Raw genomic sequence first — 57,671 nt, 5'->3', positions numbered from 1 at the left:
GTTACTCCATCAAAAATATAGTTGGTAATTCCTCTTAAATCTCTAGATTCCTTTGAGCGACCTAAATAGTTTAATACATTATTGGTCCCATTCCAAACATCTCCTCCTTGTTGCCAATCGAGCACAAAATTTAAATTGAAATCTCCCACCTCAAACGTATTATCTAAACTCATGGTAAAGTCGGGAGTTGTATTTCCTATCACTTTCTTCTCCACTGCAACCAACGGAAAACCATCGGTACCAATAACTTTATTTCCTTGTACATCCCGCATGTAAGCAGAACCTACGATACTACCTACTTGCGTACCTTCTATTAAATTTTTAGAAACCTCGGTAAAACCGGCAACAGGCAAGCTTTCCATTCCTCCTGATAATTTGTCAATGGTTGCTGAAGATTTACTAAATGTAAGTCGCGCATCATTGTTAACACCACTACCTATTCTAACATTACTATCTATAGACAAAGTGATTCCATTATTCGTACTGTTGGCAACATTTTTCAATAAAAAACCAGTCCCGTTTTGTACGGGAAAAATGACATCCCTGTGCTTTTCTATATAATAATTAGCAAATAACCATAAATTAATGCTATGAATATTTATTGCTGTACCTATGTCTAATTTATCTATGGTTTCTAAAGAAAGATTATTGGTTAAAAATAAATCGTTTGTTGCTCTATACCCCTGAAAACCTGAAGCACTGTACAAAAGACTATTATGTGCCTGATTAGCATAATACAATGGCATTTCTATAGCATTATGACTAACACCTAGTGAAACTTTTAATTGTCTCAAGAAATAAAGTTCATCAATAAGATTATGTAAATCTACTGTAGCGTCTAGGTAAGGAAGAAATGCTTTATTCCCCTGTACTTTTGAAAACACACTATGGTTCCCCAATTCAATTGATATATCCTCATTATACGTCTCAAATTTCACCTTATTCTTAAGTCTAAAAACTGTGTTATTCAGGTCTTGTTTATTTAAAATACTAACTAGAGGTGTGTGAAATTGTACATCTGCAAACTGACTATTTTCCTGTAAAGCATATGCTAACTTATTATGACTTAAAGATAGACGAGACTCCATTTCTACCCAATGCTTTCTATACTCTTGTAGCGATTTCCCCATTTTTGTTTTATAGGTAATACCAGCTTCTGTATCAAAATTTTTCTCTTTAAAATCTTTACTATACCTATAACCATCTTCAAAACCAACGGTTCCTAAAGGCAATCCAAATCTATTCTCACGATGATTTTGTTGGTAGCTCAACTGTCCATACAATTCTATATTTTCAATCTTCTTGTAGATGCCATCTACATGAGCTACCACCGATTTATGAAATACTCCATTAGCATTGGTATGTAACAACCATAACGGGTTATTATAATTAGCCGGACTAAAACTACGTTGTGTTTCATCTGAAAATATATATCCCTGACTGTTTTGAAACGACACTGGGGTCACCGCGTTAGCCATTATAAGATTGCTGTAAAAACCGTTTACATCCGGTTGATTTAATTTTTCATCAGACACCCTTAAATATGATTGTAACCACTTATACTCATACTGTACTGTACCTTGTAATTCCCTTGAAGTTTCTACCCCAAACAAATCCTCCTGACTTTTTCTTCTGATACTTACAGAGGCATCATGTACATCGTTAGCTACTCTAAATTTTAGATTGTTAGACAATCTTTTACCTGTTGTAAACAGAGTATTTTGGTAGGGCAATAAATTACTCCCAGTACCACCTACTATATTACCATTACTATCATACAGGTTAATTGTATTATCAAACGTTAAACTAGTCACCGAAGGGCCATACGAAAACACCTCATTGTCTTCAGGACCAAAATATTGGTTACTACCATTAGAGAGTCTACCCTGTGCATACGTTGTTTGTAATTGTGGCAATGTATGCTTGGTTATAGATAGCCAAGAGACTGTTCCATTATACGTAATTTCATAGCCAACATTTTCCCGAAAATTGATCACTTTCACTTTTTTATCATCAATCTTAATGTCTTTTATATTTTCTAACTTAGGATAATTGTTTCCTCCAGAATTCGTATACATCAAAGAGATATTCTTTTTTACAAACCCTACTTTTGTAGAATCGGTGGTTTCCTGTAGCATTTGACTATAAGCATCACTCAAAATAGGTTTCACTCTTACACCAGCTACCGTTTGACTATCTCCTTCTAACATTTCAGCAGTCACTGTTGCCTCCCAATCGTTAAACCCTACATAAGAAAATACTAATACATCGCCTACAGCACATTTAATTGTATAATTCCCATCAAAATCGGTACTGGCTCCTATATCGGTTCCTTTTACCTGAATAACACATCCCGGCAGTGGTAGCCCGTCACTATCATTCACCGTTCCTGAAACTATGCCTTCCTGCCCAAAGGATAGGAACCCAGTAAACAAGAGTAGTAAGAGTACAAGAGTATTTATTTTGTTATCATACATGAGTTGGCTAGTTTTAGTTTAAATACTCTGATACTTTTATCAAAGTAGTATGATAAACTTACTTTTAAAGTACGGGTTGTACAATCTAGAATGAGGGAACAGTACTTTTGAGTGCGTGAAAGTACCTTTACAACTATTTTGTATAAACAGAAAAATCCGCTTGACTAAAATCAAGCGGACTCTGTATAGAATTACAAATTACCAACTATATACCCAGTAGAAAAAACACCTATAACAATAGCTAACTTACCAAGCCAACTATTTTTAGGAGTATTCTGTTTAGCTATGGTAAGCTGAGTTGTTGTAATCGTATTATTCTCTTCTAACAACGATAATTGTATTTGTTGATTTTGGATTTTATCCTGAAGTAAGTTTAATTGCAATTGTTGACCTGTCAACAACAATTGTTGATCTGCTACCACCATTGACAGTGAAAGCACCTTTTGTGCATTTCTAATGGCCTGCTTTGCCTGCCAAGTGGTTATTGGAATAGTATCTTGCGAATAGACTGCGGATACTATCAGTATTAGTAATACCGTTAAGCGCTTCTTCATCGGCTGTATCTTTAGCAAGGTAGTGTTGAATTCTTATTTGCAGTTCTGCATTGGCATCCTCTTTAATGACCACCAAAGAATCCAACCTCAATGAAATATCATGTAAACTATCAATCGTTTTCAGGTTTTTCTTTTTAGTAATTTCAGCCTGCTTGTTATACACTTCTAAACTAGCGTTAAGATCCTCATTTTGTTGATTTTGATGTAAGTTATACGCCAACGATGCTAGAAGTAGCATCACTACTAAGACTATACTTATGTAATTTTTCAAGACTATTTATTTTTGCTGTAGTCCCATCTAGCTTTAGTACCGCGAATATCATAATGCACAAAGGTGTCGTACAGACCAAGTCCGCCCTGTTGCATTTGTCCGGTATCTATTAATTGCTCAATGGTTTCTAGAACTCTTTCAGGAGTTTCCCCCGAAACAACAATATCGGCAGCCTTACCTAATTTATGCTGACTACTGGGAGAACCTCCTACCTTCGCATTATGCTCAGGTGATCTATATCCTGAATTTACTTTGATGGGCTTCCCAAAATAATCTCTCAATACTTGTAGATTTTGAGCTACCATTTTTATATTCCCCAAAATATCATTAGACATCTGAGCCCCATCATGGGAATCAAATTCTTCCTTTGAAAAATTTGTTGTTAGTTTCATGATTGTAATTGATTTTTGGTTGACTTAAATTTACTAATAATTTTGGTTAATTTCCGAATCACGTCAAACCCCATTCGTTTAAAATTTTCAAAAACAACCGAATAAAACTCTACTACTATCCAAAAAGCAATTACAATGACCGTTATCGTAAAGTGTGCATCAGAGAATCCTATAGCAAAAGATTTGATAAAGAAAATCTTCTCTACAAAATACGCTAGTAATATAGTTGCCACATAAAGCATAAATTTTACTCCAGATAGTTTCAACTTCTCTGAAGAAATCAAAGGTTCATTCTTAAGTTCCGGATTTATTTTCTCGACCTTTCTCTTTTCTACATGGCTTGCATAAATACCAGTAATAAAATCAAGTATCATCAGCGCAAAAAGAACCTTTAAAGCTCCTTTAGCACTAATTACAATTGGTAGTACTGCCACAGGTGCCATTAATAAGCCTTTCTTAGTAGCAAAAGCCTGGAATACTATTGGTATTTTCATTAATGGTTTTATTAGGTATGTTATAAGGATTGTTTTCATTTTCCTGTTATTAAGTGGTTTCCCATTCTGTTATTCCGAAATACGAATCTCTATTGGCTAGATAAGTAAGAATCGCTAATTGAAAAGCATCAAAAGAATCTATACCAGTAATACTAGCATTTAGCCCCACCATTAACTCATTGAGCTCTGTCTTAGTGAATGTTATTGGCTTTGCTTCAATCTGCTTTTTATTGATCATTGTATCTGTTTCGACTTCTTCTTCATCCAGTTCGTAATCAAACGAATAGCAAACAATTATTGCCGTTACTTTAGAGTTTTCATTACTTATATTCAGGTCTCTAACCGAAACCATTATATATTTTTCCTTAGTCTCCAATTGAGATGCAAGACTTATTTTGTTTGTGCTTTTTATTGATATCATATTAATGTTGCTGTTAAATTGCCTGAACCATCTACATGTATTCTATAATTATTACCATCGTCTCCTTCTACTTTTATACCGTTTGAAAAATTAAGAGCATTGTGTGTTATAGTTACTGTTGACTGACTAACAATAGCATCATAATCAGTCGCTAAACCTCCAATATTAATGGATGGTGTTGTACTCGCTACTGCTGTAATTAGAGCTGTACCATTCCCATTCCCTCTTACCATTGAGTTTTCAATATTAATAGTGCAATATGTATGTGCTTCAATTAAATCAGTACCTGAAGAAATATTTATATATGAATTTTTCATTTCAAAAAAAGTATAAGTATTTTGAGTTCCTGAGGTACTCATTTTCAAATTGATACTATCAATGTTTTCAATAGTCAAATTAATGAATCTTAAATATGAAATTCTGTCTGACCTGCCTTGAAAAATTCCTGAAAAATTAATTAATGTTTTTATAGTTCCGCTAAATGTAATATCGCCTATTTGATTATTAACAAATTGTATACCTCCCGTATTCTTTATTTTTGAATTCATAAATTCTAATCTTGTATTTCTCCCATTTGTATAGGAAAACTTTATAGGTTTACTACCCGTAATATCTCCAATTCTCCACAACTGATTTGATTCAAAAAAATAAACTGAACTTGATTGATTATGTACTAGGTTACCAACTTCTATAATTTTAGCACCTGATAATATACCGGATGACACCCCTTCAGGTATGGTAATAGTTTTTAAACTTAAATTATTTTGAATACCATTAATTGAAGATGTAGTATTTAATACATTTAAATTTTGAATATAACTAGTACCCGACATAAAAACACTTGATGTACTATCTACCTTTATAGAATTAAGATTAATAAGGTTGTAATTATCCTCGCAAATTATTGCACCCCCGGAAGTTCCTGTTCTTACGTTTTTTAAAGAACCCAACGGCATATTCCAATACAAATAATGTTTTTCAGCTGTATTACTTGAATAAACAATATTAGCGTTTGTGTTATTACTTAAATCAACTACGCAAGGAAACGAACTGTATATTTCAAAAGTTATGTTAGGTATTTGGTCTGTTAATGGATATGTGCTTCCGTCTAAAATAACTATTTTAAAAGAATTTGCCGCTGGGTGGTCTGTTGTTAAATCGTAATTTGCAAATATAGCATTCAAAGAATAGTAAGGATTATCAACACTACCTATTTGACCAGTTGTGTCATTTCCGTTTTCACTCAAAAAATATGTGTTAGCCGTATAAGCAACATTTATAATCTTACCTGTAGCTACATCAAAACCAAACCCTTCAAATTTAATTTCACTTCCTGAAAATTGTTCTATACCGTTTTCATCTTGAATAGATACTCCAGAACTATTATCTGGAAAGTCTACAAACCCAACCCCCGTCTCATTATCCGTAACAACCAATGCTTTTCCTGCATTACCTGTGTAATCATTTGGGGTATCTGTTAAACCTATAAAGGTTGAAACTTGTGTTGTGGTAGTGGTTGATCCCGAATCTCCAATAAAGCGTATATAATCAATGTAGGCTTCCATATTTTTTGAAACCAACATTTTGAAGCTAACAATTGAAGTGCCCGACAAACCAGTAATTAAAGACTTTGGAATGGTTACTAACTGATAATCGGTTGTATTGGAGGTGTCAATACTAAAATCCCCATTATAATCTGTGATGTACGGACTTGAATTTCCTAGCTCATCGGCGAACCGAAATGAACATACAAAAACATTGGCAGAATCATAAGATGCAAATTTTATATAAAAAGCAAAAGTATCAAAATCGGATAGTGCTACTCCCGTTGAGTTATTTAGTGTAAAATAACCTGAGTTAGTATTAACACCTACCTTAATGTTATAAGTTCCCTGGTAAGGATCTGTAATGTCATCTGTATTTACATCATTACTAATGTAGCTATCAACATCCCATTCTCCGCCTGACTCTTGTAAGTTTTCTTGATACAAGACATAGGTTGCTACTGATGATGGTTCTGTGGTATTAGCTTCAACCAAAATAAAACTTACTTCTACATATTGTGTCTCGTCGTATTCAGGTTTTGTTGGATTTGCGGAAGGAGCTCCTTCTACTACAATTATGTTTCCATAACCGTCTACCAATACTACATCTATTCTATTAGTAGTAGTATCGGATGCGCTTAAGGTTATTTGTCCGCCTATGGATGACTTCAACAACCCATTGTAATAGTAACTCAACGTACTCACCTCGTAGGTTAGTCCGCTTACCCAAACTACACCTCCATTGATTAATTTACTTCCTGATATTCGGTTCCATAACAGTGAGTTGGACTGATTCAAGGAATCTATATTCAATAGATGTTCCTGACTCATAAATCCCGAACCGGCCTGACTAGCATAAGGAATTTCTACTCCTCCTCCGGTAGAAGAGTTTATGGTTAAACCTGTAGATCCTTCTGCGTATGATAAATTGGTTTCTCCACTTCCTTTGTTTTTTAACCAAAAATTAAATTCATAATTTTCTTTGTCTATGTATCCCGAATCATCTGTAGCAATCAACCAAGCATTAAAAGAGGTAGTGGTGATACCTGGTATTCCTAAATCAAAATGGGCTTCTTTATCATTTAGATAGAGTCTATTTTCCTCTAGCTGTTCTTCGTTGTTTATGTCACTTACAAAATAGTAGGTATCTGAGTTGGTCTTACAAAGTGCAAATGCAGTTGTAAGCACCAAGTCTGATAAATCAGAAGCCACTCCGCTTAGATACCTGTAGGTATCATAAAAGAGTTCTCTTGCTTTAACTGGGGTCGTAGACAATACGGTTCCTGAAGCATCTTTCAAGCTCAAGATTCCATCGTTAAAAACCACTGTTACTCCTTGTGCTAAAAACGGATCGGCAGCAACTGATAAAACTAAATTACCACTACTATCAAAAAACTTAATTTTGTTTCCGTCTACATAACCACTTTTAATACCTCCTGTGGTACTTATCTGAGCGATTAGATTGTCTACTTGTGTCTGAGTGTAATACCTGCTATCGTGGGTATGGTCTGTATCCGATTTGCTATTCTGTAATTCAATAATGGCTAATCTGTTTAGCTCTATCTGCTGGTCGCTAATAGTGGTACCCGATGACTCTACCGAAAACAATACCTCATGAATCACATTAATCACTTCGGAGGTTGTACTATAACTAACTCCATCTACTGAGATATCTGACACATCTGCTAATTGCACCAAAGGCAATTTACTATCGTATATGTTATAAATACGTAAGTGGGTATCGTCTATGTAAAATGGTAAGAAGGTCTTAAAAAACGTATTGCCATTTAAGCTGAATTTAGTAGCCGATATATTTACAAAAGTATAGGTCATTTTACTATATAAGTTTTAAAACTGCCTGTATGTGGTTTACCAGAAGTTTCTTTACATCCTGAATAACTTGGGTAGTCATCCGTATGTTTTTCTACAAACCTTTTCACATCGTCTAGAAGTATATGGGCCTCTTTTTGGTATTTGTAATACATATTTTTACGTTCCTCTAAAGGAACAGGCTCCGAATAATTTGTTTTCTTTATGGTAAATCCATGAGAGGTACTTACATAATTACATTTTAAAATGAAACGTGCATAGGCAAAATATGCTAATACATCTTGCAGACTTCTAAAATAATAGGTTCGATTCTCAAAGGTGTAGGTTCCTCCTTCTAGCAGTAATTGCCAAATATCACCATCTTCCTTGTTGGTGATCAGGTCTGCATAAAAAGCTTCGCACAGTAAAGGTCTTAAATCAAAATCTTGCGCTTCTCTTATAAACACGTCAAATTCAGCATCATTATACCCTATAGCTACCTGAAGCACCTCAGCTACCTTGGTTTTATTGGTTAATAGTTCCATCTTCCAGTAAGGCATATTGTTTAATCGTCCAATTATTATCGGGATTTAAATCCGATTTATAATTGTGAAATAACTCCGCAAACAGGCGTTCTACCTTTGCTCTATCTTTAGCAGTTAAGGCATTATATACCGACTGTGCTTTGATTAAATCTTCACCACTGGTATTGCCTAATTTACCGGCAACATAATCAATTAACTGAGGCGGAATATTTCTGAATGCCTTTCGGATAAAGTTACTGCTACTGCTTTCAAAGTGGGCATACTTATCAGCATTTACATCGTTTTTGATGGTATCGAATTTAAAATTTCCGGCACTTTCCTTTTCGTCATCCCAGTCGTCTTTAATAATGAGTTTGGAACTGGCATTATCTACGCCAGATAACTCTTCTATATTTTTAATAAACTCACGTTCGTCTTCTTCACTCGGAAACTCACGGTGACGTATATAAGTGATATCTTCAAAGCTACGTTGAACGGTACCTTTGTAGTACAATCCCATATGGTATTCTACTTCGGCAAAACTCAAGGCACGGTCTATTAATGGAGTCGGATAGGTATATTTATAGTTCATCTTAAAGAAATATACCTGTCCTTTATAATTTTCCCAACCACTGTCTCTGTCTACTTGCTGTTCAATAATATCGGCATTGGGATTATAGCTATCGTACACATCTACCTCATCGGCTTTCAGATATTTTCCCCACCCATTCGGACTCACAACTATTTTTCCACTATATTGTTCATCGTCTTTTTTTCCTACTCTACACAATTCATACGGCAATACTTTAAAAGCATCTTTTTGATAATTGGCATTATAGCCTACCCAAACAAAAGCACCTTGATGTCGGGCTATGCTCTCGCCTATTTCTTCCAACAAATCATTAGGTGTGCGCTTTTGCCAACGTACTTCACTCAGGTTTTCCGTAGCCATCGCTATCTCAAATCCACCTCCTACCAGAAACGACTGATAGGTATCGGCACATTGTGCCGCTGTGGGCGATAAATCTATACAATTTTCGGTCATTAACGGTTTTAGATTGTCTTCCCCATTAAAAATGATTCCGAAACGTTTGTTATAGATATCCTGCTTTTCCTTTTTGTAAGCCCTTGGTATTCTAGACTTCATATTCAAGGATTTTTTCTACTTTGAATTATCGTTATTGAATTATTTTCTGAATCATTTTCACTAAAATCGTTGTCCTATTTTTATGCTACTACATAGCTTTCTTTCATGGTTTCTATACTAGTTATCAAGTCTTTTTTACTTCTTCCTTTGGCCTCTGGGAACATCGTTCTCAGTTCGGTCATAGTATAGTCTTCTAGGGTTATTTCTTTGTCTTCTTGTACGGTGGTGGTATCTTTTAGCAAGGTTTCTATATCCTTTGGCAACTTGCTAAACAATACTTTTCTATTCGGATTCTTTTTTAAAAAAGCAATAGCTACCTCATCAGTTAGGTTTGCATTACTGTAGGCCTCGTTACTTCCGGGCTTTACAATAATAGATCTATCTTTTAGTACAAAATTTGTGGTATGGGTCTCCTCAGTCATGGTCTCCTCTTTTGTATAGTTCTTAATTCGTCTAATATAACCGGCTACTTTTACCGGACAACCTGTACATACTTCTCCAAACAATTGGTAGTATGTATCAAAAACAAGCTTCAGGTGTTGTTTTACCAACACCTCTGAAGCTGTATTTTGTATGAATTCAATAGCATCCATTACACTACTTCGTTAGCTGTAATCCAAGCTTCCGTTTCCTCTAAATCGGTAGACTGAGTAGCAGCGGTCATCATAAAGATTTTTTTACCGGTACTTTCTTCTTCACCTTCTTGTGTTGCTACCGTTAGTGTTGTGGTACCACTATTTTCTGAGGCATTCCACGTATCTTCGGTTACTAACATACCCGACTCTAAGCCTAGTACGTGGTAACTTAATTCTCCACTAACCCCTGAGTCTACGGTTTGAATAAGCGTACAAACTCTACCGCCATTTACCAATTCCTGGATACGTTCAGATTCCTCATCTCCTCGATACATCACTGTAAAGCTATCGGTATGTACATACCCATTTCCGAAGTCGAGTACAGATAAAGCATGATTAGCCGAACTTGTTTTGTTATTTCCTTCTGCCGGATATAAGTATGTTCCGGTTTTAAGTACTAAAGCTTCCACTTTGGTACCCGAATTAGACGTAGTTGTAGCTACACGGTCTATATCTTCCCAGTTGAAGTACCATTTTTTTACAATTCCTTGTTTTGGTTTATGTCCGCACTGACGTACAAACTTCCCTGATAATTTAGCATCACAAACTGCCATTCTATTGTATGTTTTAAAGCCTCATTCCGGTATCGATATACGGTTTGAGGCCGTGATTTTTATTATTTAGAAGTATTAAGATTCCCAAATCGGGAAAAGAAGAATATGTTAAAACGCTGCTTTTAAAGCATACGGATTAACCATTTTAAAGTCTAACATATAGTTCCCTTTAATCCAGAAAGTTTCTTCGCTTCCTCCTATGTATTCAAAGGTTAGGTTTTCTAAGGCTGCGGCATCATCTATCCCTACTTGTAAAAATTCTTTACGAGTAAATAAAGCAAAGTGAGGTAAATGAATGGTTGCTGGATCTCCAATGGTAAAGTCATTTGCTCTCCAACGGTCATAATTTACTAATGGCAATACCTTTTCACCATCTACCGAAGCATCTTTAACACCTTTTAAGGTATCGTCTATATTGCTTTGTACACCGTACCCGTTGGCGCGTTTAATCCATTTAGTATAGTTTTTAAACAAACGGTTAGATGATAATAATACATCCCCATCAAAATCGTACTGATCGGTTAAGCCCTCGTAAATACCCAATGCATATTCGCTACCCAAATCATACTGATCTGCAACAGTAGTAGCCGCGTTTTTGTCTAACGCCACAAACTTGTCTGCAAACTCAGGTAATGTTTTTAAATACTGTAACGTAGGTATCAACCCTTTATCAATGGTATTGTAGTACTGAGCATAAGTAGCCTCATCGGTTAAGATATCCTGATTCTCAATATCAGCATCGGCCATTAATACCATACGCTGTAAATCTAGCTGCATTGCTTTTACTATTAAGTCCTGTAAAAACAATCCTAACTCAGTTTGCCCAATATCTTTAACGGCATAGCCATTTGCTAACGCCCATTGGGTAAAGTGTCCCATAAAGTCATCATAACAGTACGATACTTTTACCTCTTGTAACTTCGGATTCCAGGTTTGAGTAAAGGCCGGAAAACTAGGAGAAATACCGGCTCCTCCACATCCTTGTGAAGCCGTTGTAATATATTCGAACCCTTTCATTGCAGCAACTTGCTGTCCACCTTTAATACCTGGTACAATAGTAAAAAAGTTATCGGTTGGCTGATAAAATAAATCGTTTTTTATAATATCTCGGGAATCCTGAATAAATCGTTCATCCGTTGCCAATTCCTGAAACGCGCTTTTTAATTCCATATGTGTAATTTAATTTATGTCTTTTGTTGACTGTAAGAAGTATTTTTAAAGAAGATTTCAAGGTAGCCCCTACCCCCCAAAGGGGAATTTCACAAATTCATAATCCAAAACTCTGAATGATGAATTTTAAATGATGCTTATTTAGTTGAAAGTTGCTTGTTAATGGGTTGTCTGATTATTCAAAGTTTAAGGTTACTTACTCAAATGAGACCCTGAACTAAATTCAGGATGACGTGTTAGACGGTTATCGTCATTCTGAACACGATTCAGAATCGCACTAGTAGCTCACGTACTGATGGGCTCACTCTGATGAGACCCTGAACAAATTTCAGGGTGACGGTATGTGGGCTTCAGTCCGTCATTCTGAACGCGATTCAGAATCGCACAAGTAGCTCACGTACTGATCTCACTCTGATGAGACCCTCAACTAAATTCACGGTGACGTAGTGCAAGTATTCTAACAACGGGCAACCATCAACTTTCAACCAATGCCCTAGCTCCCTTTCTGCTCTCTAATTTCTTTAACTCTATCAGGGTCGTAACCCGAACCAAATTTGTTCTTTTTACCCTTATACGGATCCGCATAATAATCGGGTGATACAGAGCGTACATTTTTAGACAACGTATTTAAACGATGATCAAAAGAAGAAGCTACCAACTGAATGGCATCCTGATTTTCTTTCAGCCCCTTACGGTACTGTTTCTGAAAGCTACGCAACGAACGTGCTAAGCTGTTAACACTCTGCATTACCTGTTCAATAGTAGCCTCTTCCCCTTCAGGGGCTTCTTCAGCTTCTTTAATTTCGGTAATTGCACCTTCTTCAATTACCCAAACACTACCGTCTTTTAGGGTCAGTTCGCCATCGGCTACAGGATTGCCTGTTTCATCAATCACCGGATCCCCTTCGGCAGGAGCCTCGGCATCGGTTACTACGGTAACCACCTCGCCTGTGGCAGTGGTTACATCAATGTCAAAGTGGTTTGGTTTGCCAAACTGTTTTCGCATTTTCTCTAAAAAATTCATATTAATTCGCTGTTTATATTGCTTAAGATAGTCGGCATACCTGCTAAAAAAATCGTCTACTACAGCAGGATTGCCCTGAATTACCGAGAATATTGCGGGGTGTTCATCTAAAAAACGGGTCACCACCAACCCTAAGTCGCCCGACTCACTAAAGAGGGTTTCCGTAGCCGCCGGATCGTCTACCAAATCACTTGCCAAAAAGCTTTGCAATATGTGTGAGTTATAGGTTTTATCTTTTACTACTTCCTGTACCTCTTCGCTCATTACCACAATAGAGTTGCCAAACATATCGGGGTTATTGGTAGCCATATCCAGCACATACTCCCACATGGTAATGCCTTTGCCTTCTACTTCGGTTTTTTGAGCAATAGGGTCTAAATACAAATCGGCTAGTACCTTGCTGCCTTTTTTTCTAAAATTATGGTACCGCCCAATAAAACTACCCAACGAGGTAGCACACATATTGGGGTGCCCAAACCTACTCTTTACCCCTTGAGTTTGCTCATTGCCCTTGCTTACAATAGCCTCTAAAAATTGGGTATTAAAGTAACTACCGTTTTTGTTTACACCCTCTTGTACAATCACCACATTTTTTACAATGCCGTTTTTGGGGTCTACATTCAGGTGTGTAGTTCCTGTTCTTGTTACGTTTGATTTAAAATGTTGCTTAGGCATTCTCGTTGTTTTTATTTGATACCCCAAAAATACCATGAACAGTAGCTATGTTGTAGGTTGTAAAAACAACCTAACAATTGAGTACCCAAACCCCCTAACCCCCAACGGGGAATGCTTACTCAGATTGGGGATTTAGTTGACAGTTGATAGCCCCCGTAAATTCGAGTGAATTTCTTTAGAATAGGTCAGGTCATTCTGAACTAAATTCAAGGAAGCCAGTTTTACCCATTAAGAATTTAAATAATGCCTTTACCATAATTGAGATTAACTACTTCGGGGCAAGCCCGCGAAGTAGTTTACTTTGGTAAGTATAGATTATACACCCTTACTGTTTTAACCGTGCCCGTGTTGCCAATACAAAAAAGGTAATGAGTATCACACTCAAAATACGCTCTAATGACATTGCTACTTTTAATTTTGGTACCTCTAACGAACCCGACAACGGAAAGGCTGCAAAAAAGCTCTCTTTCATGCTGGTTTGAAATGGGTGCGTATAATTGTGCATTGCTTCATAATACCCAAAATAGTACCCTAACGCAAACCCCAACCAAACCACCAACAACCACAACAACGGTTTAGACAAACTTTGCTGATACCCCGAAAATGTACCGTGTATTCTAACAATCAAAAGGTTAATGAGTAACCAACATTTTCGCCATGGATTTTCTATAAACTTATACCAAATGGCTTTACGCCTCATAACCATTTCGGAACGGTAGGCATCACCGGCAGTAGCCCAGTCTTTATTAATTATACGATTGGTTTTTAGCTGGCGGTAGGTAACCTCCATCATCTTATAATGGGCTAGTTTTAATGCTTGTTCTCCTTTTTCTTCGGGTATTTCTTTTGTTGCTTTTATTACAGCTTCTAGCTTTGTTTGCAGTGCATCAAGTTCTTTCTGGGTTACTGATGGTTGTTGTTTTAAAATATCTTGTTGTTCTGCTAGCTGCTGTTCTATTTCTTTAAGTCTTTCCGTTTGCCGCGCTGCATCTTCTTCATCACTTTTTTTGTAATCTTTCAAGCTGGTTTCAGTAATACATTCATTACTTAATAACAAGCGGTTATTGGTATCTTCTTTAGGAAAAGTACAATTACCAATTTTTATATGGGTAAGCTCGCAATCTACAAACTGTATATGGTCAAAAGCAACATTTAAAAACACCATTTTTTCAGTACACATTACCTGTTCAAAACGTATACGCGGGGTATGTGGTTTTGTTGGCGTAAACAAGTGTAAGTTTTTAAACGAGCTGATATGCTCCTCCGAAAAATCGGTATCGTAAAAATGTAAAAACCCTTCGGCAACACAATAAATAGCAGTAAAAAAAAGTTTTCCTTTAAAGGAAGTTCTAGTAAAGTATGTATTTCCAGAAAAGGAGGCATTACTAAAGTACGCTTCACCGGAAAAAGAAGCACCACTAAAGTACGCACCACCAGAAAAAGAAGCATAACTAAAGTCCGCTTCACCGGAAAAGGAGGCATCCATAAAGTCCACTTCACCGGAAAAGGAGACATCCCAAAAGCTCGTACCACCAAAAAAGGAGGCACTCCTAAAGTTCGCTTTACCGAAAAAGGAGGCATCATTAAAGTTCCCATTACCGGAAAAGGAAGCATCCCAAAAATTCGCTTTACCGGAAAAGGAAGCATCCCAAAAATTCGCTTCACCGGAAAAGGAGGCTTCACTAAAGTACGCTTCACCGGAAAAGGAGGCATACCTAAAGTCCACTTCACCGGAAAAGGAGGAACTAACAAACCCCGCTTTATCGGAAAAGGAAGCATACCTAAAGTCCACTTCACCGGAAAAGGAGGCTTCACTAAAGTACGCTTCACCGGAAAAGGAGGAACTAACAAAACTCGCTTCACCGGAAAAGTAGACATTCATAAAGTACGCTTCACCGGAAAAGGAGGCATACCTAAAGTTCGCTTTACCGGAAAAGGAGGCTTCACTAAAGTACGCTTCACCGGAAAAGGAGGCTTGCCTAAAATTTACAGCTTCCGGAAATTCTCGTTTTTCGGTTGTTAACCAAAAAGTGGCCTTCACATGTATAAATTCCGGAAAAACAAATTCACTAAAATCATAATCATTTTTTGCCATTTTTTCTTGGCGCAGGGTTTCCCAAAAGTGAGTGGTTTTATTTTCATCCCATGTTTTGTAGCCTTTTTCATCTTGGGTATACCAGTCTGTTTTTTCACCATAAAACAGCTTATATAACGGGTTGGTTGGTGAGTAGCTATTTTTATCCATTGGTAGTTTGGTTATTTACACAGTAACGTTTTGGTTTAAATATAATTTTTTTTAAGGCTAAAACCTAGTTTAAATTAGGTTTTAGCCTTAAAAATTAATCTCTCCCCAGTTTTAAGTCGATATACTTTTCCCTATTGGAGCTGATGCCTTCTTGGTTGGCAATGACCTTGTATTTACAGTAGAAACAAAGGTATTCGGGCATTTCAAAATTGAAATGCAGCCCCCTAACCCACAAAGCGGGAATGCTTACTCAGATGGGGTATTTAGTTGAACGTTGTTAGTTGAAGGTTGCTGGAAAATCCTTTAGGCTAATGTTCAAGGGTTTGCAGGTACGTCATGCTGGACTTGTTTCAGCATCGCACTAGCAGCTCATTTTCTAGCTTCTAAAATCAAGAAAATTTTTAACTTCAATTATGCTTTTCTAAGTCTCTTTTTACTTGAGAAAGTTTATTATTTATATTAGAATGATTAAAATATCTGTCATAGACTAATTTTAAACCAAAAATATTTAATAAAGGACTTAATATTACAAAACATAATTTCAATAATGGTTGGTTATCAAAATTCATAACTTTTTTTATTGTATTGTCTAAATCATTATTTGTATTAAAATAAAAAATTATAAATATTGAAATAGGAAAAGACAATAATATTAACATAATAAAAATGCTTTGACGTTTCCATTTTTTCATCTTATTATTTACCATTTTCTCAATCAGAATGTTATTTCTATTTTGAAGAGCTTCTATCTTTGAGTTCTTAGAATTATCCTCACCCTCAATTATCTTTTTTGATTCAAATAGTTCATCAGACCTTTTTGACAATTCCTTAATAACTCCTTCAAATCTACTAGCTATCTGTTCTTCAAGTAATTTCTGCTTATTTGCTTCTATAGTCAAACGCTTAACAAATCCCTCCTTTTCATCTTTGACCAAATCATTTAATTCTTTAATATCCTTTAATTGATTATTTGTTATTCTTGTTGCAATCCTAATAATATCTGAATCACTTAATTCTTCAGATGCATATTTATGAATATTATCATCTAACTCCTTTATAATTTTAGCTTTGGGTAAATTCTTATTTAATGTTATGCTAATCGAAGAAGTAAGACCTATATCCGCTAAATCATCTAAATTAATTTTAAGCTTAGTTTGCGGATTACTTAACCACAATATATTAAGTAAATCATCAGCATTAATCAACTCAGGTTGATAACCGTCTCTTTCCAAAAAAAGAGCATCATTTTTACTTGTGTTATTATTTACAAACCAGCAATTAACCTTTTCAAACTCCTTGATCTTACCTTTTCTAACTTTACGCACATAGTGTATTGCTGTTGCATCATGCAATGCCGAAATTGAATTACTTCTAATCTCTTTTAATCGCTTATATTCTTCTGAAAATTTAGCTTCATTCTTTGTTTTTACATCATTTATAATTGCTATTCCTAAATTATTAATCAAAACTTCAAGGTTATCTGATATTCTTTCAAGATCATTCTTTTTTAATTTTTTTCTATAACAAGCATTATAAATATCTTCTTTAAAAACACTTTTATATAAAAAATTTGAATCAAAATTTTTAGCTTTCTGATCTAATAAATTTTTAGTTTCTTCAATTGTATCCTTTAGAATACGTATTTTATAATTTTGCTTTTTGGCTAATTCTATTAGCGTATTACATGTATGATGTGATTCAGGCGTATTCAAATCCAAAAGACCTATAATAAAATTGGTATCAAATAGCAATTCAATATTTATATTCGTCTCATTTGGATTATAGAGTATATATCCTGATATAATTGAACCTATGTATATATCCTTTATTTGACTGTATAATTCAGGGATTTTCCTAAAAAACCTAATAAACTGAGCTTCTGCTGTATAATCGTCTACATTAGTATTATTTATTTCACTTGAAAAATATTTTGAAAGCTCAAACTTGTTTTTTTCTATAAAACTAAAAATTGTAGAAGTACTGGATGTCTCAATATCTGATGATTCACAAAATTTCTTAAACAAAATTTCGATACGATCTATTTCTTCCTGTTTCTGTTTAATTGTTTCCTCGTGATCATAAAAAGTATACTCAGATATACTAAACGATCCATCTTGAAAGAGAACAAATGACTCTTTTTCCGATGATACGTTCACTTCATTTGCTATTTGCTCAAGGATACCTCGAAGGACAGGAATTGGTATATCAATATCAAAAATTTCATCAAATTCTTTCTTTATTTCAATTATACTTTCACCTTGATAAATACCTCTGTGATTCATAATAGAAATAGCCCTTTTAACAAGAGGTTTAAATATATCCAGAGGACCTTTTATAAGTGTACCTGAGTTACGAATATAAGCTAATAGACTATAAGCTATAGCTCTATCTTTATCTTTGTTCATTAATGATTTTTGTTGTTTTACAAACAAATATAAATAATCAAAGATTTAAAACAATTACCGAGCAAAAAAAACAAACTGTTTTGTATAAATATCTCATATCTCAAGAAAGATTTTACACCTGCATACCGTCTCTAGTCTTGATACAATTTACCTGCGATAAACCACTTGACATGACGGCTAGGTCAGGTCATTCTGAACTAAATTCAGGGAAGCCGGTTTTACCCATTAAGAATTCAAATAACACCTTTACCATTAGATTTAGCATTTAATCTCAAGTATTGAGTAAATCACTCAACCTAAAAGCTCTGTAAATTAAGAAGTTACTCATTCCCTCATTTTCAAATAACATCCCTACTCATCTATAGTTAATCTGTAAGGGGTATTTTACGGAATACCCCTTTTGGGGTAGGTATTACGGTTTTGTATGAAATACTTTTACAAAGCACTTAAGAAATGGATATCCATTATACTAGCTAAAATTTCTTAAAACTAATCAGAGGAAACTGAAAATCTGTAAATAGAGTAGGTATCAAATAAAAAAAATACAATTATGTCAACATTTAAAGTAAACATTCCGGCAGGTCCTATTTGGAATCAAGAGGATGCCAATGTAAAAGCACCTAAAGTAGCTGCTGCCCATGAAGGAAAATGGACAGGGCAATGGAACACTGTTGTAGATAGTCAAATGAGTGTTATAGAGGTTGAATTACCTGTAAAACAAGACGGATCTAACAGCTATAAAACGACCGTTATTGCAGGTCCGTTATGGAGTAACGAGGAAGCTCAACAAGTAGGTCCGGCTATTGCTGCCTCTTACGGAGCTACTTTTACTGGGCAATGGAATACCATTGTTGAAGGTAAAATGAGTGTTATTGAAATTGAGTACAAATTTTAATGTACCATACCAGACTATCGGGGAGTACGCTCCCTGATAGTTATTATTCATATCTACTTAAAACCCACTAATTATGTCAACAGAATTAAACATACCTTTTTATGTTGAAGGCGCTATATACCCTTCAAACAGCACCCCTTCGGTTAAAGATATTATAGCCGGTGCACAAAAATCTGGTTTTACTACCGCTATTTTAGGATTGTACCATATAGGAAGACCCGAGGTACCCGGACAAAGTTACGGGGATATTGTTTTTAACAATACTCTTATTATTACCAATGGTGAATATGTAGGTGATAAAACTTGGCCAGAAATGGTGAACTCCATGCCTGCTGGTGATCTTACTACCGTTTGTGCTTCTATAGGCGGCGGCGGTGTGAAAGATTACGCTACCCTAATGAACATTTACAATACTAACGGAAATTCTTTTTCTGGTACGGCTTTAGAGAAAAATTTTACGGTTTTTAAAGAGGTGTTTCCAACCATTAGCATAATTGATATGGACTGTGAAGAAACCTATGATGAGCCTTCTTTTGTAGCATTTTGTCAAATGCTTATTGGTATTGGATTTAAAATTACGTTTTGCCCATATACCTATGAAAGCTTTTGGGTAAAATCGTTACAAGCACTTGAAACATCACATCCGGGGGCTGTGCTGTGGTGGAATTTACAATGCTATGATGGCGGTGGGAATAATAATCCGGCAGACTGGCAGCATTATATTACGCAAGGAATCCCCGGTTTTAATACAGATAAATTTATTATAGCCGGAGATTGGACAAATCGTACCCCACAACAAGTAACCGAACATTTAAGTGCCTTTAAAGGAGAAACCTGCATTGGCGGTGGGTTCATCTGGACACTAGATGCTATTATAAATGCTTATCCTAACGATATACTAGCAGGTATGCAGGCTTATGTAAATGCTATTAAAGAAGCTTTTGAAATTTCTGTTTCTGCGTAAACAATTTAAGGTTGATGGTTGTTATCACACTGAAAAAACCTCACTATTAAACAAATAACACATATATTGATTACTCATTTAAATGATCCCCTAAAATAAATTTAGTGTGACGGCAACCTTGAGCCTTGATTTTTGAACCATCAACTCTCAACTAAACATCTACTCCCTTCCCAACTTTAACACAATGTGTTTCACCCGCTCTGAGCTAATACCTTCTTGGTCGGCAATGACCTCGTATTTACAATACACACACAAGTCTTCTGGTAGTGCGTGGAAGCTTTCAAAAATTCTGATATCTCTTAACCAGTTAGGAGAGACTACTCCTAGTAAGGTAAGTTCTTTAATAGTTTTAGATCGGTGTTTTAACTTGGTATATAACATGTTTACCATTTGTTTTTTGGGCAATGGTAGCCCGAACTCCTAACCGCCGTACTTAACGGACATTTGCAAACGCCACAGTAATGGCCTTGTATTTCGCCCAATTGGGCATCGGGTAATATGGCAGCATGTTTGCCATATTTAGCATCGGGACAAGCGGCGCAGATGGTAGCCCTTTCTGATGCCTGAGCTAATGCAACCGCACCACTACCCTGAAAGTAATTGCTCCACCCTTCTATAATAGCTCTTATATTGTTTTTCATTCTTTATTAATTCAAGGTTTAACGTTTAAGTTGCTAGTTGTCGGTTGACTGTTACAACGTCATTCTGAACATGTTTCAGAATCGCACTAGTAGCTACAGCCCCCTAACCCCCAAAGGGAGAATAAGAACAAAGAAAACTCCCTGTTCTCGATACAAATTTCTAACGAAATTCACTCGAACCGACGGGGTTTTCTAACAACCAGTAACCATCAACTTTAAACTAATTACTTCATCTGAGTACGCATTCCCCCTTTGGGGTTAGGGGCTATATATTAGCCCCACCAACTACCTGAGCGTATGAACTTTGCCCGATATTAATATCTTCAACCGTTACTACAGGTCGGGGTAAATTTTGGTTGGCTTGGGCTACACTTTCGCCAATGCTTCCTGCCAGCGCATCATAATCTATTTGTACCCCTTGCGCACCTGCACCTACCGAAGCGTTCCGAAGTACTTGTCCGCCTGCTGCCAAATACGACGAAGTACCCGACAATGAAACACCACCGTACCGCTGGTTGATACTACTTAACAACGGTGCCACAGCAGCAGAAGCCCTGCGGCTTAGTACAAACATTTTTTCGCCCTGTTCAGCTTCAAAACGGGTACCGTCTTCCCCATAAAATTTAGTCCCTCCACTACTGTGACGTCTACCGCCAATATCAAACACAGCACCTTGTTCTGCCTTTGGGGTTTTTACCGAAGTTATTTTTTTAACCGCTGCCACACCACTTGCCAAGGTAACCCCAGTAGCTGCAACTTTTGAAATGGTATTTAAAGGTTCAGGCATAGAAGACGGAGCCTTCCATACTTCAGATATCCCCTGATAAGTATTAATGGTTGCCTGTGCAATTCCAGCTGCTTTACCGGCTGCCGTATTTTCCCCTAAAAGCGTGGTTACATTACCCAATGTTTCTTTAGCCAAATCTAATTTTGCGTTATACTCCTCAGCATCTATACCCTTTATAATCTTACTATGCTCAGCACTGTTTTTTTCACTAATCTTATCATACTGCTGCTTAGTCAACTCTCCTTTTTCATAACGCTTTTCTAATTCCGCTTGCTCCTGAAAATACCGTTCATTTTCAACTAAACGTTTTTGATCATATTCATTGGTTTCCATAGCAAGGCTGGTCTCGTACTCGGCCTTATGTTTGGCTGCTGCATCGGCTTTTTCCTTTTCTTTATCAGCCTCTTTTTGTTCCTCATAACTATTTGCCAGTTCCTTTCTATCTTCCTCGTACTCGTTATCTAAAGCTATTTTGTCTATTTGAAATTGTTTATAAGAAATGAGGCCATCCTTCATCTGTTGCTCTAAAGCTACCGTCTGCATGGTGTGAATATCTTTTAAACGCTTTTCTTCTTCGGCTACCAACTCTTCTGTAAGTTGGGTTTCACTATCTATTTTAGACTGATTTTGAGCAATGAATAAATCAATATTATCTTGTGTGTTTTTAATTGTGGCATCTACAATATTTTTGTCATGCTCATTTTTAAGATTCTCAATCTCTGTATTGTATTTCGTTTGGGAAATCTTACCTATAGCCAGTTCCTTTTTTAAGATATTAGTACGCTTTGCTGATACGGTATTCTCATACACAATCGTTTCATCTAACGTTTTACGTTTGCTTCCTTCCTTGGCTTCATACAATTCAAGTTCCTCTTTGTCTGCTTTAATAATAGCTTCTTTAGCTTTTTGTAGTTGTTTACGTTCACTTTTAGAAATTTCCTTAAGCTTATTCGACTTTGTCTCTTCAAGGTCATTTCCTTTTCTAGTCAAATTATTTTCTTCAACTTTTAATTGATTCAATTCATTTTGAGCTTCTCTACTCGTACCATTAACCTTTATTTCAAGCTCTTTTTTCTCCTTTTTTAATTGTAGGAGACTTTTCTCTTCGGCTACTAGTTTTTGAGATAACTCATAGGCTTTTTCGGCTGCGGCTTTTCGTTCAGACTCGGTTTTATTAACATCTTCTGCAATCTTTTTTTGTTCATTAATCTGATGGGTTAATTTATCTCTTGTTAAGATCATGTCGTTCTGTTTCTCTTCCAGAGCAACAGTCAAATCATTTATTTTAGCCTGATTATTTGCCGCGTCAGTTATTGTTTTTCCGTACTCTTTATACTTATCAACAACAGCCTTCCCTCTTTCTACAGTTCTATTTATAGCATCGGTAATTTCTTGCTGTCTTACTTTTATTCGATCTTGAATTTCTGTAACTTCCTCCTGATCTCCTGTAAACTTATTCCATAAAAGACGCATCGAATCTACACCATTTAAAAAACTATTTTTAAGAATGGTAAAATTATCTTTAAACTGACCAAATGCTCCCTTAGCAATATTGACGATGTTAGAAGCTAAATCCTGTATAACCAGTATAATCCCTTTAAAGGCTCCTTGTAACGGAGCCAATACTTTATTAAAAGCATCCGTAAACTGTTGCGATGTTTGCAAAGCAGAAGCCAGCATTCCCAGAGCTGCAATAAGAACTCCTATCCCAGTAGAAATAAGCGCTATTTTAAATCGTTTCAATCCTGCCGATGTGTTTTTTGAGGCTTTTACCGCATCCTTTTGTTTTTCTGCATATTTTTTTAAACCATCTGCAGACAATGATAATTTGGTAGTAACCCCCGGAATAAGCGCTATTTCTTTTTCTAAAGACTCGTTAAATTCATTAGAAACCGATACTGTAGAGCGTATAGCATCTGCTAAACTTTCCTCCTTCTCCTTTTTCTCATCTAAAGCAGTACCTGTTTCTTTTAAATTATCAGTTTGAGCCTCTAGCTTTGTATTGGTGTCTTCTATAGCGGTTGCCAGGTTCTGCTCTTCATTCACAAACACCTGATACCTCTTAATAAGATTTGTTACCTCTACGTTCATGATTACCATACCTCCTGTTGCCGAATCAACTGCAGAAGCTTGTGTTTGCAATGCATTATTATAAGCCATAAGTAACTGTACCGAAGTTTTATAACTAGACACCTCTAAAATGATGGTATTATTAAGCTTCAATAGGGCATTATGAAGATTGGCATATTGCTGATTTAAAAGTACCAACTCTTGTTTCATTACTGAAAACCGTTCTGTACTATACTGTGCCTGTGCCGCCAATTGTACCAACATAGAATTATATTGGGCTATGGTTTGCGCCCCATTGGCGAGTTCTAATTTTAGGGCTTCGGCATCTGCTCTAAGTAATTTCAAATTCTTTTCGGCCTCCGTTGCCTTTGCCAATAATTTGTTTACGTCTATATCTAGACTTAGTAGTTTTACCTGATCCATGGTTTAAGTGGTTGATGTATCGACAGAAAATGCAAATACCTCTAAACGTAGATTTTGCTGGGTAGAATTCCCTTCCCTTAGAAATACTTTTATGATTTCGCCCGCAGTCCAAACAACCGGACTATATGTAAAGTTTGCAGAATTTGCAACACCGTTATAACACAATTGTACCATTACTTTACGGTTGGTTAAAGCTACCGAACTTGAAATAGTAATTACATTGGCTCCAGATTGTGCGTCTATAGTTGCACTAGACACTATACCACTACCCCCCGAATAGGCAGATATACTGGTTTCGTTATGATTACTGCTAATGTTGAACCAACCTGTACTACCCCATAAAGGTGGTACATTTGCCGATGCGGCAAACATGTCTTCTAAGGTGGTAGATCCACTATAGACTAGTGTGTTCAAGGTATCATCCTTTAGGTTAAAATACGACTCGCGCATCTCTATGAGTACCTCGCGTACCATAGCTGCAAGAATCTCTTTATTGTTGTTGTCGTAAATATTATTATGTATTAACGACTCTATTTCATCGCGTGTTTTTAATGCCATTTTATGTGTTGTTTAGTGTAGAAATATTAGTGGTTAGAAAGCTTCTGTTTATTCAAGGTTCAACGTTTAATGTTACTTACTCTGATGAACGAACCACGCATTATGTGAGCTACCAGTGAGATTCTGAAACGAGTTCAGAATGACGAGTTTTGTAATTCAAAATTTAGAATCATAAAGGGGGTTAGGGGACTACGAACTAAAATCAGCGCTAAAATCATCACTAAACTGACTTAGGCGCTCGGTACTTCTTACCCGTATGAGTTCTGCTTTGGTAAAACCTTCACCTGTGTAATTGCTTATTTTATTGATGTAAAACAAACTTCCCAATTGTTTTATATACACCAGTTTAAAGAAATCTAATTGATTGATGTCACTTACATTAATCAGTAGGTTTACCGTGTATTTTTGTCCGTAATTAAGCATATTCCCAAATGCTGCATAACGTTCTGGAATAATGAAATTCCAATCCAACTCTGTAAAAGTGGCATAAGGCAACTCTCTGTTGATACTATAGTAATTATCGGCATCTGATTGTTTATACTTTAAAATTCCTTCCGACTTTTGTACTCGAATTAAAAACGATTTCAACTTTACCTTTTTCACCTCTTTTAGTGTACCATCGTCTTCATACTCTTTTTGGTATAGAGGGATAGACCGTAGTCGGTAATCGTTATACAAAGTAGTGGTGCTGGCAGGTGCATTGTAAATTCGCTGAATCAGTTCCTTCTCAGCATCCAACGTATCGTCATCTACCTTAATACGACCATTCGCAAAAGTAGCATTGCTATCGGTATACTGATACAAAAACACATTACTCTTAGCATAACTACCTAGTTGTGTGTCTAATGACACCACACTATGCAGCTTATCGGACCAATCTACATAGATCTCTTGAGGCGCCACTGTATACCCACTATAATATGCCATGGGCGATAACAACTCTTCTACCGAAATAAACTCATACACCGTGCCTTTACGTCTGCATAGTAACCCAAATTGCCACATAATATCTTTAATAAACTCCTTCTGACTAATGTCATCAAAATAGGAACTGAAGTTAACCGCTACCGTCATATTATCTGTATACAAATCGAGATTTATTGTATAAGTATACAGAATCTCATGCTCTTTAGAAGTGGCTACAATTTTAAGAAACAACTCATCTCCTTCTTTCAGGTATAAACGTTCCGATAATGATAAATCTGATACATCATCTGTTACTCCCTCAATTACCGTAAGCAGGTTGATGCCATTTTTTTCTACATACATAGAAAGACCTTCCGTAAAACTATTATACAGTTGCCCTGTAATGTTTAATTTATAAAAACCATCTTCCTTAATACGAATACGCGATCGGTTGTATTGTTGCGAATTTGCTACCCGATGCACCCCTTTAGAATCAATTTCGGTGGTAAACTTAAGGTAATCGGTCACATCGCCATCTAACTTTTGTACCACTACCCTCACCCCAAATATATTTACATAGGTAAGTTGTGAGCGCTCTACCGTACCCGATCTGTATAACTGTAAGATGTGCTCCTCGGCATTACTATCCAAATCATTACTAAACCCTTCATTAATGGTAATAGCCAGCTCATCCCATTCTGCCGTAATAAACGGATTAAATGGGTTGTCTACAGCTGGTACTCTTCCCTTGTATTCATAGGTAAATCCGGCCTCCTGAAAAATACGGTTCCACAACGATTTTACATACATGGCAGGCACGGTATAATTCCATTCTACCACACCGTTATCTAGTTTACCATAATCTGCAATCGGGTAAATATATCCTTCTGTATTATCAAACGAACTTAAAAACGTCTCCTGTTTTAGTGTATGGTTATACATTGCCAAATTAAGGTTGGCCAATTTTTTATCAGCTACCGTATCAAACAAGTTCACTACATCGCTATACACATACAAGTTATACGAATTGGTCGTTTGTTTTAAATATCCCGTTCCGTCTAACACTGTTGGGAGTCCATCTCTATAGATACTCACCTTGTGCAAACGGTAAGGTACCAACGAGGTAGTTCCTGGTATCGCGTGTCCGCCAAAAATTTTACGATTACGTTCCGTTTTAGGCAGCTTAAACGTATTGGTGTAACTGGTTTGCCTATCTACAATATCAAAAAAATCATTAACCTGTTTGCTCTCCGATATCTTGGTAGAGTCATCTATATCTAGTCGTTGCTCATCAAAAAATACTTCCACCTGCATAGGTCTGTGTATATTGCATAGGCATGGTAATTACCGGCCTGAACTCTGTTTTACGTAAACGTGTATTATTAACCATATACGAACCCTGTGCTATTTCTACCTCTTTCCAGTCGGTTAAACTAAACGCCTGCTCGGGGTTATTGTGATAATAATATACTTTGGGCGAACTAAACAAGGTTGCCACCACCCTTTTCTCCTCCTCCGATAAAAATCCGGAACTTATTTTGAGACTTACCTCAGCTTCTTTTCCAGTAGAAAACGTTCCGCTTTGTGCTTCTTCCAGGTTGTAAAAATCGTTGTTGATGGTATTAAGTGTTTTGGTTTTTAAGGTTTCCTCATAGTAGGGTTTAAAACGCCAGTACGACCATCCGCCCGAGGCATTTAACCACTTCAGGTACACTCCACAGTTCACTTCTTTTTTAGTTACAAACAACGTACCTACCAACCCTGCCGTAGTAGTAGTTAATTCTATTTGATTGATTCCATAGTACAACGGAAAAACCGCTTCAAATCCCTGCGTACTTTCTCCGCTCGATAAAAAGAGTCGATTTACCCCTTTTAATACATTAATGGTTAACGTAGTACCATTAGCCACATGCGTTAAGGTCACCTCTTGGGCTGCATTGGCGTATATTGAAACATCAAAAGGTTGTCCTTCAAAATAGGTTATATATTTAGCTGAATCGGTACTGGGCGTCAGCAGTTGTAAGGTCTCATCTACTGTATACAGCGGATGTATTTGTTGCTGTACCGACTTTAGAAAAGCATAAGTTCTGGTATTGGTAAAAGTATCTCCGTTATATAGAATAACTTTTAGATTGATCTCCTGTTCTAGATACAGATTAGCATCGGGGAACACATAGTTACTTGCAACATCTACCACAACGGTATCTGCAAACGCATTCTGATTAAAAAGTAAGGTAATCACCTCTTTTAGGTTGATATAAAACACGCCTTCATTAGGTGATAATTCAAAGGTATAATCGCCCACAGTTACCAAGGCCCTGGCGGCCGTACCCGTATCGGGACCAAACTCCAAAATGGCATTGTTATATGCCGGAAGGATGGTACCCTGTGGTTCTTTATAAATGGTTATTGCCATGGTTTTTTCTGTAAATCCCAAATGGGGAATTATTATTTTGAATGATGAATTTTGAATTCCTTCAAAACTGAACGTAATCGTTATTCCGAATTCAGTTCAGAATCAAACTAGTAGCTTACATACTACTTGACTTACTCAGATGAGACCCTGAACAAATCTCACGGGTTACGGCGCTCCCAATTTAGAATTATCCTTAACTCTAAATTCCCCCTTTGGGGCTAGGGAGCTATAGCCCTCTTCATCCTTGATTTCATTTTTCCTTTATAATAGCTTTCTAACTCCCCTATCAAATCATACATATCCTTTGCTAAAAAGTTATTGACTACATTGGTAATCAAGTTTCCGGGATTGTATTGGTTGGGTACTTTAATACCTTCTTTTGCTATTTTATTAGCAATAGCAAAAGCCGTACGGCGTTTATCACGTAACATACTCGGAGGCAATCCTTTTTTGTTTTCTAACCAACGCATAATACTAGGTATTGAAGGTCGTTTTCCAGCACTTCTTCCGCCGTCTATTACCTTACCGTAAATAGCCTGTTTAATCATAAATCCGGTCTCAGAAAGTTCTGGCACCAAACTATTTCCATAATCTCCCGTAGCAATAATATTATTGGCCACATACACCTCTTTAATGTAGGCTATGAGTCGTTCTGCATATTTGGTAAACAAAGGTTGTAAGTTACTATCCATAATATTCAGCCGTTATATGTACCTCTACACAATCTACATTGGCATCTAAATAATTTTCTCGCCAACCTTCAATACTGTAATTGGTAAGCACCAAGTTTTCACACATGGTAAACTCTTCTTTCTCTATACTCTTTGCCAATAACTTTAGTGGCTGAATGTATGCCTCGTACTTATAATCGAAATCAGGATCGGTCATGGCGCTTTTAACCGCCAGCAAAAACACTGCCGAGTAAGTTTCCTTTTCCGTCCCAAAGGTTCCGTAAGCGGTTGCCTCTTTTTCTGAAAACAATAGCATGTGCACCACTTTTTCTGCAAAAGGCTTATTGGCATCATCGGCTACATCCAGTAAATTTTGCCAATGTTCATCGCCCATCTGAAAGCTCATGCCACGGGCACTAGCTATTTCTTTTAGCTTTTCTACTAACATAATCCAAGTACTTTTTATGTATGTCTTGTTTAACTTTTTCCATATACAGTTTCCTAAAGACAATTGCATATGGTTTTAGAAGTATTGCATCGTATTTTAATATATCGCCTCCGGCAAGCGTGTCTAAATTGTTGGCGTAGCCAAACTGTCCCAGTTCTTCTACTCCGGCATTTTTTTCATCGAGTGTAGGCTCGCCTCCCAAGCAATTTTGCTCAATGGTAGCCATTTCCACTAACTGATCGGTAATCCACTGGTAGCAAGCAAAAGCGTTAAACAGTTCCAGTTTCAGAAACTCCTTTTCAGAAATGCCATATACTAATTGAAACACCTCTTCTAATTGCATTTCCTGTACCGCCTCGCGTAATAGCACAACGGTTTCATAGGATACTTGCCAAAAATCTTGTTGTAATGGGAGTATCTTTTTTCGTCCACGTCGTAACTCAGGGTTGCTCTTGAGTCCAGTACTAATAATACTGTCTACAAAGGTTTTAACATCTTGCGGCAACAGGGCATACTCCCCCATTTTAGGAATATGGGTAAAAACAGTATCCACCGTAAACACCCGCTTACGTTGTAACTTTTTTAAAATGCCTTGGTATAAGGACATGTTTTAAACGTATTGAAAAATGAAACCCTGTTAGTTGGTTTCTTGGAAATATTGGGAGCTACCTTTAGGTAACTTTAAGAAATATTTAAAGTGAGGATATTTTGTAATTATACTGATAACCATAATACCAATTCAAAATTATGAATCATTCATCATCCTACTTCGTAAAATTCCCCATTGGGGGTTAGGGGGCTACACCGCCCTACTCCGTCCCCATTGGCGTTTGGGTTTAAAGCGGATAATTACCTTATCGGCAGCATAGAGAGTGGCATCCATTCCGTGGTCGTCAAACTCAACCGGACTATCTTCATAACCGTTTTCTCCTCTGTTTTTCCATACATAATTGTCTTTTTCCTTTATTAACTCTACCGAACTACGGGTTACCCAAATAGTTTCGGCAGAAAGCAATAGAATTCGATCATTTTTATTACGCTTATCGACCGACTCAATGGCGAGTCCTGCTTTTTTTAAAGTGGCTATTAACTCGGGTCTGGCCCCATCTGCTTTTATAGGAATAGTTCGTTTTAGATGTAAACTGAGTACCTCCTGTTTTAAAATATCCGAATCTAATTTCTCTTTCCACAGTCGTTGGTTTACAATGTACCCCTCGTTCCATTTGTACAGCTCTACCAATACCGTAGGATCATTATACCCAAAATCGAGTCCGTAACTAAGGAGTTCCGCTTCTGGAGGTAAGCCGTCTATCACCCGCCATTGGTAAATTTGCCCTTCCAGAATTCCCGTTTCACCTAGTCCGTACACCCTCCATTTATTAGCCCAATACGCCGACCGAATGTTACTCTTTACATCGTACTCCTCCAAATTGGGTTGTACAAATCCTTTTACCTTATACCCTAAAATATTAGCGCGCTCCTGCGGGTCAATTGCCTCGTTATCCATAAAGGTAAGTTGCAAATATTCAGCATCTTCATAAGGCAATACTTCTTTATGCACCCAAAACTCACGGTCGGGGTTAAAATCTATAAATATAAGTTTTGCCCTTGAGGCAATTTGCTGATACGCCTCAAACGTAATTCCTCGGTTCGCCTCATTAAAATAGACCATATCTCTACGGAATCCCTTACCAATATCCGACTCCTTTAGCCCCATAAATTCCAGGTAACTGCCGTTACTAAAACTATAGGTAGAAGCACTGCCGTTCCATTCCTGTTTAATCCAGTTACCGGTGGCTCGCATAATACCCATAAAATCACGTATTACAGTACGCTTCATTTTGGTTAATTCTGCCTGAAACACCGTTGCCGAAGTACCCGGCCGACTAATACACTGGTCAATAAGCTTTAGCAACACTGTAAAGGTTTTACTAGCCCCTTGTCCGCCCTGCAATACCCTAATACGGTGCGTCATGCCATCAATCTTCTTTGCTGCTGTGGTCTGTTGTATCTTCATCTAAAATAGGATCTACCGTGCCCCAAATAGGCATATATTGAACACTTTTACCATCGCTAGTAACATCTACCTTCTGCACATCGAGTCCGCTTAACCGCATAATCTCCTTTTCTATAGACAAAATGGCGCGTATACCATTGGGTGTACCTGCATACTCCTCTTTCATAGTGTACTTTAGCTGTTGCAGCTCGGCAATCTTCGCATTACGGCGGTTCTCTAGTTCAATTTCCTTATCGGTTTTCCAATTGCGGTAGGCTTGTCGTAAATACTCACGTGCCGTTGCCCTATTGATACACCACTGCTGCATGGCACGGTTGACCATTTCAAAATCGGGCATGCCTTCTATCATCCATTCTTGCAAGGTGTGTACCTGATCGGGATTGCCAGTAATCACTTCTTTTTTATTGTTATGCATTACAGGTGATGTGATTTTATTGCTAAGAAATATCGGTTTGTATGCTATCGCATATTCACTTCCGTCATTCTGAACTTGATTCAGAATCGCACTAGTAGCTCACGTACTACTTTTAGTATTTTAAATTAAATACGAAATATTTTTTCTCTATCCACTCTAAAAAGAGCTGAAACACTTCTTAATTGTGCTACAAAGATACCATTTTTTTTAAAATACGAAATATTTTTTCGTATTTTGTTTTTTATTCCATTATAACAAATACCATTTTGGAGAATTTTTATACATTTGAAGTATATAACTTAAACTTATTTCTATTTATAACATGGCAGAGTTTCTAACAACTATTGGCACATCTAATAATATTGAAAAGATTATAATCAATGCTCAAAAATTCCTAGTTCTGGTATCTCCTTATTTGCAAATTTCAAAAAACCTATACGAGCGTCTTTTGGATGCCGCAAATAGAAAGGTAGCTATAAAAATAATTTATGGTAAAAATGCACTAAAACCAGAAGAATGGGAATATATTAATAAGCTAAAAAACGTACAACTTTATTTTTATGAAAACTTACATGCTAAATGCTATTTTAACGAAAATGAAATGGTTATTACATCTATGAATATGTATGAGTTTTCAGAGCGAAACAATAGAGAAATGGGAATATATATAAATAGACTGAACGATAAGAAAATTTTTACCGACGCTCTTAACGAAACGCAATCTATAATTCAGAATGCGAAGCAAGAAACATCTAAAACCAAGAAAAAATCACTATTGAATAGGCTTTTCGAACCGGAACCAACTTATCAGCGAAAAACCAAAAGTAAAAATGGTTACTGCATAAGATGTGGAGACCAAATAAAACACGATGTTGAGCGTCCTTTCTGTTATGATTGTTATAGTACTTGGAGTATCTATGAAAATTTTAATTTCCCGGAAAGTATTTGTCATTCTTGTGGCGAATACTCAAATACATCAATGGAAAAACCAGAATGCTATTCTTGCTATACTAAATAATTAATACCTTAACTATCAACGCCAAGCATTGGCATTTACAACTCTTCCGGTAACCAAATTACCTGAAGTTACAGTAGCTAAAAAAACACACTTATAGAAAATCACTTACCTGATAAAACCAAAAAATATTTTAAAAAAGCTACTTTTCTTGTGCAACATGATACCTTGTTATATCTTTCGGATGATAACAAGGTCCTGTATAAATTATTTAAAATTCCATAACAACATCCCTATGAAAAAATGGTCTGCTTTTATAATGCTAACACTGGTTATTACCCTTACGGCTTGTACTTCTGAGTTAGAAAAAACGGTAGCCAAAGCCAATACCGAACTTGCCCAAAGCAGAACCAAATTTTTAGATAGTGTTACCATTACTGGAACTAATGAGATAAGTTACCACGCTACTATAGATGTGGTTAAAAAAGTAATTAACACCGAGGAGTTTTCAATAATGCTACAAAAAGAATTTGCTTCTCCGAAAACCGATAATAGCGACCTTAAAGATTTTAAAGCATTGGGTAATGTTACCGTAAACTATGTGTTTTATGACCGAAACGGAGAAATTATTACCACCATTACACTTACTCCCGATAAATATTAAGAACTTTTTTACCTACTTACGGTTTACCACAACAAACAGTTTTTTGTTACTACTACTTTAGCAAGTAGAAACAAAAAACTTTAATGAAAAAACTACTATCTCTTATCTTTTGTTGTATCGCTATGGGGGCTTTTGCTCAGTTTCCTGCTGATGACCTGTATTTGTTTGACAATGCCGTTGTAAAACCAAAGGCTATAGAACCTATGTTTCAAAAATATGCCTATGAAAATTTTTATTCTGAACTTATTGATGGTACCTATGAGGTGAATGTATTGAAGGAAGTTAAAGGCACTACTACTTCATCCTCTTATGATTTACTAGTTGGTAAACACTTTAGTGTAAAAGCTTACCATAAAATTGAAGGTACATATGGAGTACAATATACCCTGATACTAACTAATAATGAACTGGGTACAATGTATTATAATTATAAACCAGAATACGAAACGAGTTTTGAGTTGGAGTTTGTTGAGATTCCAAATCTACCAGCTGATTTCTATTGTAAATACATAAAAGAAGACACCGAACTATCTGATGATATTTGGTATCATGCAGAAATAAAAGGAGGAGTTCAGTTTGATAAGGTCCATACAGACGTCGGCAACATTTACTTTCTGTTTATGCGATTTGCTGAAGAAACATCTGCCCTAGGAAAAACTGGTTTTTCATTAACGCTTGACGATGGAACCGTTATTGAAAATCCGGATGTAAAAATAGAAGTAGAAGTAAGTGAATATGGAGAATACTTGCATACGATAACAGCCAGTCTAACTGAGGAAGAAATGAAGCAAATTTGTGAACATCCTATTATTAAAAGGGGGGTGGCTACTTTTAAAAGAGATTTTAAAGAAGGTAAAATTATTAGTGAAATTTTAAAATGTCTTATGACTAAATAATATACTAACAACTCAAACGGACAAACCGGTTATTATGAGACCAACCTATACCAACAAATTTTATAATTGGTTACTGCTAGCATGCACATTTATAATGTCAGCTATAGGTATACAGCAGCTTATGGCTCCGTTTGAGTTTTTTAGTGCTTACTTAAATTATTTGGCGCTTACGGCATCTGCATTATTCGCTCTTATTACCATGCTTATACCCGGACTAAATGGTGAGCGATATAGTAGAATATTTATTGTAATCACGTTTATAGTTACGCCATTAGTATTACTATACAAGTACTTTACCACACTGGTATTTTTTAATGTGAATTTAAGTAATTATGTACTTACCCCGTTGTTTTATATATGCCTAACAACCGGAGTTATACTCCTTGCAGGCGCTATTAAATTTTCGCGCTTTCACATCTACTATCATACTGATGACGGAGCAGTGTTGTTAAAACTTCTGGGAAGCTTTTTAATTATTCGCCTGATAACTCAGCTTATTGAAATAGCCTATTTTAAAACCATATTACCCATACCCATTTGGGCAATAATCATAAAATTACTTTCTGCTGGAAGCATGATTTACTTAGGGTACCTTATGCGTAAATTAGAATTTGGTTTACTTTGGATAATCGTAGGTTTTATCATATTTTTCATGTATGGAATCGTATAATATATACTTTGTGAAAATTACATTTATAATCGAGTTTGGTCTCGGAATACCTAATCTCGATTATCGAGTAAAAAATTACTAGTTTTGAAAAAACAGCACTTTATATCGTCGTTACTTATTGTTTTGGGTATTATTGCAGCCTACTTTTTAGTTACGCAATTGCATTTTTTAAGTATCTATACCATATCTTCTTCTAGTAGTGCACCTAACTTGCTACCGGGTGAAATTGTTTTTTCGAGCAATTTAAAAGAACCGGAACGCTACGATTTTGTGGTTTTTAAGTTGCCCGATTCTACATCTAATATGGTACAACGTGTATGTGGTATGCCGGGAGATACCATCGAAATTTTCCAAAGTAATTTATATGTAGGCGAGTATTCACCAGACGATAAAGACTTTAAAGTGAAACACTTCTACATTATTCATAAAAACTTACTGTATAGTATTTCGGATATGGAATATCGCCAAGGGCACCCCATAGGTAACGATTCGGTATTTATAGGCCTTACCGCAAAAGAAAACAAAATTGTAGGGGAACCAGAAATAGCGATACCAGATGTACCTAATCCAATCATGAAAAATAAATATGGTAAACCATGGGGACTGGTTAATTTTGGTCCGTATATAGTACCTGAAAATTCAGTTTTTGTATTAGGAGATAACCGTGAAAATTCACGCGACTCCCGTTACTTTGGTTGCGTTGCAAAAAATGATATCGTAGGTACTATACTATTTAAGTAGCTAACAACCGTCTTACTTGCTTACCCAACTTAACTTCTACGAGGTTTTGTGACGATTATTAAATACTGTATAGCATAGAAATCCTACTAAGGAAATAATTTGCAGTAACACTCCAAAAGTTATTACCGATGTAGCCTCCTGATAATGATTGTATTTTATTAATATACCATTTATAAGTGCAAAAAATCCGGCTACAAATAGTCCTAATAGCAGTTTGTAAATTGTATTCATAAACATTCCCCTTCAGATATTTAGGTCTACCTGATATTTTAATTAGCTGGTTTTCAATAACTTCCGCAACAGTAAGTCATTAACCTTAAATTACGCATAATTATCGACTTAAAAAAGCACTCTTATACCAAAATATAAATTGTAACATTTTGCAACAAAAAAGGAGCTTCATTAAGAAGCTCCTTCTGTAAAATATTCACAACCTATTAATATTTAACACGTTGCCCCACATACTTGTGTTGAAAAAGTACCTACGTGCACCATTACGCTTGCACAATCTCCGATACCTGAAAGATTTGCGCTGTAATAACTGGCAGCATAAGAACCAATACAGCCTTCCATTTCTTCTGAACCACCTAAATTACTACAACCACCTATAAATTCATAACCGCCAGGGCAGCTCCACATATAATCTTCATAAGGTGCGGTTCTTTGCTGATAATCACCAGTAGTATCATCAAGCTTAATGGAAGCAATTATCTTCTTAGTGTTTGCATTTGCTTGAGTAATTTCTGTAATAACTGCCTTTCCATTTGAAATGCTAATGTTTATAAAAATATCAGACACCTTTTCATTTTCCTTAATAACATCCTTAGAATCCATTATAAGGGTAACCAAAGAAGAATTCATTTTTTTTGATATATCGGAAGCATCTTCGTAGTCGAATAATAAAAGTTCCTTAAAAGCTCGAACATTACTAAAATCAATAGTAATATTCTTTAAGTCTATTGAGCTTTGTTCTCTCGCCGCCACCTCTTCTTCAGAAGTACACGAGAACCCCATGATAAGTACAATTAACACCAAACTTTTGATTACGATTTTTTTCATTATTTTAATTTGTTTAACTGGTTAATGATTTATTTAAATATAACGCTATTGCGTAACAATATTAAAAAAAAACAATTAACATACAAATAATTTATATTTTTCTTACAATTTTTGGATATTTGTAGTATCAACATATCTTCTTTTAAACCGTAGCACTCCTTATTCATGCGCAAAACTATGGAGATAGACACCGATGCACCACCACTAAAAGAATTAGATTTAAGTAACTATATTTATGAAGAGAAAAAAACGAGCAGAAGCTATTTAGTAACCAATACTTTTTTACTTTTGGATGTACCAACTAAATTCTGTACACCATGATTATTGATGAAACGCAAACCCGACGTAACAACCTTATTAATATACTAGTGTTTGTTGTTTTTTTCTCTCTTACCTATTTGGGGTTTAAGTATTTTAAAGAAACTGAAAAGTCTGAGTTGGAACTCATGGCCGAAGAATATAGTAAAGAACTGCCTATGACGGTAAATAAAACCACCCGACTAGACAGTGTAGCGGTTCACGAGAATGCTATATTTTACAGTTATACACTGGTTAATCTGAACAAAGACGATTTTCAAATTGATTTCATTCAGAATGATTTAAAAAGTAAAATGATTGCCGACCTACAAAACAACTCGGAAACCCAAAAATTTAGAGACAACGGGGTGGTTTTCAATTACAACTATTACGATAAAAACGGAGTGTTAGGCACCACTGTAGAAATACGTCCTGAAGATGTACCATTTGTAGTAAATAATTAAACCAAGCTGGTATGTTATTTAACTCTATAGATTTTGCGCTGTTTTTTCCTATTGTATTTGCCTTATACTGGGGCATTACCAACCATCATTTAAAATTGCAAAATTACCTGATAGTAGTTGCCAGTTACTTTTTTTATGGTTGGTGGAATCCGTATTTTCTATTGCTTATTATAGCCAGTACCCTTACCGATTACGGTATTGGTTTGGCATTAAATACTACCAATGAAACCCAAAAAAGAAAACTATTGCTATGGGTAAGTATTCTTATAAATTTAGGGCTGCTGGGCTTTTTTAAGTATTTCAACTTTTTTATAGACAATGTAAATACAGCCTTTACATTCTTAGGGGTGCCTATACATATTAGTTCTTTACACATTATTTTACCGGTAGGTATTAGCTTTTACACCTTTCAAACACTTAGTTATACGATAGATGTATATCGCAAAAAAATAGAACCCACTAAAGACATTGTTGCGTTTGCCGCCTTTGTAAGTTTCTTTCCGCAATTGGTAGCAGGCCCTATTGAACGTGCAAGTCATTTATTGCCTCAGTTTTTTAAACCCCGAAAGTTTATTTATAAAAATGCTACAGATGGGTTACGACAAATTTTATGGGGACTGTTTAAAAAAATGGTGATTGCCGATAACTGTGCCTTTTTTGCCAACCAAATATTTGGTAACTACGAACACCTCAACGGAAGTTCATTAGTATTTGGGGCTTTCTTTTTCACCTTTCAAATTTATGGAGATTTCTCGGGGTATTCAGACATTGCCATTGGTACTGCCCGCCTATTAGGTTTTGACCTGAAACAGAACTTTGCCTACCCTTACTTCTCTCGCAACATAGCCGAGTTTTGGCGTAGGTGGCATATATCGCTCACCACATGGTTCAGAGATTATGTATACATTCCGCTAGGGGGTAGTTACGGTAATAAATGGCAAACAGTTAGAAATACGTTTATTATATTTTTAGTGAGTGGCTTTTGGCATGGCGCCAACTGGACTTTTATTTTATGGGGCTTTTTACATGCCGTATGCTTTTTACCATTATTGCTTACCAATACCAACAGAAAATATTTAACTACAGTAGCAGAAAACAGCAAGTTACCTAATGCTACAGAACTGTTACAAATGTTAGGAACATTTATATTAGTAGCGCTTTTTTGGATTGTATTTAGAGCCGAAAATATAACCGACCTCTTTGCGTATTACAGTCGCATGCTGTCGCCTTCACTAATATCGGTACCCGATTTTGATATGCGCACCAATGCCGTTTATCTTTTAGGAGGTATTGCTTTTTTAATTTTTGTGGAATGGAATGGCAGGCGTGCCTTACACCCATTGCAACACATAGGAGTGCAATGGAACAAACCGCTACGCTATGCATTTTACTATACAATTATTATAGCCATCTGCTGGTTTAGCGGAGCACAACAACAGTTTATCTATTTTGATTTTTAGGTATGAAATACTTTCTAAAAAAACTATTTCTTTTTCTGTTACCATTTCTATGCATTGTTATAGGAGTGCTTATGGCAGATCCGTTTAAAATATTCGGATTTCAGGAATACTATGCTACTGGGCATATTGGGTTAAACCGTGGAATGATTACCACTAAATCCTATAATCACTATAAAGACAGTCTTCACTTTAATTCTTATATTTTTGGCAGCTCTCGTTCGCAGGCATTTAAATGTAAGGATTGGAAACCGTATTTAAATGCAAATGCTGTTCCGTTTCACTTTGATGCGTCGGGCGAAAACTTACGTGGTATTGCCCAAAAAATTGCCTATATAGATGAACAAAAAGATAGTCTTACCAATGTATTACTAGTGATAGATCGGTACACACTTTCTGATACGCAACCCAAAAAAGGACATATGTTTATAGGAATGCCATGTGTTACAAAGGCATCGGAAACCGAATATTACGGAACCTTTTTAAAGGCAGCACTTACCCCCGATTTTCTGGTAGCATATGCCGATTATAGTTTGTTTGGAGTACACCGACCCTATATGGAACATTTGGTACAAGCTTATACCTACAGACATACAGTAAACCACATAAATTGCGACATTTGGTACAACGCCGATAAAGAAATAGCTGCTGACTCCCTTGAATACTATACCCAGAAAATTAATGATGGAACTTTCTACCAACGTACCGGAAATCCCGATTTTGAATGCCCTGTTACCCAAACAGAAATAGCACTATTAGAAGCTATAAAAGTAACCTTCACAAAACATAAAACCCATTACAAAATTGTTATTTCACCTACCTACGATCAAATTCCGTTAGAAGAAAATCAGGTAGCTTTACTTCATAAACTATTTGGAAAAGAAAATGTACTTAATTTCTCAGGAGTAAACTATCTTACAAAAGCAATCACCAATTATTACGAAAGTAGCCATTACCGACCTACAGTTGCGAAAGAAATATTAGATAGCATTTATTAAGTTATCAGATTTCAGAAATTCATTATAGATAAATATTTACAAAAGTGATAAAAATAGATACATTTGTAATACCTCTAAATTATTTTGATACTATGCTGAATTTTGATTTTATAAAGCTCAAGGCTTTTAAAAAGTGCTTCCCATGTAACCCTCTGGAAGTGATACTTATGCGTTCGGCTAAAAATTTTGAAGCTCGACTAAAATTTTACAAATTTCTATTAAAGGAAGAGTTGTATACCGTAATTGATGAAGAACAATCTAAAGTAGCCGATCCATTTTCTAGCATCTTAAAACTTAAAAACGGTAAATTACCCGTCTTTACGTCAAAAGAACGTATTTACGATAGTGATATTCTAAAAGAAACGGTTTCCTATATACGTATAAAAGGTCGAGATTTATTTACTAAAACACAAGGTGCTACATTTGAGTTGAACCCTTTTTCTGATTACGGAAAAGAATTAACTCCAAAAGAAATTAGCCAATTACTAGATGGTAGCATTTTTGACAACCTAAAAGCAAATTCAAATATTGTTTCTATACAAAATGACGATAGTTTAGTGTTGTACGTACCCAAAAAGCAGCCACAAGAAATGCTAACTTCCCTACAGAATGTTGCTAAAGGATTTACTGAAATTAATACTGCCTATATTGGAGGTATACGGTTTGGTGAAGAAGAACAACCTCATTGGATTTTGGGTTTAGACTGTGAAAGCTGCATAGAAAGAGCATCAAAAAAACTGGAGCTTATAGCTATGTCTTACCTCACTAACCACGTGTTAGAAATAATGGATATTAACCAGAATGAAGGTATTAGAGACTATTTAATGGCTAATACAGTACCTTTTTATACAAAAGTATCTGAGTAATCTTTCAACTCACACTAACTTTCTCCAACTAACTTCCCCCTCTTTTTAATACGTAATGCTCTAAATGCTCCTTTTATAACTGTATGAAAGGGATTTAACTCAGACTGACCAGATTGTAATTGAAAACCAAAGAACACAAACTGTTAATGATATAACGGTAACTTTTAATCTTGAGGACACCATGCAAACCTCTGTTTCTGCTTCGGGGCATTCAATCTTGATTATTGAGTAAATATTTATGATGTCATAAACTGTACAACAAACCAACATCTACAACCTACAAGTACTGCAAAGCACTCAACTAAATATACCAATAAGCAGTCTGGCAACAGGTATATATGGTAGCGATAACCACTTCCGATTTTGTGATTACTCATAGATTAGTGAAAAAAAAATAGAAATCATTTAGTTTTTTTATCGTTGATTATTGGAAAAACCAGAGGTGGAAACCTTCAGTTTTTACTTGTGTAATTATCGTATATTATTTTGTATCTTGACGTTACGAATAACCATATATAAACAACACCCCATGAAAAAATTACTAACTACATTATTTTTAGCCTTGCTTTCAATGGGCTCCTATGCTCAGGAATTTGATTTTCCTAAAAGCATGGTTATGGAAACCGAAGGAGACTTTACTTCTTTTGAGTCTAAAGTTTTAGAGGCCATTGCCTGGAGAGCCAACACACCTGTTAATACCCAAGTAGAAAAACGTAAAAAGGTAAATGCGTTTTTATTACAATGGATGAGTGGCACACCTACGGTTAGCATTTTGGTAAACAGCAAAGTTGGAGCCCCTTTTATGGATGATCCGGAGTACTTAATGTCGTACATGGTCGGGTGGACAGAGTATAGTATTACCCATAACCACAGTAAAGATGATAAAGCCTGTGCCAAAGCAGCTGTACTACATGTAATAGATTTTTATGAAAAGAACAAAGACTTTCTAAACAAAAGAGGAAGTATTGAAAAACTCATAAAACTAAAGAAAAAAGACAAGTTAGATGAGCATATTGCAAAATCATTAGAGGGGTAATGAAACATATTATTGCGTTACTAATCATATTGCTTGCAAGCAGCTACGCTACTGCTCAAAATCCAAAAGAGGGAACTCCCATGTATACTTTAGATAGTTTAGCGCGCTCAGGTGACAAAACAGCCTTACCAAAAATAGCAGCCTATCTAAAAAAACATAAAAAAATAATGGCTAGATGGGCTGAACTAGATGCTTGGCCAATACAAATACCCTCCAGAAGAGTAGCTAACTATATATTGTATAAACGCACTAAATTTGAAGTATTTGCTTCAAAAAAATACCCGCGATTCAAATACAGGAAATTTTTAAAATACTACGAAAAAAACAAAGATAACATTGTTTTTAACAAAGAAGAAAAGGTGTTTATAGTAGTGCCTTAGAGGGCAGTATGTCACACAATTTGTAATAATGGTTTACATCTAACGGTTGAACTATGAAAACAATATATCTACCTTACATTAGCCTGTTACTTATAACCTTCAAGGTTATAAGTAAATAGGTATGCACAACAAAAATGGAAAAACGTTAAAAACACTGACTATCAAAATGATATTTGCAGATATTTGATAGAAAACAAATATTCAACATATTAATTATCAGTACTAAAAATATTTTTTTTGTTAAAATCTGTAACAATTGCACCATAACAACGATTAATAAGCTGTAGTTTAGACTACACCTCATCATCATCATGAAACGAACACTATTACTATACCTCGGGGTATGTCTGTGCTTTTTAAGCACAGGCTGTTCCGAAATTTTGGAAGACTGCATTTTTTGGCCAGCAAAACCCAATATTAAAACGAATAATATACCAAGCGGTTACTTTAACACCTACTACTACGCAGAAATAGAAGCCGAAATAGAAAATGACCCCGATGACCTACAGTATCATTACGACTTTGATTGGGATGGTACAATACCAGCAGGACTCTCGTATTGGGTGCATAATAATAAATTCTTTTTAGAGGGATATCCTTCACAAACGGGTCGGTTTAGTTTCACGGTTTATGTTTATGTAGAACCTCCGTATGAAGGCAATTACGACGAATGGGACGATGATAATATCTGCCTAAATAATGATACTGCCTCTAAGTCGTTTCAGATAGAAATTTATTAAGCTACTGGTACTACACGTTTTTACAATTTTAAGTATCTTAGTATGCTCTCAAGGGTATTCATACAATGTCAAATAACAATAACAGAGCCTTACTTACTGAAAGGCACAGCTTTATAAATGATACTATTTTTAGGACTAAAATTAGTATACATACGGTAAAACGTTTATGGCACAATACCGTAAAAAGTATTCCGCGTTTTACAAAAGCGTACACCTTAAGCAATGCTCATATGCTTTCCTTTTCTGAAAGCAACTTATGGAACCCCAATGACAATAAAGACAACTGGATACTAACCGCCGGAAAAATAGAAAACCTACGTATTGCCGTTAAAAAAATAAATGGTATTGAGGTTAAAGCCAATGAAGTATTTAGTTTCTGGAAACATATTGGTAATCCCAATTTTGGCAAAGGCTATGTAGTGGGGCGCGAAATTAGAGAAGGTTGCATTGTACCTACCATTGCAGGAGGTTTATGTCAGCTCTCTAATGCGTTATACGATGCAGCCCTTAAGGCTAATTTTGAGATTGTAGAACGCCACCGCCATACCAAAGTGGTACAAGGTTCGTTAGCAGAACAAGACCGTGATGCTACAGTAAAATGGAATTATATAGATCTTAGATTTAGATATACCGCCGATTTTAGAATTGAAGCAACACTAAGCAACGATAAGCTAATCATTACGTTTAAAAGTAATAAAAAAAATAGCGGAGAAGCTATTCCTCGAATAGCTTCTAGAAATTTTGTGCAGCTAAACGATTGTTTCTCGTGTGGTAATACAGCGTGTTTTAAACACCCAAACCGTAGTGGTGTAAAACAAGAAAGCGGACTTACCGCTTATGTACTTGACGATTGTTGGAAAGAGTTTAATAACTACCTAAAAGAAAACGGCTCTAACACCGATTATTGCCTACTACCACTACCTAATAACCGATGGGTAAAAACCAACCGATACTGCTGGAGCACTCCCAATCCTAAACGTACCAAAGCGTTAACTATTGCTGGTATTAACCGTGCTGTAAAAACCCGAAAAGGAAACCGTAAAGGGCTAAATCCGTTTGAACTTAGCCTAGAGCAAGATCAAAAAATAGCTACGGCAGCGGCCAAAAAAATACCCTTAGAGGTTACCCATGTAGTAGTACAACAAAACCTGTTACCTTTTTTATATGCCAGTGGTGCTTTGGGTGGCAGAACCTTTGATGTATTTATGACCCGATTGCCATTACAGTACTTACAAGAGCAATTAGATAAAGCATTCGCATTGCATCCTGATAGCACAACACTGAAAGATTTCAGAGCTCCCGAAACCTTAATAGCTATAGAGAACAAAGCGCTTACACAAGCCCGTACCATTATTACTCCACATACTGGTATTGCAGCCTTATTTACTCATAAAACAAAACTCATTCCGTGGGTTAATCCAGAAGATAGTAACCTGCAACCTACAGGCAATCAAATATTATTACCAGCATCGGGAGTAGGTAGAAAAGGAGCTTACGAGGTAAAGCAACTGGCTAAAGAGTTAAACATACCTATAACAGTTACAGGGAAAGCCAGTGAGAACAATGATTTTTGGGAAACGGTAGAAATTACTAAATTCGATGGTGATTTCACCAAAATTGCACTGGTAGTATATCCTGCTTTTATTGAGCATCAACCCAGACAATTATTAAAAGCACTAGCCTATAATATACCTGTGGTAGCTACTCCTGTTTGTGGTTTACCGCCAAACCCTAATCTACATATTATTCCGGTGGGCAACTATCATGCATTTAAAAATAAGGTAGTTGAGATTTTAGAACATACGCCTGTTGAGACTATATAAATCAAACTTGTTTAAAAGTATATGTATACACAATTATCTAACTAGTATAACGTTATCAAGTAAACCAATTAGAGGCACGCCTACGAAGCATTTAGTAAGCATTGCACTTTTATAAAAACCTAGAATGTAGAATGCACAATTAACAGAATGTTAAAAAAATAGAATTCTTATATTTTTTTAACGTACTTCGTAACAGCTCCCCCACTATTACAACTAATAACCAAAACAATTGTTATATGAAACGCACTATATGGCTAAAAATAATCTTAGGGCTTTTATTGGTAATTGCCAATGTAAGCTGTGACCAAATTACCAAAAAGCACGTTAGAAAAAATATAAATACTCACGAGTATATAGAAGTACTAAATACTAATTTTGTACTTACCAAAATAGAAAATACAGGTGCTGCACTAAGCTTTGGTCAGCATTTTAGTCCTACTATAAAACTGATTATTTTTCAACTAGTGCCCCTCATTGTATTACTAGGATTGTTCTATTATGCTATACATAAAACAGATACCAATTTAAAGTTTGTTGCCCTTACTTTTATTATAGGTGGTGGCATTGGTAATATTATAGACCGAGTATTGTATAGCTCTGTTACCGACTTTATGTATATAGAAATAGGATCGCTACATACAGGTATTTTTAATATGGCCGATGTATCGGTTACCTTAGGAGGTATTACTTTACTATTGCAATGGTTTATTTCTTCTAGAAAAAATCTAGCAGCATCCTAATTCATAAAAATTACCATAGTTACACGCAACCATTAAAACATTTCTGCATCTACAAACTAGAATACATATAATGAAGAAATTTACTATTCTATTACTACTTTCTAGTTTGTTTGTTGCATGTTCTCAAAAGGAAGATAACAACAACATTTTATTAAGCAGTCTGGTTGGTAACTACAGCTGGGCTGTTACTTCTGGTGGAATAGCCAACATACATCAAACTCCTGAAAACACGGGCAACACGGCATCGTTAGTAATTACAGGCACAACCTTTTCCGTTTTTGAGAATGGTCAACTTATTGCTGACTACACGTATCTTTTAGATGAAAAAAATTCTGAAATTTTTGGAGAACTCCGTGAATTTCTAATCCTTGAAAATGCCCATGAATACATTATTGAATTTAATGGTGACACCTTAGTACTTATAGACGACCATGCAGATTGTTTGTCGCACGGATACATAAAAGAATAATTCTGTATTTAGAAGCCTGTAACCAAACACATGTCGCTAAAACCAGCTATACACTTCAGAAAATAGTTGAAGTACTAAAAAAAGTAACACAAAAAGTTTACCCTTACCCAAAAAGAACATTGTGCAGTCTATTGCAACCAGTTCATACACCAAACCTACAATTTAAGAGCAGCCGAATTTTAGTAGTGATACCGCCAAATAAGAAAAGTTAGAAAACAAATTTATCTAGGTGTAAGCATAAAGTATTAGATGCTAAACAAGTAAACATTTCCTGTAGACTAACGACCATCTTTATAGAAGAAAAATAGTTTATTTGTTAAATATATGCTTATTATTTATCGTATGCCCATTTATTTTGTATATTCACCTAGCAAGACAATTTTCCCCAAATGATTAAAAAAAAAATCCGCGGGCAGAAACGACGTTGGAAAGACATAGACAATTGGGTGGAGTATAACCGCAAAATTGATATGGATTACCTTAATTCCGCTGGTCATACCTACGCTAAAATGTATCTATACCCGTGGTATAGTTTACAAATAGACCCTAGTATACCCAACCCAAAAGGTATTACTAAAGCTAAAATGCTAGAGGGCTTACTTACTATCTACAATAGTTGGAAAACCCAATTAGATTCACTTGTTAAACCTTACTACTTAAAAATATGGTTGTACGAGCCACGCTTTATATTATCTCAGGTGGTTTGTGCTATAGAGGATACCGTTACTTTTTACGATACCCCTTTTTACAAACCTGAAAACCAAAAACAACTAGCCACTCAAAATTTTGGTAGGTTTGCTAAAGAGTTAGATTCTTTTTCATGGACCTATTGTTTAGACGAAGAAATACTAACCGAGTATGATTTAGGCGAGTTCAACGATTGGGATATGACCCCGGCAGCATATGAACATCATAAGGCACGGTTTAATCGCTTGTTAAAAAAACCTCACCGTACAGGTACCATAGATATCACATTAAAAAAAACAATACAAACCTACTCTTTTAAAAAAGGGACTGTTTGGATAGGTAATAAGTCTTAATGCCATATTAGGTTTAGATCTCAACATAAATTGCTATCTTGTAATAGGTAAGCCAAAAAGTTACTTATGGAAAATATGGAGGTTCTTAGACTAAAACTAGAAAAACTCACCAATAGTAAGTTAATTGATGTGGTAAAAAACTACCGCCAGTATGGTTATGAAGAAATATTACGTGAAACGGCACTTACCATTTTAGAACAGCGCGGAATTACCCGCAATGATCTTCATTTAGCTGGTAATTTACAAAATAGTACCTACCAAAATGCAGATACCTTATACACCTCTTTTAAAATAAACTCTAAAGGAGCTTTTATAAGTTATATTTTAGCATTTGTTTGTAAGCTTACTGCCAGGTTTACCATGCCGTTTTCAGAACAGTTAACTACCATTTTTGTAATTGCTGCCATTGTTTTTACCATTACTTATTTACTATTTTTTATTAGGTCGTTTATGCAACAACGCCAATTTTATAAAGTACTAGGAAACAGCATTGGCCCCGAAGGTGCATTGCTTTATTTGGTTATTGGCATGCCATTTTATTTTTTTATGTATTTTTACTTCCGTAAACAGATGAAACAGAAAATAAAAGAAATTAGATAATCTGAACTCCTGTACTTTATTTATGAAAAAACTTATTGTTTTATGGGTAACAGCTTTAACGGTTTTGTCGTGCACCAGCACTTCTGAATACGAGCTACAGGTAGTTACAATTGCCAATGGTTATAGCCTTACTATACCTGAATTTCTTAATCCTATGCCTAGGCTTAACAGAGAGGCATCACTACAATATCAGAATGCATTTAAAGAGTTCTATGTAATTGTCATAGACGAATCTAAAATGCGCCTGAAAAACGAATTTGAACGTAATGGTATTATAGACAAATTACCCGATAATTTAGACGAATACACAAAGCTTTGTCTTCCTTCAGTACAACAATCACTTAAAAACTACAAAAAGCTTTCTACTATAGACACTACAATAAATGACATGCACGCTAAACTAATTTCGTTTACCGGAACCATTGAAAATATAGACATTTATTACACTATAGGATATTACGAAAGTAAAGACATCTATTACCAGACACTTGTTTGGACCACTGCCCAAAGAAAGGAAGAATACAAAGAGCAAATGAATGCTATTTTGTATACCCTTACAGAGGTTAATAAGTAATCATTGTATTACTCTTACTTTGCGTCTTAAACTTTTATAAACATTTTTAATGTTTTCACTTAACACATATATATTTCATTTTTAGTATATTGCAATCACGAGCTATAAACTTAACACCCAAATCTGTGAAAAAGCTTTATATTAGTATAAGCCTACTCATTAGTTTGTTTACCGTAAACGTTTGGGGGCAAAATGATACATTGTGTAAGCATATTACTGTTACCTATAGTGATAGTTTAGCAGCGTATACCTATAGTTCTCCTGAGATAAAAGGGCTTCATATTTCTGAACAAGTAGTTAATACAGGAGAAGAACCTTTGGTTAAAATACACCTTTCTATAACCAAAAAAGACTTGAAAAAAGAGGCTATTGGAGCTGCCTTAATATTAGAAGACCATAAATTTATTATAAGAGGAACTGAGGAAGTTACTTATTATAAAACAGATACAAATCAGTACACATATAACGCTACCATTACACTAACTCCCGAAGATATTATACTCTTACAAAAAAAAAGAATCATTACTATAATGATTAGCGGTTTTACAAATAGAATCTCTTCAGAGGAAAACGAGACACTTAAATCGTACCTTGCTTGTATTCTTAATAAGATTGAATAATTTTAGAAATTTAATGCCCAAAATATCGATGTTTTTTTAGATATCGAACGTTATGTAAACACCAAAAGCTGAACTTTCCTGAAATAGGTTGACTAAAAATTAAGCAATTAATTACAGTAACTTATGAAAACAAAAAATGAACACTGGCGAAAAAAAATAAAAAAGGATTTTTAGATTCAGTGGTTTCATTTTTGTTCGCCTTTTTGTTAATACACTTAGGCTTTTATAATGCTAAATTCTCAAACTCAATCATAAATTTTATAGGTATAAATATTTCAGATAATTTGAATATTATATGCATAATCAACGGATTATTTTGGTCTACATTAGGAATTATAATTATTTGGTTTAGAATAAAAAAACTACACACAACAATGTATAAAAATAATGCTTAAATTTAATCCTAAATCAAAAGGCTAGTGCGTATTTGGTCACTCTGATTTTCCTGCGGAAAATCCTCGGACACAAAACCGCACTATTCTTATACGAACCGTTGTGTGCAAGTCTTTAGGAGAAAAACACAGGTCTGTAAATTGGTTTCCCGAAGGCCTTTTCTGCCAAATTATGGCTTAGTAAACTTATTTTTTTTTGGCGCACGAAACACAAAAATTTTAGCTATTGTTTAGGTCTTTTTACCAAGGTCGTTCCCTAACGGATGAGCTACTTTGCGGGTATTTTTTTGGTCATTTTACTTCTCAATGTTCTTGGCACTAAATTTTTGTTTTCTACCAATAGTCTGTTCCTTTTAGCCTACTTTGTAAACTCCTATCAATACGATTTATTTTTTTAGATAGTTCTTCTTTGCTGTAGAAAAAATAAGTTTCCAGATTTCTGCTTTTGATAATAAGCTATAAACTCTGCTTGTATTTTAAAACCTGCACACAACAACATGTAAAAATCAATTGCGGTCTTGTTTCTTTTTACTAAATACGTAGGACTTTACTTTTCTTCAGTTCTTTTTACTAAATTAGTTCCCTAATACCGCAACTTTTATTACATGCGGTCCGTTGTGGGCCATTTGAAAAACTGAAATTATATGTTTATTCTGATATCGAAATACTAAAAAAATTGGAAATGTTGCTAAAATCTTTAATTTTTGCAGGAGCAATCCAAGGTTTATTCTTAATATTCTTGATTCGTGCAAAAAAGAAAAAAACCTATCCAGATTTTTTATTGATAGTTTGGCTTGCAATAGTATCTTTTCAATTGCTATTCTATTATGATAGTTTATCACCAATTGTCAGGGCTCCACATTTCCTACAGTTGCTTGGATATTCATTACCTTTATTAAGTTCACCTATTTTATTTTTATACATTTATTCCCTAGCATTTAATATTGAAACCCGATTTGGGAAATATGCAATTCACATTCTCCCTTATCTTGTATATAACATTGTAATTTTTTATTTTTTTATAAACAATCACAATTCTATTACAGTATCATATGGCTTTCTACATTTTAGCGAAGATGTTCCAAATGTCATACAATATTTTTCAGCAACGCTATTGGCTATAATATGTGGAAGCTACTCAATATTTAGTTTGTTTGTACTCATAAAATATCAAAAATCACTTCCTGATAATTTTTCATATACTGAAAAAATAAACCTCAATTGGCTAAAGTGGATTGTGATTTCATTATTGGTAGTTTTCGTGGTAGTATATATTGTAATTCGCTACGGTGTTAACTACGGTATGCTTAATTATCAAAACCTTTTTGCGGTAGTAGGTGGCATTCTTTCGATATATCTATTATTAATTGGATATTTTGGATTGCGTCAAACTACAATCTTTACTTCATATCCATCATCTTCAATCTCCAAAAGCACTCACCTTTTAAATAAAGAATCTTATAAGAATTCTGGTTTAGATAATGATGCTGCGAAACAAATCCTAAACAACTTATTGAAATATATGGAAAAGGAAAAACCATTTCTGGATGAAAATTTAAGCCTTTCAAAACTCTCCCAACTTTTAGATATTACACCCAACCAACTCTCTCAAGTTATCAATCAAAACACCAATTCAAATTTTTTTAATTTTATAAATAATTATAGAGTTGAACAGGTTAAGTCTAAATTAAAAAACCCATCCTATGCTCGGTATACAATTTTAGCAATTGCTTTTGAGTGTGGCTTCCGTTCTAAAGCTTCATTTAATAAAATTTTCAAACAACAAGTTGGTAAAACGCCTTCGCAGTATCAAAAGGATTAAATTTATTTAGCAAAATTGGTCTATCCCTACCTTTTGAGGCGATTCATTACCTTTTAACTCTTTAATTTGTGCTATAATTTTTGAAATCTAATACTTTAAAAATAAGCCTTATGATTTATAGTACTCAACATTTTACTTTCTGCATTTCTCTTTTCTGCATTTCTTTTCTAATGCCCTTATTAATATTTGCACAAAACAAGATGGAAATTGAAATCACAAAACTGAATAGTAATAAGGGTGTTGTTTTACTTGAATTATTGGATGAAAATAATCGAAGGGTAACTGGTGCTGAAGTGGAAATTGAAAACCATACTTGCGTAATAATATTTAAAGACATTAAAAGTGGTACATACGCAGTAAAATATTTTCATGACGAAAACTCGAACAATGTTTTGGATAACAATTGGATGGGAATACCAAAAGAAGGATTTGGGTTTTCTAATAATGCCTATGGTATGTTTGGTTCTAAAGATTTTAAATTTTGGTTATTCGATGTTTCAAGTGACATTAAGATTAAATTAACACCAAAATATTAATTTCAATAGGCTTCTTATTCTTTATTGCATAATTCAAATATTTTCATTCAAGTTATTGAAGGCTTAATTACCTTATTACATTGGATAAAAACTAAAACTGTATGAAGTTAACAAAAAGGAAAATAGTTCTTGCGTCACCATTATTGATTATCGCCATTAACTTCGCCATTGCATTTTTGTTTGGAAAGTTCATAGGAAAATGGGCGTTTATACCCATAATATTAATTGAATGGTATCTGTTTGTATTTTTCATTTTGAGATATACTGAAAAAGAAACCCGAACGGCGTGGTTACAAAAATCAAAAGGATCTTTTGGTTGGAATATTTTAGCCCTATTTATTGGAATACTTCCCCTGCCCTTGTTTTTAATGCACTATGAAACACTAGATATTTGGCAAGTTTGGTTGCCTTGGATACTCTTGGCTTTAATTAATCCTTGGATTGAAGAATTCTATTGGCGTGGTCTCCTGTTTGAGTATTCTAAAAACTGGTCAAAATGGATGGCGATACTTTTTACAAGTTTAGTATTTGCATTAAATCACGCAGTTTTCGGGATAAATTCAGAGTTAAATAGTGGTTTAATAGTCATAATTTCGACATTTATTATGGGAATAATTTGGGGATTAGTTTATGAACTCGTTTAAACTTTTATTAAAATAAGAGCAAAAGCTAAATAATGCCAATTCAACCAAGAAGAATCTAATGTATCAAATCGTATTAGTAAGGTTCTAAAACTGTCCATCCAAGCAAATGTACGTTCATTTACAAACCTTTGGTTATAAATATCTTGGTTAAAAAATCGTTTTCTCCCTCTTTTGTTTGTTTTTCTGTTACGCTTGTTCTCAACCATATTAGCAAACATTTTTCTTCTATGTATGGCTCTTCTAAAGTTTTTAGAATCAAAGCCTTTATCCGCATTTTGAATACTGTTTTCTGTACAAATCCCACAATTTTTTAAATCTCTTATCATCTGTGCATACTGTGGAACTATTTGGAAAAGGTCGTTATGGTTTCCACTAATGATTCCTCCATTAGCAATGGGGATACCTTTCCCATCGGTCATAATCAAAATATTAGAAGTCCGTCCTCTTTTCCGATGTTGGTAGGCTACACTTTGTGCCGATTTATTTACCAAACTGTGCGTGCCGTCAAGGTTTAATTTTTCGGTATCCAGTTTATCTTTTTGTATTTCCAAATACGTCTCAAACATCTCTTTAAAAACACCTTTTTCGCTCCACTTTCGATAGTAATAGTAAACTGTTTGCCAAGAAAAAGGTGGCTTACATCCTTCTATATCAACGAATAAAAAACTCCATTGGCAGCCTGTTTTGAGTTTATGGACAATACACTTAAAAATAGCAGTCATATCAAAACTACTGGTAAATCCTCGCTTATTTTTTGGAATAAAGCATAAAATACAATTTTCTTTTAGCTCTTTTTGTAAATTTGTGTACTTGCAGTTCATTGAATTGTAATTTATTGGTGTTCAACTCTAAATTACTAATTATGAACTGCTTGTTTTTATATATAAAAGTTTAAATCACCTCTATAAGAAAACGGATAGTTTAAAGTGGATTATATTGGCTCACTTTTTAGTCGACTTTTTCAATCTTTCAGCAGCTTCATTTTTGGATTTATATGAAAAAGGAAATTGGTAGAATAATAAAATTAATTAAACTCTAATATGTCTGAATATTCATTTTTACATAATTCAAATATTTTTATTCACGTTATTTCAGGCTCAATTGCCATATTACTTGGAATTATAGCTTTGACAATTAAAAAAGGTGGAAAGTGGCATAAAAAAAGTGGTAATTATTTTTTAACACTCTTAATAATTGTTGTGCTAACAGGATTAATTGGGGTTTTTATTTTTAACCGAAATACTTTTTTATTAATAATAACTGTTTTGAGTGCCTATTACGGGTTCTCTGGATATAGGATTTTGCAAACCAAATCTAATAGTCCAAAATTAATTGATATTTCGTTTGCTATTGTTTCGCTTATTTCAGTTTCTTACTTTTTATACTATTTCAAGTCTATCGGGATGTATTGGTCACCAATAATTGTATATAGTACAGTTGGAGCTTTATTAATGATAATTATTTACGATTTTATACGTTATTTAATTCCAAAAAAGACTTACAGAAATATGTGGCTTTTTGAACATATATTCAAAATGATTGGAGCATTTACTGCATTGTTATCTGCATTTTCAGGAACTGTTTTTGAGAATTACCAACCATATAGCCAATTTTTACCTTCAGTTTTTGGTACATTATTACAAATTGGATTTATAGTATATTACGTAAGAAAATTTAAGAAAAGCAGAAAGAGAAAAGAACAAAACGAAGGAATAAAAACGGCACACAACAGTGTATAAAAAACATAGGGCATTTTTGGCTTAACCGAAAAGTCTGTGTTTATTCACAAAATCCGCTAAATATAAAATTTGGTGTTTATAGTAGAAAAGATAAAAGCAAAATATTTATATTTAGCTAAGTAATAAACCGAAACGATAGTGCTTATCACCTGCCCTACGTTTCTTATACTAGACGTTGTGTGTAATTAAACAAGTGAACTACATCAAATTTTACGCGCAAGCCATTTACGCTCTATTACAGAGTAAACCACTTCGGGGCAAGCCACAAGCATTTAGTAAACATTGCATTTCTATTTCAAGAAAAGTCTCTAAGTATTTAATCTCAATTATTGAGTACCAATAAAATAGGGATATCCCTATAAAAACGAAGGTAAACACCCCTTAGAAAATAATACAACTTTTATCATCTTTGAGCAAAGAACAGTTTTACGAGGAGGAACGAGTAGAATATGTGTTTTAGTTAGGCAAAAAAATCCCTGAGCAAGCTCAGGGATTTTTATTTTATTTCTTTATGTTTTTAAGATTAATCACCTCTTGTTTGGTTAAAAATCTCCAACGCCCCCTTGGCAAATCTTTTTTGGTTAAGTTGGCAAACAATACCCTGTCTAGCATTGTTACCTCGTAGCCTAAATGTTCAAAAATACGACGAACAATACGGTTACGTCCACTATGTATACGCACCCCTACTTCTCGTTTAGACGCATTTTCAATATAACTAACTTCATCAACTTCTATAAGTCCATCTTCTAAATGTAATCCTTCTCTAATTTTTAGCATATCGGCCATACTTAATGGCTTATCTAATCCAACATGGTATAACTTAGTTGCACCATTAGACGGGTGCGTAAGTTTTTTAGCCAAATCACCATCGTTAGTAAATAACAATAACCCAGTAGTTGGCCGATCTAATCTACCTACCGGTACTATTCTACTCTTAGTAGCTTTGGCAATTAACTCCATTACTGTTTTACGTGCACGTTCGTCAGACGTTGTTGAAATAAATCCTTTTGGTTTATTAAGCAGTAGATATTCTTTAGCCTCAGGAGTAATCGTTTTACCATCAAACTTTACCTCGTCGGTAAGTAACACTTTGTATCCCATTTCGGTAACTGGTTTCCCATTTACCCAAACACTCCCTGCAGCAATATAAATATCGGCCTCTCTACGACTACAAATTCCAGAGTTGGCTATAAACTTGTTAAGACGTATACCTCCTCCTACTTCCTTTTTCGGAGTTTGGGGTTTTTCATTTAATTGCGGTTTGGTATTTTCCCATCTTTTTTTGATTGGCGCATTCCCTTTGGCAAAACTATTTTTACGTGGTCCTCCTCCTTGTCGCCCTGAATTTTTATCTGACGACTTATCACTTCTACTCATAGATTAAATTTTCAACAAAGATACACAGTTACACTATAAGCAGCAATAAAGTTTATTTTATTATAAAACAATGCCTTAAACACCAACATTACTTTAGTAATAATGTTATTACAAGTAAAATACCACTGCATTTTTAACAGAATTAAAAAAATTAAAAAAATTACGCAACCTTTTACAACCATCGGTATCTACTAATAAGACAAACACAAAAGCAATAAAAGCTTCTGTTTGTTTATAAGTGAAAAATTCATGAGTTTTCTTTTTCAAGAGACTCACAATAAGATTTAAAGTAGTTTGCAAATAAGAGCTGTGCAGCACGCTTAATGATATGAGCTAACTAAAGCATCTTGCATCAATTACCTAGGGTTGTGGGGACAATAAGGGTTATGGTATTACAGAGGCTTTATAAGGTTGTAACTATAAGTAGCACAGCTTTTTTTATGTTGTTATATTATTACACTTTTTAAGCAGATTTGATATAATATTATCAATCTGTTACGGTTTTATTAAAAAATTACACATTTTAGTAATCTTAATTAATTTATACCGTACATTTGTACGTAGAGTAGTTTTTAGCACTATTTATAGTGTATAATACAAGTAGTTTTTTCTTGTACTGCGCAGGAATTGTAAAACATTAGTAAAAGGTTTATACCTTTTTAAATTTGTTAAATATCATCCAGCATGAACTGCGCAGTTTTTTTCTTATCTTTTTAACAACTTTTACCTCTATTTTATTTTTTTGATGAGTTTTAATACACATTAAAAAGCGCATAAAGAATTGCATATGGAACAGCGTTTTTAAAGGAAACTCACTAAAAATATATGTAGAACGCCTTGTACCAAACGTTTCAAAAAAGAACCTTAGTACTGTTTTAACCCGTCTTAAAAAACAGACCAACTGTAAACAAACCGACTCATAATCAATTACATTAATAATATCTTATCCTATTTCTCTACATTTTTCTTAAAAAATTGATTAAAACATTATCGTTTATTAAAAAATATTATTTTTGCTAATAAACCTACCACATAATGAATAAAAGACTAATTGCTATTTCGCTTTTTTCATTGGCTTTTTTAAGCTTACACGCACAAAAAAAACTTAAGATAAGTGATGAACAAATTGCACATGCAAGCGAATTGAAAAAGCAGTTTACAGATGATGACCTTGCTTTGGATTATTTTGAAAACAATATATCTTTTCATTTTAACTCGGGCAAACAACTGGTTGTAGTAACCGAAGCAACTTCTCAAAGTATTTATAACATTGGTAACCGTGCCGATATTCCGATATACGAATTCTACAACAGTGAGTCTGAAATTACGAAGTTTGAGGCTACCCGTTCTGAGAAAAAAAAGAAAATACTTTTAAAAACTAAAGATGAAATTTTTAATAGCAATGGTATTTTTCATCAGGATGTTCTTGTAAAACATTGCGATATAGACTTTCCTTTATTCGGATCTAAATACGATATTTATATTACCAAAAAGTATAAAGACATTAAGTACTTTACTACAATCTCTTTCATGGAGAAGTACCCCATAGAAACTCATAAAATCTATATTAACGTACCGTCTTGGCTTGATATTGAATTTAAGGAAATGAATTTTGAAGGGTTCGATATTCAAAAAACAGTAACCCCAACCAATATCGGTACGCTGTATACTTACACCGCCAAAAACTTACCGGCCCAATACAAGGAAAAAAAGATGCTTGGATACAGCTATATTTATCCGCATTTGTTAGTGTTGGCAAAATCGCAGTCTAAAAACAATAAAAAAGTACGCCTATTTGAGTCTACTGCCGATCAATATGCTTGGTACAAATCGCTTACCGATGAACTAAAAAACAATCATAGTGTTTTTGCGGCTAAAGTAGCAGAGCTTACAAAGGACGCTACTACCGACGAAGAAAAAATTAAAAACATTTTTTACTGGGTACAAGACAACATACGCTACATTGCTTTTGAAGACGGTATTGCCGGTTTTAAACCAGACGAAGCAAGCAACGTATTTACCAACCGCTATGGCGACTGTAAGGGCATGGCGAACCTTACTAAAAACATGCTTACCGAAGCTGGTTTTGATGCCCGCCTTTGTTGGATAGGTACCAACCATATTGCATATGATTATAGTACTCCTAATTTAGCAGTAGATAATCATATGATCTGTGCCGTTAAATACCATGATAGTTTTGTATTTTTAGATGGTACCGAAGATTACAATGTATTTGGCGAATATGCCAACCGTATACAAAACCGACAAGTACTTATTGAAGATGGCGATAACTATATTTTAGAACGCATACCCGATGTAAAGTCTGAGCACAACAAAAATGCTTCTGTAATTCAACTGACCTTAGATGGAGAACAACTTACAGGTAAGGCGCACAAACAATTGCAAGGGGAAAGTAGAACTAGTTTACTACAATATTTTCATACGATTGAGAACAACAATAAAGAAGACTTTTTAAAGTACTTCCTTTCGTTTTACGATAATGGTAATGTATCTATTGCT

At 35.1% G+C, this 57,671-nt stretch carries 57 protein-coding genes (2 of these 57 cut by a window edge); 27 read left to right on the top strand and 30 right to left on the bottom strand.

The window, feature by feature from the left end; translation table 11 throughout:
• The 15 genes from NBRC110019_RS10715 to NBRC110019_RS10645 all read right to left on the bottom strand — a co-directional run.
• Positions 1-2,477, bottom strand: partial view of a carboxypeptidase-like regulatory domain-containing protein gene (locus NBRC110019_RS10715; RefSeq protein WP_281754735.1) — the 5' portion only. Its footprint begins 358 nt before the window's first position; the window shows 2,477 of its 2,835 coding nt (coding positions 1-2,477); it begins with the start codon at positions 2,475-2,477; its stop codon lies beyond the left edge, outside the window.
• Positions 2,478-2,668: 191 nt separating this feature from the next.
• Complete coding sequence (locus NBRC110019_RS10710) at positions 2,669-3,031, bottom strand: hypothetical protein (RefSeq protein ID WP_281754734.1); 363 nt, start codon at positions 3,029-3,031, stop codon at positions 2,669-2,671.
• Complete coding sequence (locus NBRC110019_RS10705; RefSeq protein ID WP_281754732.1) at positions 2,931-3,269, bottom strand: hypothetical protein; 339 nt, start codon at positions 3,267-3,269, stop codon at positions 2,931-2,933. Before NBRC110019_RS10705 ends, NBRC110019_RS10710 begins: the two co-directional genes overlap by 101 nt.
• 35 nt (positions 3,270-3,304) lie before the next feature.
• Positions 3,305-3,694, bottom strand: coding sequence for a D-Ala-D-Ala carboxypeptidase family metallohydrolase (locus NBRC110019_RS10700; RefSeq protein ID WP_281754730.1), 390 nt, complete (start codon positions 3,692-3,694; stop codon positions 3,305-3,307).
• A complete protein-coding gene (locus NBRC110019_RS10695) occupies positions 3,691-4,188 on the bottom strand; it encodes a phage holin family protein (RefSeq protein ID WP_281754728.1) in 498 nt (165 codons plus the stop codon). Before NBRC110019_RS10695 ends, NBRC110019_RS10700 begins: the two co-directional genes overlap by 4 nt.
• A 49-nt stretch (positions 4,189-4,237) precedes the next feature.
• Positions 4,238-4,609, bottom strand: coding sequence for a hypothetical protein (locus tag NBRC110019_RS10690; RefSeq protein ID WP_281754726.1), 372 nt, complete (start codon positions 4,607-4,609; stop codon positions 4,238-4,240).
• The gene (locus NBRC110019_RS10685; RefSeq protein ID WP_281754725.1) at positions 4,606-7,986 is read right to left on the bottom strand and encodes a hypothetical protein; all 3,381 of its coding nucleotides are present in this window, start codon (positions 7,984-7,986) and stop codon (positions 4,606-4,608) included. Before NBRC110019_RS10685 ends, NBRC110019_RS10690 begins: the two co-directional genes overlap by 4 nt.
• Positions 7,983-8,507, bottom strand: a complete 525-nt coding sequence (locus NBRC110019_RS10680; protein WP_281754724.1) for a DUF6712 family protein — start codon at positions 8,505-8,507, stop codon at positions 7,983-7,985. Before NBRC110019_RS10680 ends, NBRC110019_RS10685 begins: the two co-directional genes overlap by 4 nt.
• On the bottom strand, positions 8,488-9,633 hold the full coding sequence (locus NBRC110019_RS10675) for a hypothetical protein (protein ID WP_281754723.1): 1,146 nt from the start codon (positions 9,631-9,633) through the stop codon (positions 8,488-8,490). Before NBRC110019_RS10675 ends, NBRC110019_RS10680 begins: the two co-directional genes overlap by 20 nt.
• An 80-nt stretch (positions 9,634-9,713) precedes the next feature.
• On the bottom strand, positions 9,714-10,226 hold the full coding sequence (locus tag NBRC110019_RS10670; protein ID WP_281754722.1) for a hypothetical protein: 513 nt from the start codon (positions 10,224-10,226) through the stop codon (positions 9,714-9,716).
• Positions 10,226-10,822, bottom strand: a complete 597-nt coding sequence (locus tag NBRC110019_RS10665) for a hypothetical protein (protein WP_281754721.1) — start codon at positions 10,820-10,822, stop codon at positions 10,226-10,228. Before NBRC110019_RS10665 ends, NBRC110019_RS10670 begins: the two co-directional genes overlap by 1 nt.
• A gap of 108 nt (positions 10,823-10,930) precedes the next feature.
• Positions 10,931-11,992: a hypothetical protein gene (locus NBRC110019_RS10660; protein WP_281754719.1), complete on the bottom strand. Its 1,062-nt coding sequence runs from the start codon at positions 11,990-11,992 to the stop codon at positions 10,931-10,933.
• Between the two features lie 493 nt (positions 11,993-12,485).
• Positions 12,486-13,691 (bottom strand): hypothetical protein, encoded by a 1,206-nt coding sequence (locus NBRC110019_RS10655; protein ID WP_281754717.1) that lies wholly within the window; start codon positions 13,689-13,691, stop codon positions 12,486-12,488.
• Positions 13,692-14,016: 325 nt separating this feature from the next.
• On the bottom strand, positions 14,017-15,936 hold the full coding sequence (locus NBRC110019_RS10650) for a pentapeptide repeat-containing protein (RefSeq protein ID WP_281754715.1): 1,920 nt from the start codon (positions 15,934-15,936) through the stop codon (positions 14,017-14,019).
• 407 nt (positions 15,937-16,343) lie between these two features.
• Positions 16,344-18,341 carry a hypothetical protein gene (locus NBRC110019_RS10645; protein WP_281754713.1) on the bottom strand — a complete coding sequence of 666 codons (1,998 nt, stop codon included), beginning with the start codon at positions 18,339-18,341 and terminating at the stop codon, positions 16,344-16,346.
• A 550-nt stretch (positions 18,342-18,891) separates the two neighbouring features.
• On the opposite strand from NBRC110019_RS10645, the gene NBRC110019_RS10640 reads away from it, so the two are divergent.
• Both NBRC110019_RS10640 and NBRC110019_RS10635 read left to right on the top strand, forming a co-directional pair.
• The gene (locus NBRC110019_RS10640) at positions 18,892-19,236 is read left to right on the top strand and encodes a mannan-binding lectin (protein ID WP_281754711.1); all 345 of its coding nucleotides are present in this window, start codon (positions 18,892-18,894) and stop codon (positions 19,234-19,236) included.
• Positions 19,237-19,309: 73 nt separating this feature from the next.
• Positions 19,310-20,200 carry a hypothetical protein gene (locus NBRC110019_RS10635; protein ID WP_281754709.1) on the top strand — a complete coding sequence of 297 codons (891 nt, stop codon included), beginning with the start codon at positions 19,310-19,312 and terminating at the stop codon, positions 20,198-20,200.
• Between the two features lie 159 nt (positions 20,201-20,359).
• Here the strand turns inward: NBRC110019_RS10635 and NBRC110019_RS10630 are convergent, their stop codons facing one another.
• The 11 genes from NBRC110019_RS10630 to NBRC110019_RS10580 form a co-directional block, all read right to left on the bottom strand.
• Positions 20,360-20,581, bottom strand: a complete 222-nt coding sequence (locus NBRC110019_RS10630) for a hypothetical protein (RefSeq protein ID WP_281754707.1) — start codon at positions 20,579-20,581, stop codon at positions 20,360-20,362.
• Positions 20,582-20,583: 2 nt separating this feature from the next.
• The gene (locus NBRC110019_RS10625; RefSeq protein WP_281754705.1) at positions 20,584-20,841 is read right to left on the bottom strand and encodes a hypothetical protein; all 258 of its coding nucleotides are present in this window, start codon (positions 20,839-20,841) and stop codon (positions 20,584-20,586) included.
• Positions 20,842-21,106: 265 nt separating this feature from the next.
• Positions 21,107-24,121 carry a coiled-coil domain-containing protein gene (locus tag NBRC110019_RS10620; RefSeq protein ID WP_281754703.1) on the bottom strand — a complete coding sequence of 1,005 codons (3,015 nt, stop codon included), beginning with the start codon at positions 24,119-24,121 and terminating at the stop codon, positions 21,107-21,109.
• A gap of 3 nt (positions 24,122-24,124) precedes the next feature.
• The gene (locus tag NBRC110019_RS10615) at positions 24,125-24,679 is read right to left on the bottom strand and encodes a hypothetical protein (RefSeq protein WP_281754701.1); all 555 of its coding nucleotides are present in this window, start codon (positions 24,677-24,679) and stop codon (positions 24,125-24,127) included.
• Between the two features lie 189 nt (positions 24,680-24,868).
• Positions 24,869-26,899, bottom strand: coding sequence for a hypothetical protein (locus tag NBRC110019_RS10610; RefSeq protein WP_281754699.1), 2,031 nt, complete (start codon positions 26,897-26,899; stop codon positions 24,869-24,871).
• Positions 26,877-28,001 carry a hypothetical protein gene (locus tag NBRC110019_RS10605; RefSeq protein WP_281754697.1) on the bottom strand — a complete coding sequence of 375 codons (1,125 nt, stop codon included), beginning with the start codon at positions 27,999-28,001 and terminating at the stop codon, positions 26,877-26,879. The genes NBRC110019_RS10610 and NBRC110019_RS10605 overlap by 23 nt, the downstream gene beginning before the upstream one ends.
• Positions 28,002-28,219: 218 nt before the next feature.
• The gene (locus tag NBRC110019_RS10600; protein WP_281754695.1) at positions 28,220-28,693 is read right to left on the bottom strand and encodes a hypothetical protein; all 474 of its coding nucleotides are present in this window, start codon (positions 28,691-28,693) and stop codon (positions 28,220-28,222) included.
• The gene (locus tag NBRC110019_RS10595) at positions 28,686-29,120 is read right to left on the bottom strand and encodes a hypothetical protein (protein ID WP_281754693.1); all 435 of its coding nucleotides are present in this window, start codon (positions 29,118-29,120) and stop codon (positions 28,686-28,688) included. The genes NBRC110019_RS10600 and NBRC110019_RS10595 overlap by 8 nt, the downstream gene beginning before the upstream one ends.
• Positions 29,089-29,727 (bottom strand): hypothetical protein, encoded by a 639-nt coding sequence (locus tag NBRC110019_RS10590; RefSeq protein ID WP_281754692.1) that lies wholly within the window; start codon positions 29,725-29,727, stop codon positions 29,089-29,091. The genes NBRC110019_RS10595 and NBRC110019_RS10590 overlap by 32 nt, the downstream gene beginning before the upstream one ends.
• A 192-nt stretch (positions 29,728-29,919) precedes the next feature.
• Complete coding sequence (locus NBRC110019_RS10585) at positions 29,920-31,137, bottom strand: terminase large subunit domain-containing protein (RefSeq protein ID WP_281754690.1); 1,218 nt, start codon at positions 31,135-31,137, stop codon at positions 29,920-29,922.
• Positions 31,100-31,498: a hypothetical protein gene (locus tag NBRC110019_RS10580; RefSeq protein WP_281754687.1), complete on the bottom strand. Its 399-nt coding sequence runs from the start codon at positions 31,496-31,498 to the stop codon at positions 31,100-31,102. Before NBRC110019_RS10580 ends, NBRC110019_RS10585 begins: the two co-directional genes overlap by 38 nt.
• 376 nt (positions 31,499-31,874) lie before the next feature.
• On the opposite strand from NBRC110019_RS10580, the gene NBRC110019_RS10575 reads away from it, so the two are divergent.
• From NBRC110019_RS10575 to lepB, 5 genes are all read left to right on the top strand, one after another.
• Positions 31,875-32,570, top strand: coding sequence for a phospholipase D family protein (locus NBRC110019_RS10575; protein ID WP_281754686.1), 696 nt, complete (start codon positions 31,875-31,877; stop codon positions 32,568-32,570).
• 232 nt (positions 32,571-32,802) lie between these two features.
• The gene (locus tag NBRC110019_RS10570; RefSeq protein ID WP_281754684.1) at positions 32,803-33,171 is read left to right on the top strand and encodes a hypothetical protein; all 369 of its coding nucleotides are present in this window, start codon (positions 32,803-32,805) and stop codon (positions 33,169-33,171) included.
• Between the two features lie 83 nt (positions 33,172-33,254).
• A complete protein-coding gene (locus NBRC110019_RS10565) occupies positions 33,255-34,067 on the top strand; it encodes a hypothetical protein (protein WP_281754681.1) in 813 nt (270 codons plus the stop codon).
• Between the two features lie 34 nt (positions 34,068-34,101).
• Positions 34,102-34,737, top strand: a complete 636-nt coding sequence (locus tag NBRC110019_RS10560; protein WP_281754680.1) for a hypothetical protein — start codon at positions 34,102-34,104, stop codon at positions 34,735-34,737.
• A gap of 84 nt (positions 34,738-34,821) precedes the next feature.
• Positions 34,822-35,478 carry a signal peptidase I gene (gene lepB / locus NBRC110019_RS10555; RefSeq protein WP_281754678.1) on the top strand — a complete coding sequence of 219 codons (657 nt, stop codon included), beginning with the start codon at positions 34,822-34,824 and terminating at the stop codon, positions 35,476-35,478.
• Positions 35,479-35,514: 36 nt separating this feature from the next.
• On the opposite strand, the gene NBRC110019_RS10550 is transcribed toward lepB, so the two are convergent.
• Both NBRC110019_RS10550 and NBRC110019_RS10545 read right to left on the bottom strand, forming a co-directional pair.
• Positions 35,515-35,709, bottom strand: coding sequence for a hypothetical protein (locus NBRC110019_RS10550; RefSeq protein WP_281754676.1), 195 nt, complete (start codon positions 35,707-35,709; stop codon positions 35,515-35,517).
• A gap of 213 nt (positions 35,710-35,922) precedes the next feature.
• Positions 35,923-36,537 carry a hypothetical protein gene (locus tag NBRC110019_RS10545; RefSeq protein ID WP_281754675.1) on the bottom strand — a complete coding sequence of 205 codons (615 nt, stop codon included), beginning with the start codon at positions 36,535-36,537 and terminating at the stop codon, positions 35,923-35,925.
• A 177-nt stretch (positions 36,538-36,714) separates the two neighbouring features.
• On the opposite strand from NBRC110019_RS10545, the gene NBRC110019_RS10540 reads away from it, so the two are divergent.
• The 18 genes from NBRC110019_RS10540 to NBRC110019_RS10455 all read left to right on the top strand — a co-directional run bounded on the left by NBRC110019_RS10540 (position 36,715) and on the right by NBRC110019_RS10455 (position 52,035).
• On the top strand, positions 36,715-36,858 hold the full coding sequence (locus NBRC110019_RS10540) for a hypothetical protein (protein ID WP_281754672.1): 144 nt from the start codon (positions 36,715-36,717) through the stop codon (positions 36,856-36,858).
• Positions 36,855-37,298 carry a DUF8479 domain-containing protein gene (locus NBRC110019_RS10535; protein ID WP_281754670.1) on the top strand — a complete coding sequence of 148 codons (444 nt, stop codon included), beginning with the start codon at positions 36,855-36,857 and terminating at the stop codon, positions 37,296-37,298. Before NBRC110019_RS10540 ends, NBRC110019_RS10535 begins: the two co-directional genes overlap by 4 nt.
• Positions 37,299-37,309: 11 nt before the next feature.
• The gene (locus NBRC110019_RS10530; RefSeq protein WP_281754668.1) at positions 37,310-38,758 is read left to right on the top strand and encodes an MBOAT family O-acyltransferase; all 1,449 of its coding nucleotides are present in this window, start codon (positions 37,310-37,312) and stop codon (positions 38,756-38,758) included.
• A 2-nt stretch (positions 38,759-38,760) separates the two neighbouring features.
• Positions 38,761-39,753 (top strand): hypothetical protein, encoded by a 993-nt coding sequence (locus tag NBRC110019_RS10525; protein WP_281754666.1) that lies wholly within the window; start codon positions 38,761-38,763, stop codon positions 39,751-39,753.
• Between the two features lie 92 nt (positions 39,754-39,845).
• Positions 39,846-40,619 (top strand): enhanced serine sensitivity protein SseB C-terminal domain-containing protein, encoded by a 774-nt coding sequence (locus NBRC110019_RS10520; protein ID WP_281754664.1) that lies wholly within the window; start codon positions 39,846-39,848, stop codon positions 40,617-40,619.
• Positions 40,620-41,148: 529 nt separating this feature from the next.
• On the top strand, positions 41,149-41,655 hold the full coding sequence (locus NBRC110019_RS10515; RefSeq protein WP_281754662.1) for a hypothetical protein: 507 nt from the start codon (positions 41,149-41,151) through the stop codon (positions 41,653-41,655).
• Positions 41,655-42,035 (top strand): hypothetical protein, encoded by a 381-nt coding sequence (locus tag NBRC110019_RS10510; RefSeq protein ID WP_281754660.1) that lies wholly within the window; start codon positions 41,655-41,657, stop codon positions 42,033-42,035. Before NBRC110019_RS10515 ends, NBRC110019_RS10510 begins: the two co-directional genes overlap by 1 nt.
• A 311-nt stretch (positions 42,036-42,346) precedes the next feature.
• The gene (locus tag NBRC110019_RS10505; RefSeq protein ID WP_281754658.1) at positions 42,347-42,775 is read left to right on the top strand and encodes a hypothetical protein; all 429 of its coding nucleotides are present in this window, start codon (positions 42,347-42,349) and stop codon (positions 42,773-42,775) included.
• Positions 42,776-42,840: 65 nt separating this feature from the next.
• Entirely contained in the window at positions 42,841-44,598 is a 1,758-nt protein-coding gene (locus NBRC110019_RS10500; RefSeq protein WP_281754656.1) for a VanW family protein, read from the top strand.
• A gap of 236 nt (positions 44,599-44,834) precedes the next feature.
• The gene (gene lspA / locus NBRC110019_RS10495; RefSeq protein ID WP_281754655.1) at positions 44,835-45,338 is read left to right on the top strand and encodes a signal peptidase II; all 504 of its coding nucleotides are present in this window, start codon (positions 44,835-44,837) and stop codon (positions 45,336-45,338) included.
• A gap of 70 nt (positions 45,339-45,408) precedes the next feature.
• Positions 45,409-45,807, top strand: coding sequence for a hypothetical protein (locus NBRC110019_RS10490; RefSeq protein ID WP_281754654.1), 399 nt, complete (start codon positions 45,409-45,411; stop codon positions 45,805-45,807).
• 389 nt (positions 45,808-46,196) lie between these two features.
• Positions 46,197-46,847 carry a hypothetical protein gene (locus tag NBRC110019_RS10485; RefSeq protein WP_281754652.1) on the top strand — a complete coding sequence of 217 codons (651 nt, stop codon included), beginning with the start codon at positions 46,197-46,199 and terminating at the stop codon, positions 46,845-46,847.
• A gap of 66 nt (positions 46,848-46,913) precedes the next feature.
• Positions 46,914-47,447: a hypothetical protein gene (locus NBRC110019_RS10480; RefSeq protein WP_281754651.1), complete on the top strand. Its 534-nt coding sequence runs from the start codon at positions 46,914-46,916 to the stop codon at positions 47,445-47,447.
• 22 nt (positions 47,448-47,469) lie between these two features.
• Complete coding sequence (locus NBRC110019_RS10475; protein WP_281754649.1) at positions 47,470-48,021, top strand: hypothetical protein; 552 nt, start codon at positions 47,470-47,472, stop codon at positions 48,019-48,021.
• Between the two features lie 125 nt (positions 48,022-48,146).
• Positions 48,147-48,641 carry a hypothetical protein gene (locus NBRC110019_RS10470; protein WP_281754647.1) on the top strand — a complete coding sequence of 165 codons (495 nt, stop codon included), beginning with the start codon at positions 48,147-48,149 and terminating at the stop codon, positions 48,639-48,641.
• Between the two features lie 1,074 nt (positions 48,642-49,715).
• On the top strand, positions 49,716-50,855 hold the full coding sequence (locus NBRC110019_RS10465) for a helix-turn-helix domain-containing protein (RefSeq protein WP_281754645.1): 1,140 nt from the start codon (positions 49,716-49,718) through the stop codon (positions 50,853-50,855).
• 200 nt (positions 50,856-51,055) lie between these two features.
• Entirely contained in the window at positions 51,056-51,391 is a 336-nt protein-coding gene (locus NBRC110019_RS10460; protein ID WP_281754643.1) for a DUF2141 domain-containing protein, read from the top strand.
• Between the two features lie 101 nt (positions 51,392-51,492).
• The gene (locus tag NBRC110019_RS10455; RefSeq protein WP_281754641.1) at positions 51,493-52,035 is read left to right on the top strand and encodes a CPBP family intramembrane glutamic endopeptidase; all 543 of its coding nucleotides are present in this window, start codon (positions 51,493-51,495) and stop codon (positions 52,033-52,035) included.
• On the opposite strand, the gene NBRC110019_RS10450 is transcribed toward NBRC110019_RS10455, so the two are convergent.
• On the bottom strand, positions 52,032-52,856 hold the full coding sequence (locus tag NBRC110019_RS10450; RefSeq protein WP_281754639.1) for an IS5 family transposase: 825 nt from the start codon (positions 52,854-52,856) through the stop codon (positions 52,032-52,034). The genes NBRC110019_RS10455 and NBRC110019_RS10450 overlap by 4 nt on opposite strands.
• A gap of 219 nt (positions 52,857-53,075) precedes the next feature.
• Here NBRC110019_RS10450 and NBRC110019_RS10445 point away from each other — a divergent pair, with 219 nt between their 5' ends.
• Positions 53,076-53,774 carry a DUF2306 domain-containing protein gene (locus tag NBRC110019_RS10445; protein WP_281754636.1) on the top strand — a complete coding sequence of 233 codons (699 nt, stop codon included), beginning with the start codon at positions 53,076-53,078 and terminating at the stop codon, positions 53,772-53,774.
• A gap of 501 nt (positions 53,775-54,275) precedes the next feature.
• Here the strand turns inward: NBRC110019_RS10445 and NBRC110019_RS10440 are convergent.
• Positions 54,276-55,151 (bottom strand): pseudouridine synthase, encoded by an 876-nt coding sequence (locus tag NBRC110019_RS10440; RefSeq protein WP_281754634.1) that lies wholly within the window; start codon positions 55,149-55,151, stop codon positions 54,276-54,278.
• A 1,035-nt stretch (positions 55,152-56,186) separates the two neighbouring features.
• Here NBRC110019_RS10440 and NBRC110019_RS10435 point away from each other — a divergent pair.
• Positions 56,187-57,671, top strand: partial view of a transglutaminase-like domain-containing protein gene (locus NBRC110019_RS10435; protein ID WP_281754633.1) — the 5' portion only. Its footprint extends 438 nt past the window's final position; 1,485 of the gene's 1,923 nt are visible here — the first part of the coding sequence; its start codon is at positions 56,187-56,189; its stop codon lies off the right edge, out of view.

This window comes from Neptunitalea chrysea (assembly GCF_027924145.1).
Taxonomy (GTDB): Bacteria; Bacteroidota; Bacteroidia; order Flavobacteriales; family Flavobacteriaceae; genus Neptunitalea; species Neptunitalea chrysea.
This window is presented reverse-complemented; position numbering and strand designations above follow the sequence as displayed.

Bases quoted from the DNA above. Each gene is read 5' to 3' on its own strand.
- NBRC110019_RS10675 (WP_281754723.1), bottom strand. From the start codon at position 9,633: ATGAAGTCTAGAATACCAAGGGCTTACAAAAAGGAAAAGCAGGATATC.
- NBRC110019_RS10480 (WP_281754651.1), top strand. From the start codon at position 46,914: ATGGAAAATATGGAGGTTCTTAGACTAAAACTAGAAAAACTCACCAAT.
- NBRC110019_RS10465 (WP_281754645.1), top strand. From the start codon at position 49,716: ATGTTGCTAAAATCTTTAATTTTTGCAGGAGCAATCCAAGGTTTATTC.
- NBRC110019_RS10535 (WP_281754670.1), top strand. From the start codon at position 36,855: ATGATTATTGATGAAACGCAAACCCGACGTAACAACCTTATTAATATA.
- NBRC110019_RS10625 (WP_281754705.1), bottom strand. From the start codon at position 20,841: ATGAAAAACAATATAAGAGCTATTATAGAAGGGTGGAGCAATTACTTT.
- NBRC110019_RS10485 (WP_281754652.1), top strand. From the start codon at position 46,197: ATGATTAAAAAAAAAATCCGCGGGCAGAAACGACGTTGGAAAGACATA.
- NBRC110019_RS10665 (WP_281754721.1), bottom strand. From the start codon at position 10,822: ATGGCAGTTTGTGATGCTAAATTATCAGGGAAGTTTGTACGTCAGTGC.
- NBRC110019_RS10600 (WP_281754695.1), bottom strand. From the start codon at position 28,693: ATGGATAGTAACTTACAACCTTTGTTTACCAAATATGCAGAACGACTC.
- NBRC110019_RS10575 (WP_281754686.1), top strand. From the start codon at position 31,875: ATGGCAGAGTTTCTAACAACTATTGGCACATCTAATAATATTGAAAAG.
- NBRC110019_RS10550 (WP_281754676.1), bottom strand. From the start codon at position 35,709: ATGAATACAATTTACAAACTGCTATTAGGACTATTTGTAGCCGGATTT.
- NBRC110019_RS10650 (WP_281754715.1), bottom strand. From the start codon at position 15,936: ATGGATAAAAATAGCTACTCACCAACCAACCCGTTATATAAGCTGTTT.
- NBRC110019_RS10560 (WP_281754680.1), top strand. From the start codon at position 34,102: ATGAGACCAACCTATACCAACAAATTTTATAATTGGTTACTGCTAGCA.
- NBRC110019_RS10460 (WP_281754643.1), top strand. From the start codon at position 51,056: ATGGAAATTGAAATCACAAAACTGAATAGTAATAAGGGTGTTGTTTTA.
- NBRC110019_RS10620 (WP_281754703.1), bottom strand. From the start codon at position 24,121: ATGGATCAGGTAAAACTACTAAGTCTAGATATAGACGTAAACAAATTA.
- NBRC110019_RS10685 (WP_281754725.1), bottom strand. From the start codon at position 7,986: ATGACCTATACTTTTGTAAATATATCGGCTACTAAATTCAGCTTAAAT.
- NBRC110019_RS10615 (WP_281754701.1), bottom strand. From the start codon at position 24,679: ATGGCATTAAAAACACGCGATGAAATAGAGTCGTTAATACATAATAAT.
- NBRC110019_RS10445 (WP_281754636.1), top strand. From the start codon at position 53,076: ATGTCTGAATATTCATTTTTACATAATTCAAATATTTTTATTCACGTT.
- NBRC110019_RS10585 (WP_281754690.1), bottom strand. From the start codon at position 31,137: ATGAAGATACAACAGACCACAGCAGCAAAGAAGATTGATGGCATGACG.
- NBRC110019_RS10510 (WP_281754660.1), top strand. From the start codon at position 41,655: ATGAAACATATTATTGCGTTACTAATCATATTGCTTGCAAGCAGCTAC.
- NBRC110019_RS10500 (WP_281754656.1), top strand. From the start codon at position 42,841: ATGTCAAATAACAATAACAGAGCCTTACTTACTGAAAGGCACAGCTTT.
- NBRC110019_RS10660 (WP_281754719.1), bottom strand. From the start codon at position 11,992: ATGGAATTAAAAAGCGCGTTTCAGGAATTGGCAACGGATGAACGATTT.
- NBRC110019_RS10545 (WP_281754675.1), bottom strand. From the start codon at position 36,537: ATGAAAAAAATCGTAATCAAAAGTTTGGTGTTAATTGTACTTATCATG.
- NBRC110019_RS10705 (WP_281754732.1), bottom strand. From the start codon at position 3,269: ATGCTACTTCTAGCATCGTTGGCGTATAACTTACATCAAAATCAACAA.
- NBRC110019_RS10700 (WP_281754730.1), bottom strand. From the start codon at position 3,694: ATGAAACTAACAACAAATTTTTCAAAGGAAGAATTTGATTCCCATGAT.
- NBRC110019_RS10490 (WP_281754654.1), top strand. From the start codon at position 45,409: ATGAAGAAATTTACTATTCTATTACTACTTTCTAGTTTGTTTGTTGCA.
- NBRC110019_RS10590 (WP_281754692.1), bottom strand. From the start codon at position 29,727: ATGTCCTTATACCAAGGCATTTTAAAAAAGTTACAACGTAAGCGGGTG.
- NBRC110019_RS10640 (WP_281754711.1), top strand. From the start codon at position 18,892: ATGTCAACATTTAAAGTAAACATTCCGGCAGGTCCTATTTGGAATCAA.
- NBRC110019_RS10475 (WP_281754649.1), top strand. From the start codon at position 47,470: ATGAAAAAACTTATTGTTTTATGGGTAACAGCTTTAACGGTTTTGTCG.
- NBRC110019_RS10530 (WP_281754668.1), top strand. From the start codon at position 37,310: ATGTTATTTAACTCTATAGATTTTGCGCTGTTTTTTCCTATTGTATTT.
- NBRC110019_RS10440 (WP_281754634.1), bottom strand. From the start codon at position 55,151: ATGAGTAGAAGTGATAAGTCGTCAGATAAAAATTCAGGGCGACAAGGA.
- NBRC110019_RS10450 (WP_281754639.1), bottom strand. From the start codon at position 52,856: ATGAACTGCAAGTACACAAATTTACAAAAAGAGCTAAAAGAAAATTGT.
- NBRC110019_RS10630 (WP_281754707.1), bottom strand. From the start codon at position 20,581: ATGTTATATACCAAGTTAAAACACCGATCTAAAACTATTAAAGAACTT.
- NBRC110019_RS10595 (WP_281754693.1), bottom strand. From the start codon at position 29,120: ATGTTAGTAGAAAAGCTAAAAGAAATAGCTAGTGCCCGTGGCATGAGC.
- NBRC110019_RS10520 (WP_281754664.1), top strand. From the start codon at position 39,846: ATGCTGAATTTTGATTTTATAAAGCTCAAGGCTTTTAAAAAGTGCTTC.
- NBRC110019_RS10515 (WP_281754662.1), top strand. From the start codon at position 41,149: ATGAAAAAATTACTAACTACATTATTTTTAGCCTTGCTTTCAATGGGC.
- NBRC110019_RS10655 (WP_281754717.1), bottom strand. From the start codon at position 13,691: ATGCCTAAGCAACATTTTAAATCAAACGTAACAAGAACAGGAACTACA.
- lspA (WP_281754655.1), top strand. From the start codon at position 44,835: ATGAAACGCACTATATGGCTAAAAATAATCTTAGGGCTTTTATTGGTA.
- NBRC110019_RS10505 (WP_281754658.1), top strand. From the start codon at position 42,347: ATGAAACGAACACTATTACTATACCTCGGGGTATGTCTGTGCTTTTTA.
- NBRC110019_RS10605 (WP_281754697.1), bottom strand. From the start codon at position 28,001: ATGGCAATAACCATTTATAAAGAACCACAGGGTACCATCCTTCCGGCA.
- NBRC110019_RS10645 (WP_281754713.1), bottom strand. From the start codon at position 18,341: ATGAACAAAGATAAAGATAGAGCTATAGCTTATAGTCTATTAGCTTAT.
- NBRC110019_RS10565 (WP_281754681.1), top strand. From the start codon at position 33,255: ATGAAAAAACTACTATCTCTTATCTTTTGTTGTATCGCTATGGGGGCT.
- NBRC110019_RS10455 (WP_281754641.1), top strand. From the start codon at position 51,493: ATGAAGTTAACAAAAAGGAAAATAGTTCTTGCGTCACCATTATTGATT.
- NBRC110019_RS10710 (WP_281754734.1), bottom strand. From the start codon at position 3,031: ATGAAGAAGCGCTTAACGGTATTACTAATACTGATAGTATCCGCAGTC.
- NBRC110019_RS10690 (WP_281754726.1), bottom strand. From the start codon at position 4,609: ATGATATCAATAAAAAGCACAAACAAAATAAGTCTTGCATCTCAATTG.
- NBRC110019_RS10610 (WP_281754699.1), bottom strand. From the start codon at position 26,899: ATGCAGGTGGAAGTATTTTTTGATGAGCAACGACTAGATATAGATGAC.
- NBRC110019_RS10635 (WP_281754709.1), top strand. From the start codon at position 19,310: ATGTCAACAGAATTAAACATACCTTTTTATGTTGAAGGCGCTATATAC.
- NBRC110019_RS10570 (WP_281754684.1), top strand. From the start codon at position 32,803: ATGAAAAAATGGTCTGCTTTTATAATGCTAACACTGGTTATTACCCTT.
- NBRC110019_RS10670 (WP_281754722.1), bottom strand. From the start codon at position 10,226: ATGGATGCTATTGAATTCATACAAAATACAGCTTCAGAGGTGTTGGTA.
- NBRC110019_RS10525 (WP_281754666.1), top strand. From the start codon at position 38,761: ATGAAATACTTTCTAAAAAAACTATTTCTTTTTCTGTTACCATTTCTA.
- NBRC110019_RS10695 (WP_281754728.1), bottom strand. From the start codon at position 4,188: ATGAAAATACCAATAGTATTCCAGGCTTTTGCTACTAAGAAAGGCTTA.
- NBRC110019_RS10540 (WP_281754672.1), top strand. From the start codon at position 36,715: ATGGAGATAGACACCGATGCACCACCACTAAAAGAATTAGATTTAAGT.
- NBRC110019_RS10680 (WP_281754724.1), bottom strand. From the start codon at position 8,507: ATGGAACTATTAACCAATAAAACCAAGGTAGCTGAGGTGCTTCAGGTA.